A 44,659-nucleotide genomic window follows, 5' to 3' on the forward strand; every position below is an offset into this window, starting at 1 on the left:
GGATGATGAAATCTTTCATAATACAGTGAGTTCTTTTCTTCTTCCGTGAATTCTAGGTTAATCATGTTTTTAATGAGTGCTTTGCTTCTAATTATGACTCTTAAACTATATTATTGTCCTTGAGTAAAAAATGCAAGTTGTCGCCGTGCAAAGTATAACCTGCTTTAAGTTCGCCTGCTGAAAAAAATTCCCAGCCCTGTCTTCCCGACAAGGCTGAAAAAGCCGTAATTTGTAACAGCGCCCGTAATAAAGCTTCCTTTTCCGCATGGGTGTTGAAAGCAGGCTGGACGAATCAAGTGCGCCACGATGCTGCTTATATTGAAATTACCAACCGACAGTGCGATGCCGAAGGCACTGCGTAGCAGTACGCCATCGCCGTAGGGTGCGAAAACGCGCCTGTAACGCACCATCAATTTTTTAATATGCGGTGGGTTACGCTGTCGCTAACCCACCCTACAGTGCTACTGTGAAGAGTCCGAGGTTATAATGGTCAAAGAGTTAAAAAAGAAATTAATCTAATCAATAGCCACAACGAAGGTACAGCCAAATGAGTCAAGTCTTAACCCTAGAATTGAGCGATGAAGTTTATGCCGCCTTGCAACAGCAAGCTAAAATATTAGGGATCGACCTGTCAGAATTAGTAACAACTTCCCTTGAGCGACAGTATCGCTTAACAAAAGCTAAAGACCAACGCACGGAAGCCGAAAAAGAAGCAGCACGTCAACGCTTTCGAGCGCACGCTGGCTCAATTAGCGGCTATCCGACAGGAGCAGATAATGAAAGCATTGATGCTGACTTAGGAAGAGAGTATGGAGATACTCATGAGGAGACATGAAATCGGTGATACTCCTCGATACTTCTGGGTTACTTTGCTATGTCTATCGTGATCAACCAGGACATGAAGAAGCTGTCCAATTGTTAGATAGTGCAGGTAAAAGCATCACCCACAGTTACGTTTTAGCAGAGTTAGTTGCTCTAGCTCAAGTTCGCCATTACCCGCGTTTAGCTACCCTAGAATTTATCACCGATTTGCTAGAAAATCCAGATATCGAGACAGTTTGGATAGATGAGCCTTTACATCGTGCTGCGGTCAAACTATTGATGGCACGGCAAGATAAGACTTATTCCTTATGTGATGCAGTTAGCTTTTTATTGATGCGTCAGTTCAATATTAATGAAGCATTAACCACCGATCGCCATTTTGAGCAAGAAGGTTTTCACCGTTTACTTGTATTCTAAAAAGGGCAGAGCTGCGTCAGGGGTTGGTATTTCTCCAACTGGTACTCCTGCCATTTCCCCGACCCCCGTTCGGTGAGGGATTGGGCGTTTCCCAACTGCGCGGCTGCTTCCCGCCAGAATTGTTCAAAGTTCTGCCGCAGTTCTCCAGTGGCAATCATTGATTTTAACGGGATAATTTAGTCAACAATTCCAAGAGTTTTTGACTATTAGGAGTCAAGAGAGTTCGACGATAGGCATCGGCGGCCTTTTTAATCGCTTCCGCTTGGGTGGGATAGGGATGAATAACAGTAGAGAGTTTACTCAATCCGATTTTGGCAACCATAGCGGTGGTAATTTCGGAAATCATCTCACCGGCGTGAGCGGCGACGATAGTGGCTCCTAAAATTTGGTCGGAACCTTGTTTGTGAATAATTTTTAGAAAACCTGCTGTTTCGCCATCAGTGATAGCTCGATCGACTATACTCAAAGGAATTTTAATAGTATTAGTGACCAATCCCCGGGTCTGTGCTTGGGTTTCATCCATACCCACCCGGGCGATTTCTGGGTCGGTATAAGTGACCCAAGGCATAACTAAATTACTGAGCTTATCGCGTCCGAAACCGAAGGGAGAAAAAAGGGTATTTTTAATCACAATACGGGCGGCTGCATCGGCGGCATGGGTAAATTTCCAATCCATACAGATATCACCGGCCGCATAAATTTTCGGGTTAGTAGTTTGCAGATAATCATTGACTTTAACTCCCCGACGAGTATCGTATTCCACGGCCACCGCTTCTAAATTTAATCCTGACAGATTCGGCTCCCGGCCGGCAGCGACTAAAATCTCGTCAACGGTGATAGTTGCTCCTTGACCGTTGCTTGTATATTCAATGGTTTTACCCCGCTCATTTGTTGTCACCCGTTCAATTTGGCAGGAGAGAATCAATTGCATTCCTTCCCGCAGCAAAGTATTCTCAATAATTTCGGCCGCTTCTCGGTCTTCTTTATTCAAAAGATGGGAATGATTATGAAATAAAATCACCTGTGCGCCTAACCTTTGAAAAGCTTGGGCTAATTCACAACCAATCGGCCCGCCACCGATAACAGCTAATCGGGGAGGCAATTCTGTTAGGGAAAAAATTGTTTCATTGGTATAAAATCCCGCCTCTTTTAGTCCGGGGATATCGGGATGAAAGGCCCCAGCACCAGTGGCAATGACAGCTTTTTTATAATCGAGGGTTTTTCCCGTCACTTCCACAGCATTTTGTCCTAAAAAACGAGCGCTACCCAAGAAGACATCGATACCTAGTTTTTGGAAACGTTGCACCGAATCATTATGGCTAATATCGGCGCGAATTTGCCGCATTCTGGTCATGACTCTGGCAAAATCTACCCTAGTATCCCCAATATTAATTCCTAATTTTTTGGCTTTCTCAATTTCCCCGATAATTCTAGAGGAACGAATCAGACATTTGGAAGGAACACAACCGAAATTGAGGCAATCTCCCCCCATGAGGTGTTTTTCCACTAAAGCCACTTTTAAACCTATATCTAAACCCGCCGCTCCCGCCGCTACGACTAAACCCGCAGTACCCGCACCAATGACGACTAAATCATAACAATCTTGGGGTTGTGGATTGACCCAATCGGCAGGATGAACATGATTAACTAATTTTTGATTATGTTCGTCCATGGGGAGAATATTAACTTCACTGGAGCTATTTTGAAACATAATAAAGTAGTTATCTTAATGGTGAGATACGAAGTTTTCGTTTTGGGGAGTCAGGAGATAGGAGTCAGGAGTCGGGAGATAGGTTTTAGGTTTTAGGTTTTGGGGTTTTGGGGTTTTGGGGTTTTAGTTCAATTTCCCCACTTCCCACACCCCACACCCCACACCCCCCCTGCCCCCCCGATGTCGGGGGGGTTGGGGGGGTCACACCCCACTTCCCCATTCCCCCACTTCCCCAACCCCTGACTGATAAATGATTACTATTCACTGATAACTGATGCCAGGGCCTGACGGGCAATTTTTGTGACGTAGAGGGTGAGAGCAACGGTAGCGATAAAACCGCTCAGGCGAATAGTCCATTGTAAAGCTGGGTTAGTGGCTGGTGTTGAGGTGCCGATAGTGGCAAGACTGCCCGCTAAAGAGCCAATATAGACATACATTATCGTCCCCGGAATCATGCCTGCGGAACCTAGTAGATAGTCTTTCAGGGAAACCCCGGTGACACCATAGGCATAATTGAGCAGATTAAAAGGAAATATGGGAGATAACCGGGTTAAAAGCACTATTTTTAGGCCTTCTTTCCCCACAGCTTCATCGATAGCTTGAAATTTATTATTACCTTGAATTTTTTCCGCCACCCAACCCCTAGCCAAATAACGTCCCACCAGAAAAGCGGCAGCGGAGCCGATAGTTGCCCCGATAAAGACGTAAAAAGAGCCTAAAACCAGGCCAAAAACCACACCAGCCCCTAAAGTCAGGATTGAACCGGGAAAAAAGGCCACAGTAGCTAGAATATAGATAATTATAAACGCGATCGCTCCCACAGACCCCAAACTATCCACCCAAGTTAAGGCATTGAAAAGAATAGTTTGAGGATTAAAACCGGTGGAGGCACTGGATTCGAGGGCAAAAGCGGGGGGAGTAGTCAGGAGAAAAGTGCCGCTAAAGGCGATTAGCAGCGGCAAATAACGGCAAATAACCAGCTTTTTCCAGTTGCTGGACTGGGAAATAATCATCACAAGTCCCTAAAAAGAGAATAAAAGAGAGATTAAACTATAAAAGCGAATTAAATAGAACTAGGGGCTATTCTACCGTAGTTATCATTGTTTAGACCAGAAAGCCAATCCTGAAAATTCCCAGAAAATCCCCCTCTCTGGGAGAAGATAGGACGAGCAACAGCCCGGTAATTTTTGCTGTTTACTTGATATTACACCTTGCCGTCTCTGGGAAAAAAATGTCACAATTAGAAATAATTAGCATTGGATATAGCAATTAATCTATGAAAATCATCCCCAAGGTCAAAGCCCCCACCTTCCTGCAAATGGCACAATGGATCATTAATCCTGTAGCTTTTATGGAAAATGCCGCCCGCAAGCATGGCGATATTTTTAGCACAAAAGTGGGTTTAACTGTAGATAATTTTATCTTTGTCAGTAGTCCTGCGGCCCTACAACAGGTTTTAACTAATGACCGTAAAAAATTTTCGGCACCAGGGGAAGCCAATCGGATTATTGCCCCGATTATTGGTGATTATTCCGTCGTCATGTTAGACGGAGACATCCACAAAAAACGCCGTCAGCTTTTATTGCCACCTTTTCACGGGGAGAGAATGCGTTTCTACGGCGATTTAATCCGCGATATTACCCTAAGAGTGATGGCAGAATTGCCCCAAAATCAACCTTTTAAGGCCCGTTCAGCGACCACAGCGATTGCTTTACAAGTAATTATGGAGGCAGTTTTTGGAATTAGTCAAGGGGAACGTTATCAAACCCTGAAAAAAATTCTGGCTGAAATGCTCGATATTTTTAACTCTCCGGTGATGGCTTCTTTGCTATTTTTCCCAATTTTGCGTGCTGATTTGGGTGCTTGGAGTCCCTGGGGAAAATACCAGCGTTCCCAAGAAAAAATTGATGATATTATCTATACAGAAATTGCCGAAAGAAAAGCTAATCCTAACCCCAATCGCAACGATATTTTATCACTACTGATGTCAGCCCGGGATGAAGAAGGCAACCCGATGAGCGATAAGGAATTGCGCGATGAATTAATGACCTTATTATTCGCAGGTCATGAAACCACGGCCACCGCTATGTCCTGGGCGCTCTACTGGACCCATCGCTACCCAGAAATTAAAGCAAAAATTCTCCAAGAAATAGCCACTTTAGGAGATAATCCTAACCCCATTGATATAACTCGATTACCCTATCTTGCGGCAGTTTGTTCGGAAACTTTACGCATTCATCCCGTGGCAATGTTAACTTTTCCGCGAGCAGTGGAAGAACCGGTAGAACTAGATGGTTATCCTTTAGAAAAAGGGACAATTATTATGGGTTGTATTTATCTAGCTCACCACCGCGAGCAAACTTTCCCCGATTCCCATACTTTTAAACCAGAACGCTTTTTAGAAAAACAATTCACCCCCTACGAATATATGCCTTTTGGTGGTGGAGCGCGTCGTTGTATCGGGGAAGTTTTAGCTATCTACGAGATGAAAATCGCTATCGCCACAATTTTGGCCAATTATCAGTTAACTCTAGCTAATAATACCCCTGAAAAACCCAGTCGCCGCGGTGTCACCCTTGCTCCCTCACGAGGAGTTCCCATGGTCTTAAAAGGACGACGGGAACCTCTGGTGACTGCCCCCATGCTCGCCGAAATTTCTTAAAAAAACTGACAAAATATTGTACAATCAGAGTTGTGGTATCCCATATCATAACTCTGCTTTTTTGTCAATAAAATTGGGGGATAATTATGGTCTTGATTCGTTTAGCTAAATCTTGGCAAATTTCCGAAAATGAAGTTACTTCCGAAAGTGTTTATTTTAACCGTCGTCGCTTTTTACAGGGGTTAATCGGGACAGGAATTGCGGGTAGTTCCCTATTATTAACTGCTTGTGGTAAATCCTCCTCCTCGGAAGCTTTAGAAAAAAGTTTGCAATTACCTAAAATTGAAGGGTTCAGCAAGAATCCGCAGTTTTTAACGGTAAATCGCCCCATAGTTGCCGAAACTGTAGCCGGGAAATATAACAATTTTTATGAGTTCGGAGGGGGGAAAAATATCTGGTTAAAAGCGCAGAAATTACCGACGAATCCCTGGAGGGTAGAAGTGGGAGGATTGGTAAAAAATCCCCAAACCTACGATATAGATACTATTAAAAAAACCTTTCCTCTCGAAGAAAGAATCTATCGTTTTCGTTGTGTGGAAGCTTGGTCAATGGTCTTACCTTGGTTGGGTTTTCCCATGAGTGCTTTAGTTGCGGCAGTGGAACCAAAACCCGAAGCAAAATTCGTCCGTTTTACCTCCTTTTATGATCCCGAAATTACCAAAGGGCCAGGATTACATTTAGGAGCCTTACCTTGGCCCTATACAGAAGGTTTAAGAATTGAAGAAATGGCCAATGAATTAGCTTTCTTTGCCGTGGGAATTTTCGGGCATGATTTACCCAAACAACACGGCGCACCCTTGCGAATGGTTATTCCTTGGAAATACGGTTTTAAAGGGGCAAAATCGATAGTGAAAATTGAATTTACAGCCAAACAACCAGCCACCTACTGGAACACAATTGACGCTCATGAATACGATTTTGAGGCTAATGTAAACCCCAGTAAACCCCATCCCCGTTGGTCGCAAGCAACGGAGAAATTTATCGGCAGTAGAAGTGATTTATCTTGGGAAATTATCGAAACTCTGCCCTATAATGGCTACGGTGAATATGTGGCTAGTTTATATAGTTAATTTCTATGATTATCCCCATTTTATTTGGTTTAAGTGAGTATTTATGGACAATAAAACTCTGTACGAACAAGACTTTTATCTCTGGATTAGAACTACTATTAATCAACTGCAAGCCAGACAGTTTGAGCGGGTAGATTTAGAGAATTTACTGGAGGAATTAGCAAGTATGGGAAGGAGTGAAAAGCGCATAATTAAAAGTCTATTAACCCGATTATTAGAACATTTACTTAAACTCAAATATTGGGAATCAGAAAGAGAGAGAAACGAAGGTCACTGGAAGGGAGAGATTAGAACTTTTCGTCTCGATATATTAGATGAACTTAAAGATAGTCCTAGTCTGAAACCCTATCTTTTGGAAATTTTCGATGAATGTTATCTTTCAGCCCGAAAAAATGCCAGCGATCGCTCTCAATTACCCCTAGATACTTTCCCCGCTATTCTCCTTGGTTCCCTTGAACAAATTCTCGATGAAGATTGGTTTCCCACTAATAACCATGAGTAATATCTAGAGGTCAATTATGGACAATAAAACCCTGTACGAACAAGACTTTTATCTCTGGATTAGAACTACTATTAATCAACTGCAAGCGAGACAGTTTGAGCGGGTAGATTTAGAGAATTTACTGGAGGAATTAGCAAGTATGGGAAGGAGTGAAAAGCGCAAAATCGAAAATCTTTTGATTCAATTACTGGTACATTTGCTGAAACTAACTTACTGGACAGGAGAAAAATCTAGAAATGAGGGTCACTGGAAAGGGGAAATTATCAACTTTCGCCGACAAATAATCGAAGAAATTAAAGATAGCCCTAGTTTGAAACCCTATATTCTGGAAATCTTTGAGGAATGCTATCAATTTGCTAGAAAAGAGGCTCAAGTTAGAACTCAATTACCTCTTGATACTTTCCCCCCTATTCCCATTGGTTCCCTTGAACAAATTCTCGATCAAGATTGGTTTCCCACTAATAACCACGAGTAATATATAGAGGTAAATTATGGATAATAAAACCCTGTACGAACAAGACTTTTATCTCTGGATTAGAACTACTATTAATCAACTGCAAGCCAGACAGTTTGAGCGGGTAGATTTAGAGAATTTACTAGAGGAGTTAGCAAGTATGGGAAGGAGTGAAAAGCGCACAATTAAAAGTCTGTTAACCCGATTATTAGAACATTTACTTAAGCTCAAATATTGGGCGGCAGAAAGAGAGAGAAACGAAGGTCACTGGAAGGGAGAGATTAGAACTTTTCGTCTCGATATATTAGATGAACTTAAAGATAGTCCTAGTCTGAAACCTTATCTTTTGGAAATTTTTGATGAATGTTATCTTTCAGCCCGAAAAAATGCCAGTGACCGCTCTCAATTACCCCTCGATACTTTCCCCGTTATTCCCATTGGTTCCCTTGAACAAATTCTCGATGAAGATTGGTTTCCTGCGGGCGATAATCTGGAAATATAGCCATCAGTTAGACTGCTCCATACTGCTCTAACAAAAAACAACTATCTCCCGATAGCGATCGCAAAAGGTCGAATAACTGTAAGTTTCTGTTAAGGGGTGCGGTCAGATCGAAGAATCATCGCTAGAATGAGCCTAATTGTCAGTGCGATGCCGAAGGCACTGCATAGCAGATCGCCGATCTTGTAGGGTGCGTTCCCTAATGTGGCTCCCACTGCTCCAGCGATCGATTTTGGGGAACGCACCATGCCCATTGATTGAATCTGTGGTCTAAATTTGATCGCCGATCTTGTAGTACGGGGCCTGGTGATGCTCACACAAATGATACTGAATTGCCAGATATTGGAGTTCACTACTGGCTAGATGCAGGAACGAGGCTGAAATACATTTTGAAAGTCTGGGTTGAGGATTAAAGAGCTTGCGAATTAGTAGTCAGGGTGGGCGTTTGCTCACCTTGCTTTTTCATGCGGTAATATGGAATGAGATGGTGAAAGACTGAGACTATAGCTATGACGCTCGCATCTAATGGAAAAACCGCTATCATTCGTACAGAGCGGGGACTGACGATCGCAGGAACCCGCATCACCCTCTACGATGTAATGGATTATGTGACTGCTCAATATCCACCTAAGTTCATTCAGGGATTATTTGATCTGACGGAAGAGCAAATTAACGCTGCCCTGGCTTATATTGAGGCTCATCGTGCGGATGTAGAGGCTGAGTACCAGCAAGTTCTCAAAGAAGCTGAAGAACTGCGACAGTATTACGAAGAACAAAATCGTGAGCGAGTTGCCCGTATTGCTGCGCAACCACCTAAGCCAGGCTCCGAGGCTGCTTGGGAAAAGCTTCGAGTGGCTAAGGCAAAGCGTGAGTCGAAAGTATGATTTTTTTGATTGATCACAATCTCAAAGGTCATGCCTTGGTTTTCTTTGGTGCGATCGCAACTCAGGGCTGGCTTGATATCGTCCCGATGCAGTTCGTCACCTTTGCAGAGATGGATTTGTCGATCAACAGTGATGACAGGACGGTTTGGCGACTTGCTCAAGAGAATCAGATGATTTTGCTTACCGCTAATCGCAGTATGGAAGGGAAAGATTCCCTAGAGCAGGTCCTGCGTGAAGAAAATACCTCAGAATCATTGCCTGTGATCACTGTTGGCAATGCTGAGCGGCTTTTGAATGATTCGGAATATCGAGGTCGGTGTGTTGAAAGTCTTGTTGAAATTGTGCTTGATATTGATACCTATCGAGGCGCAAGGCGAATATTCATTCCGTGACGCGGCGAATGCTAGGGCCGTTGAAGTCTATCTGTAGGGACACGGCATAACGGGGTCTTTATACTGAATCGGTTTTTAATAGCATGATTAACTGCCAATCCAACTTGAAAAACCCGCTCTCTTCTCCCCCACTGCTGTAACAAAAAACAACTATCCCCCGATAGCGATCGCAAAAGGTCGAATAATTATAAATTTTTGTCAAGGGGTGCGGTCAGATCGAAGAATCATCGCTAGAATGAGCCTAATTGTCAGGAATTTAGTTAAACAAGGTTTTTGGCAAGATGCTAATCTGGCTAAGACGCTTTTGGGGGTGATATAGGGGAAAAGTTCCAGCGATTGCGCCTAAATGGAGTGATATACAGAAGGTTGACCCATATCGTTACCCCAGAGAGTTTTATACAGAAAGTTGACCTATAATATGTAGTTATGTTTTCAAGAGAAGAGAAGAAATGTTATCAACACTTCTAAGTAAAGCTGTACAAAAAGCTCAAGAACTACCAGAAGCAATTCAAGACGAACTGGCAGAGCAGTTTATTGAAGACATCGAAAATGAAATCAAATGGCAAGAAACATTATCTAAACCCCAAGACAGCTTAATTCTCAAAGAACTTGCTCAGAAAGCTATTGCGGATTCAGAAAACGGACAGACTGAAGAAATGGGATTTGATGAGCTATGAAGTCGGAACTAAATCCAGATTTCGTCGGCTTATTTCAACAGCTACCAGACAGAGTGAAAAGAACAGCCAGAAAAAATTACAAGTTATGGAAAGATAACCCAAGCCATCCAAGCTTAGAATTTAAGGAGGTCAATCAAGAAGACCAGATCTGGTCAATCAGAGTCGGTATAGGTTGGAGAGCGCAAGGGAAGAATCAAGAGTAAGAATGTAATTGTTTGGTTTTGGATAGGCTCTCACGCAGAGTATGACAAATTGTTAAAGAAGTTGTGAACCAAGAAACATAACAAATCACCGCACCCGAAATAATAGTGAAATTTTGTGATAAAGTGCAGTCATATCTAAGAATCTTTGCTATAATCACGCAAAGCTTTTGTGATAATTTTCCTTAAAGGAGATTGTTTGCAGTAAGCTAATCTGGCTAACAGGCTTTTGGAGTTGATATAGGGAAAAGTTCTTGCAATCGCGCCTAAATGGAGTGATATACAGAAGGTTGACCCATATCGTTACCCCAGAGAGTGTTGTACGGAAAGTTTCCGTTCGACAAAGGATTTCTCGGTTGGTGAGAGAGAGTCTATCTTTCTCTGAAAAAATGGAGAATCACGTTAGGAATAGAGATATGCGAAGTAATAGTTTTATGATGGTTCCATTATCTCTTTTGGCTTGGATGGTGATCAGTCAACCAGTAAAAGCAGAAAGAGTTTGTCAAGTAACAGACCCTACTGGTACTCCTCTTAACGTTCGTGACAGACCAAATGGACAAGTAGTTAATGCCTTGCGTAATGGTAGAGAAGTCTACATACATAAGACAGCTTATGACCGGCAAGGTCGTCCTTGGGTTTTAGTAGGTGGTTATTACAAAGGTGTCTACAGAACTTGGGGCTGGGTCTTTAGGGAATTCGTGAGTTGTTATAATCGATGACTGTACGGTAGTGCGATCGCGTATCTTGTAGGGTGCGTTCCCTAATGCAAGTCCCACTGCTCCAGCGATCGATTTTGGGGAACGCACCATGCCCATTGATTGAAGCTGTGGGTTTAAGTGCGGTGTGGGCTAATCTGACTAACACGCTTTTGGGCGTGATATAAAGATAGTATGGGTGACGGTTTATCTGATGACAAAGAATGGATATGTAGGGGATGTCTTTCAGGCATTGCTTACCCCCGCTAAAGGTTAAAATGATCATGAAGCAATAGAATTACTCTAATGAAACTAGATCGTATTACGAGCCATCCAAACCGTATGAATGGGCAACCCTGCATTCGTAATCTTCGCCTTACGGTTCGTCGAGTGATTGAGCTACTGGCAACTTATCCCGATCGAGCAGAATTAGATCAAGAGTTTCCGGAACTGGAGGATGAAGATATTCGACAAGCCCTAATTTTTGCCTCTTCCTACTTGGACGATCGCATCATTGAACTTCCTAATCGCTATGAAACTGTTGCTTGATCAGGGACTACCGCTTTCTGCGGCAACTTTATGCTGACAAGAATATTTCACGGACAAGGTTGGGTTGACGACTGTTACCCAACACCCTCAGAACCAAGATTAAATGCGGTAGGATAGGCATTGGATAGATTTTCTAGATTGCCGTGAGCGAAACCGTCTATATTGAAACCAGTATCTTAGGCTATCTTACTGCTCGACCCAGCAGAGATATTGTTGTGGCCGCAAATATTGAGGTGACGAAGGAGTGGTGGGATACACGTCGCGGTGATTTTCAACTTTACTCATCCCAAGCGGTCGTGAAAGAAACCTCACAAGGTGATGTGGTGATCGCATCTCAACGACTAGAAATCCTTGCTCATCTATCTTTACTCGACTTGAACCAAGCTGTGCTAGATTTAGCAGAGCAATTTTTGGAACGCAGCAACCTTCCCGCAAAAGCTGATATTGATGCTGTTCATATCGCCGCCGCAACCGTTCACGGCATGGATTACCTGCTCACCTGGAATTGCAAGCACATCGCCAATGCTCAAATTCAGGGAAAGTTGGCAGAGATCAGCCTTGATTTTGGATACGAGTTGCCAATTCTTTGTACACCCTATGAACTTCTCGGAGGTTGATTATGTTTCAGGATGAGATTGTGGAAGAGATCCACAAAATTCGTGAAGAGTACTCTCGGTCATTCAATCATGACTTGAAAGCCATCTTTGCTGATTTGCAAAAGCAACAAGCTGAAAGTGGCAGAGAAGTTGTTACCTTATCTCGAAAACACGGTCTAACCACACGTTGGAGTGGACGAGCGAGAGATATTGATAGTGGTGCAAAGGATATTAGCCGCCGCTCAACTTAGCCGTTATACTGAATCGGTTTTTAATAGTATGATTAACCCCCAATCCCACTTGAAAAACCCGCTCCCTTCTCCCCACTGCTGTAACAAAAAACAACTATCCCCCGATAGCGATCGCTAAAGGTCGAATAATTGTAAATTTCTGTCAAGGGGTGCGGTCAGACAGAGGAATCATCGCTAGAATGAGCCTAAATTGTCAGGAATTTAGTTAAACAAGGTTTTTGGCAAGATGCTAATCTGGCTAACAAGCTTTTGGGGGTGATATAGGGAAAAGTTCTGGCGATCACGCCTAAATGAAGTGATATACAAAAGGTTGACCCATATCGTTACTCTGGAGAGTTTTATACGGAAAGTTGACCTATAATATGTAGTTAGAAAATACAACAATGTAAATGATTAATATATTCTATTCATGGCAATCTGACTTACCTGAGACACGAGCATTTATTGGAGATGCATTAAGGAAAAGTGCCAAGAACATCAATAACAGCGAGGACATTACTACACCGCTCAGAGTGGATCACGATACAAATCAGGTTGCTGGATGGCCAGAAATAACATCGACTATACTAGATAAGATCGAAAAATGCGATATTTTTGTTGCTGACATTACACCCATAACTAGCCATGAAACTGGTTCTCGAGTATGTCCCAATCCAAACGTCTTATTCGAACTAGGATATGCGCTTGCCACGGGGATGAGACGAACTCGAATTATCTGCGTCGTGAACACATTTCACATCCCAGATCAAAACATTAATCACCTACCGTTTGATATAAGGGGCAGCAGGCCTCTTCAATACTCTCTGGCTCCAAAGGTTGATCGGGGTGTTAGGTCAGGGGTCGAAGATATTGAAAAGAGTAAAATCAGATCCGCTTTCATAAAAAATATGTCGTTGGCGATACGTGGAGTAATCCAGGCGGTTGACGAACATAAAAGAAAAAACGAGTTACGAATAAAACCACATTTAGCAGTTGAAGGAAATCGCTACCAAGTGGTGATTGATTGCATAAATGATGTACCTTTTCAATTTGAATCCATTGTAAAAGAATCCAATAATAATATAATCACTGGCATTCCGTTGGGCATGACTTCAATTGATCCCAAAGGAGAGAAGGTAGTGCGATTTAAGTCAAGTGAGTTCAATAAAAGAATAACCGAAAATAATATCATTATCCTTTTTGGTAAATTTTCACATATACATACGGACAAAAGGCCTGTCCCAGAGATTCATGATTTTGAAGTGCATTATGAGCTTCGTGACGGCAAAGCGATCGAAATACAAAGGGTTCAGCCTGATGTCGGCTAAGCACATCAAATGCGGACTAACAATTGCGATCGCCGATCTTGTAGGGTGCGTTCCCTAATGCAAGTCCTACTGCTCCAGCGATCGATTTTGGGGAACGCACCATGCCCATGGATTGAAGCTGTGGGTTTAAGTGCGATGCCGCTCTGGTGGGCCTAGTTGGGGAATGTTAGCGAAGATTCCCGATGTTTAGGTTAAAATAGAGGGCAAAAGTTGCCACAGGGTCAAGCCAATGACAGTTCGACAACCCCGCTATAGCAAAGAAGAATTTGCCCAACGAGGCGATCTCATTTATCAAACGCAAATACGTCCACAGGTCGAATTGGGTAATCAGGGCAAAATTGTCGCAATTGACCTTGAAACTGGCGACTTTGAAATTGATGCGCGTGAAATATCTGCTTGCAATAGACTCGAAGCCCGTCACCCAGATGCTCAAATCTGGATTGTTCGAGTCGGTTCTCGCTATGTTCGCCGATTTGGTGGACGTACAAAGAGATTAGTACGCCGATCTTGTAGGGTGCGTTCCCTAATGTGGCTCCCACTGCTCCAGCGATCGATTTTGGGGAACGCACCACGCCCATTGATTGAAACTGTGGGTTTAAGTGCGATCGCAATCGCCGACGATCTTGTAGGGTGCGTTCCCTAATGTGGCTCCCACTGCTCCACTGATCGATTTTGGGGAACGCACCATGCTCATTGATTGCAGCTGTGGGTTTAAGTGCGGTGTGGGCTAATCTGGCTAACACGCTTTTGGACGTGATATAAAGATAATATGGGTGACGGTTTATCTGATGACGGAGAATGGATATGTGGGGGATGTCTTTCAGGCATTTTTCTGCGGCAACTTTATATTTTTGATAAAATACGAGTTAGTGAACGCAGCTCTTAGGGGGCTTTGGCTATGACGCTCGCATCAAATGAACAAACCGCTATCATTCGTACAGAGCGAGGATTAACGATCTCAGGAACCCGCATCACCCTCTACGATGTGATGGATTATGTGACTGCTCAATATCCACCTAAGTTCATTCAGGGATTATTTGATCTGACGGAAGAGCAAATTAACGCTGCCCTGGCTTATATTGAGGCTCATCGTGCGGATGTGGAAGCTGAGTACCAGCAAGTTCTCAAAGAAGCTGAAGAACTCCGACAATATTATGAAGAGCAAAATCGTGAGCGAGTTGCCCGTATTGCTGCTAAGCCGCCAAAACCTGGCACAGAAGCCATTCGAGCCAAACTTCAAGCGGAAAAAGCCAAGTTGGCATCACGGGCATGAATTTTCTAGTTGATCATAACTTACGAGGGCATTCTGTTGTCCTCGCCGGAGGCCTTGCTGCGAGTGGTTGGCTTGACTTGATCTCGATTCGTTTTATTCTGTTTGAAGAAGTTGGGTTAGCTGTCACGAGCGATGATCGGATTGTTTGGCGGTATGCCCAAGCCAATCAGATGATCCTGATCACCGCTAACCGAAGCATGAAAGGTAAAGATTCCCTGGAGCAAGTGATGCGGGAGGAAAATACCCCCATATCATTACCCGTCGTGACAATCGGTAATATTGAGCGACTACTTGCAACAGCCAGATTATCGCAATCGTTGCGTTAATCGTTTGGTTGATATTGTGGTTGATATTGAAGATTATCAAGGCGCAAGACGCATTTTTATTCCGTGACGCGCCGAATGCTAGAGCCGTTGAATTCTATCTGTAGGGACACGGCATAACGGGTTCATTATACTGAATCGGTTTTTAATAGTATGATTAACTGCCAATCCCACTTGAAAAACCCGCTCCCTTCTCCCCACTGCTGTAACAAAAAACAACTATCCCCTGATAGCAATCCCTAAAGGTCGAATAATTGTAAATTGTTGTCAAGGGGTGCGGTCAGACAGAGGAATCATCGCTAGAATGAGCCTAATTGTCAGGAATTTAGTTAAACAAGGTTTTTGGCAATATGCTAATCTGGCTAACGCGCTTTTGGGCGTGATATAGGGAAAACTTCTGGCGATTGCGCCTAAATGGGGTGATATACCGAAAGTTTCCACATATTGTTACTTTCAAGAGTGTTATACGGAAAGTTTCTGTATAATCTCTAGTTAGCTTGAAAAGGAGATTTGCGTTACATGGCGATTTACAGTCTCACTGACAATGAATTGCAGAAAGTTAATTCCACTACTTTCAATAGTGAAGGTATATTGGAACGTCAGCACTTACAGTCAGCACTAAAGCGACAAATTGACGTTGTTTCACCAAACTGTCTTGTTATATCCGAGGAATTTGCAGAATGGTCAGGCAGTCAACGACGAATTGATCTTCTTGCAATAGACAAAGAGGCAAATCTTGTCGTCATCGAGCTAAAGCGCTCAGAGACAGGTGAACATATGGAGCTTCAGGCTCTACGTTATGCAGCTATGGTATCGACGCTTACCTTTAGTCGTGCAGTTGAAATATATCAAAAATATTTAAATTCGATAGGCAGTGAGTCCAATGCCGAAAATAGTCTTCTGGAATTTTTGGGCTGGGAAGAACCACAAGAGGACGATTTTGCATTGGATGTGCGTATTGTTTTGGTCTCATCTGATTTTTCCAAAGAATTAACAACATCAGTGATGTGGCTCAACGAGCGGAATATTGATATTCGCTGCGTTCGCTTCACGCCTTACAAATATCTGGATAAAATACTTATTGATGTTCAACAGATTATACCTTTGCCCGAGGCAGAGAGTTACCAAGTAAAAATTAAGCAACAGTCAGAAGAAAGAAGGGAAGCCAGAAAATCATCGAAAGATTATACACACTACCAATTCAGAGGTAATGCTTACAATAAAAGAAAGCTTGTACTATCTGTCATTAAATGCTGGATAAAAGAAAACAATCCTAAAAACATTTCTGAGCTATTAGTTGCGTTCCCGCAAGAAATAAGGAGCGGTGGAATATTTGTTCCTGTTAATGAAGCCGAAGAAATTTACAGCAGGCAAGGAATATATCGTCATTTTTTGGGAGAGAATGAACTCATTGAATTTCCGGACGCTACAAAATATGCAATCTCAAATCAGTGGGGTAAAGGTAATATTGAGAAATTTATCAACCAAGCCAAGAAGATCGGGTTTGGAATTGAAGAAACAAGCTAACAAGGCGCTGCACCGGACGGCAATTCCGCTACGCTCCATTGCCGCCGGTGAGCTTTATCGTTATGCGGCTTTATTTCTTCAGTGCGATCGCCGCTCTTGTAGGGTGCGTTCCCTAATGCAAGTCCTACTGCTCCAGCGATCGATTTTGGGGAACGCACCATGTCCATTGATTAAAGCTGTGGGTTTAAGTGCGATGCCGCTCTTGTGGGCCTAGTTGGGGAATGTTAGCGAAGATTCCCGATGTTTAGGTTAAAATAGAGGGCAAAAGTTGCCACAGGGTCAAGCCAATGACAGTGATGGGAATCGTGGGCAATGCTTCATCGTCAGAAAAGGGAAACTCGATTGTATTAGGCATGAGTAGATGCCTCTTGGTCATCCTGAATCATCTGCATCAGAATGTTTGCAGCCTCCGTTGCGTCGTAGGGTGACCAAACCGGATACTCTGATGCAGAAAAGATGACTTGTAGTTCAGCGTCTGGGATTTGTGCAGCTAGGAGTTTGAAGAGTGATAATTTGTCTGCCTGACTTAGATTGTTGACTAAAGAAATTAACTCAGCGAAAGGCATGGTTTAAACTCCTGAACCTACGAGAATACATTGATCATAAGCGATCTGAGAGATACGGTCTAACAATCCCGTTGCACGCCGACCCTACAGAGTTTTTTGTTGAAGTTCGAGAGGTTGTTAGCGGCGGGTGAACGGGGTCGTTATGCGGCTCAGTGCGATGCCGAAGGCACTGCGTAGCAGTACGCCGATCTTGTAGGGTGCGTTCCCTAATGTGGCTCCCACTGCTCCACTGATCGATTTTTGGGGAACGCATATACCTTTTAAACAGGATTTAGTCTGACTATCTAAATTACTCGTTAAGACTATGAGCAGGGAGCAGGGAGAAAAAACCTGACTACTGACTGAAAGCTGATCACCGACAAAACCTATCCCAAAACGATCGAATCGCGCAGGGATTGAATTTCCTCGGTTTGTAAACGCGCCCCAAAAGTAGAAACCACCCGGGCAGCCGCTAGAGAAGCGAGATTTCCCGCTCCTTTGTAACCCATACCGTGGGTAATACCGTAGAGAAACGCACCTGCATACATATCCCCCGCACCGACGGTATCGATCGCCTGTACGGGATGGGGGTCAATTTCCAGGAGATTTTCGCCATCATAGATCAAAGAACCACTAGCACCCCGGGTGATAGCGAATCCTTTGGCAATGGTTTTAAAATAGGCGATCGCTGACTCGATTTCGTCGCTGCTGGAAATAGTCAAAGCTTCCGACTCATTAGCGAAAACGAAATCTAACCCCGTTCCGATCATTTCCAGTAATCCCTCCCGGAAGAAGATCGCCATATTGGGATCCGACAGGGATAAAGCGGTTTTGACTCCAGCAGCCTGAGCAATTTCTCGCCCTTTAATAGCGGCAGCTTTGGCAGTGGGAGAGGTGACGAGATAACCTTCGAGATAGAGATAATCGGCATTAGCGATCGCTGAAGGGACTAATTCCCGTTCGGAAATTTCCCCGGTGATGCCGAGAAAAGTATTCATGGTGCGATCGGCATCGGGAGTGACGAAAACTAGACATTTTCCCGTGATTCCCACCTCTTTTTCGCCGCCGTGTTCATTGGTATGCAAACCACAGGCCCGCAGATCTTGCAGATAAAACTTACCTAATTCGTCATTACCCACTTTACAGGAATAGAAACCTCTACCCCCCAACTGAGCGATCGCTACTAGGGTATTCGCCGCCGATCCGCCACCGCTGCGTTTACAATCAAAAGCCAATTTTTCCATCAACTGGGTTTGACGATTTTCGTCCACCAGCGTCATCACTCCTTTATCGATGCCCAATTCTTGCAGTAATTCAGGAGAGACTTGAAATTCCATATCGACGAGCGCGTTACCGATCCCATAAACGTTGTATTGTTTGCCCATAATTTAGTCGATCGCCTAAAAATACTTTGTTATTGATAGTAGGGAAATAAGGAGCAAAAAGCTAGGGGCTGTTTTCAGCCAGAGAATACGATAATCAAAAATAATGGGTGTGCTAGTCTCACACCCCCAGTAATTTTTGTTAAGTTTTGTTTAACTAAGCCACTTTAAGCCTCATCGTAGGCTTCTAGATCCAACAGATAAAGATAAGGTTCGGCTAATTCCTGCCTTTGAAAAGCGATCGCTCGCAACAGATGCCAATCCCGCAAAGCCTCGAAGGGGTTGCTATACTCATCTTTTTCTAGTCGTTCGGCTAAAGAAGCAATATCAGCGGCGGTATATTTGGCAATATCTTGATCAGTGAAGCTTATAACTGTCATTTCTGCACCTCTCTCGACCTTTGTTCTATTTCTAGCCTAACACATATTCTGAGTTGAAAAAATGCCTTCCCCCCTAAGTTAAGAACTGTAAATGGATGGGTAATTGTGGTAAGATTCCAGCAAAAGAGCTATTTTTAGTTGATCTTCTATGAAAACAGCCCTCATTACTGGCGCTTCCACTGGTATCGGTGTCGTCTTTGCTCGTCAACTTGCTCAACGGCAAATGGAGCTAATTTTAGTCGCTAGATCTAGGGATAAACTAGAACAATTAGCAGCGGAATTGGGGGAACAATACGGGGTAAAAGTGACGGTTATCGTTCAAGATCTGACCGTTGCCAGGGCAGGAAAGCTGGTATATGATACGGTGAACCAAAAAGGAATCAACGTTGATTTACTGGTAAATAATGCCGGTTTTGGTGATTATGGTGCTTTTAGCGAGCAGGATTTAGCCCGACAGTTAGAAATGATCCAGTTAAATAATCTGGTATTGGTGGAATTAAGCCACTATTTTCTCCGTCCGATGCTTGCTGGTGCTGGGGGGGCAATTATCAATGTTGCTTCCATTGCCGGGTTTCAACCGCTGCCCTATCTTTCCGTTTATGCAGCGACCAAAGCTTTTGTTCTCAGCTTTAGTGAGTCTCTCTGGGCAGAAAATAAAGACAAAGGCGTTGAAATCCTCGCTCTTTGCCCCGGTCCGACGGAATCTAATTTTTTTGAGGTGGCCCGATTTCCCAGTGCCTTTATGGGCAAAAACGGCCGGTTAGATTCGGCAGAAGTGGTGGTACAAGAGGCTTTAACTGCCTTGGCAAACAAACGCCCCAACGTGGTAGCCGGTAAATTGGCTAATAAAATTATCGTCAATCTGCCCCGTTTTTTACCCAGAAGTTGGATCGTGTCTTTGATAGAAAAGCAATTTAAGCTATAAGTAGAATAAAGCGAATTAGAGCAATTGCTGATAGGATTTTAAGGGAATACCTGTCCGGTTTCTCACTTCGATCGCCGAACGATAGACACCGTTTTTTTCCCTTTCAGCGACAATTTTATCAGCCACGGAAAAGTCAAGACCAAGATTGACTAATTCCGCAACGGAGTAGTAGTTTAAACAACGCCAAGAAACGTCAACTTCTTGGCGAATATCGTAGGCAAAGATAACTAAAGGTTCTAATTTTTTCAGATAATTTTCTGGTAAACCAGCTAGGAAGTGTAATTCTTCTAAATGGGTAAAAATATGTCCTTCGTTACGGACAGAAACGATATCATTGGCATAGACAATCGGCAACCCTAATTTATAAACTAGATCGTTGGTGGAACAACTGTTAATATCAATTTTTTCGATAGGAGAGAATGACTGTCTGGAATTGGTTCTATTTCCCGAAGCTATTGGATGGGAATTAAGCTGTTGACGGATGTATAAACCTAGGCCGATTTGGGCAAACCAAATTACGATAAAAGACTCTTGTGTAAGGAAAATAAGGGAGATAATTGTCAAGGCAATGCCGACGGATAACCAACTTTGATTATTAGTTTTTTTGCCAGCATTAGCAATGGCAAGACCACCAAAAACTGGGACTAAGGACAGCCATATCCACTCGGAAGACTCGGGAGGGCGAGGAGAGAGATTAGACATATTTTTTCAAAGAGAATCTAAATATTTTCTGCGTTTTTCTTCGTATTCTTCAGCAGTAATAATTCCCTGATCATAAAGTTTTTTAAGCTGGAGTAAAGTAGCGGTTTTTTGCTGACCTGATTCCGGCAGTCTTCGCTCTGTACTGTTGGGGAGATAGTTAGGATTGTATTTAGCATCAAAAGCTTGATCTGACATGATGATTAAACCAATAAATTCAAAAAAAGCAATGATGCCGGGGATAAAAGTCCAGAAGAAAAGTAGATAGAGAATACCTGCTAAATTCTCCCCTAGATAAAATTTATGGATGCCAAGATAACCGAGAAAAAAGGCTAGTAAAGCCGCTATAGTTCTATTTCTCATAATTTTTGAGATTTCCCTAATTTAGCCAAAAGAAAGTATAAAACCACGATGCCTGCCTGTAATTCCAAGAGAGTAATATAACCCTTGACTAGATAATTTAATTCTAGGGAGGAATTAAAGGCAAAAACTAGCACACCCAAGACTAAAAAAGGCAGTAAGCGCCAGCCAGACTTGGGTATTTTTATTACCGTACTATTAACCTGATTCATGGGCTAATTCTCTAGGTTGATCTTTTTCGGTGATAGTCGCAAAATCGAGCTTTGTCAAGGGGTGGTTTGATTAACTTTTAGCATCTCAACGAGAATATTATGGGCATCCTTGGCTGATTCTAGGGTGCGCGCAAAAGGTATTCTAATTGTTTGACTCTCCCCTAATTTTTCTATGGCTAAATCCATGCCTTCGGGATCGATGGAGAGCATTTGAGCGGTTTCTGCATCGGTGATATTACCGTAAACTTGAGCGTAGAAAAGCACGGCATCACCGTGATCCTTGTTCATGTGTTTACATATGCGATCGCTAATGGCGGGAGTGATAGTTTCAGACATAATATTCTGGAAAAAAATCGATAATAAGGTGGGGACGGATAAAAGCCAGTTCTAAATCGAGGCCAATGGGGGGATATTAGCTAGGGTAGCGTAATTAATCGCTAATTGCCAGATAATTTGAGCTTGGGGATGGCAGGTATCAATGATAAGTTTAATATTATTTTCTTGACAAAAATCCTTAATTGTGCATTGCTCTAATTGTCCCACTTAAGGTCAATCGGGGCAAAGAGTAAGATCCAGGGCTGCCCGTGCAGTTAAATTGCCTGTTGAGACGAGACAAGAGGCAACAGTAAAGGGATGGGGAGAGACTCAGCTAATCGGATAAGCGGTTTAAATGCCTCTTAGATTAAAACCCCACACCCTGTCCCTGGGAAAAACTTTTTTTCAGTACACCCTATATATTTTATCGTTCACAACCGACAACAGAAGCGGTGTAGGTATTACCAATGTGCTGAATACCATTGACAAAAAGATTGACTAAGAAAGGTTGATCATTTGCCCGTACTGTGGCAGTAATTGTTAAGGGTTTATCGGGTTCGATTCGTACTCCATTAGTATTAAAAAATTCCTCGTTAGTTTGATCGCTATACTTGAGAAACAGCCGGATATCAAAGGAAGCAGCCCGGGGGACAGAAACCGTAACGATAAACCTCTGAAAACTTCTACCCCCCGGAACTGCCCAATCGGTATTCCAATTATTACGAGTTATCGTGACACCGAAAGGACCTGGAACAGTGGGTTGTGAGACAGTTTTAGTAACTTCACTACCTTCACCCCCTAATAAAGAAAGTGGCCGACAATTTTGCGCCGCTGCCGGTAGATGTAAGCTTAATAATACCGCCGATAGACCTAAGTAGAAAAGCACGGCATTACCGTGATCTTTGTTCCTGTGTTTACGGATGCGATCGCTAATGGCGGGAGTGATAGTTTCAGACATAAGATTCTGGAAAAAAATCGATGATAAGGTGGGGACGGATAAAAGCCAGTTCTAAATCGAGGCTAATGGGGGGATATTAGTTAGAGTAGCCTAATTAATCGCTAATTGCCAGATAATTTGGGCGTGGGCATGGCAGGTATCAATTAATCTAAGAATAAGCGGTTTAAATGCGTCTTAGCTTATGATTGGGGGGAGTTAGTCTAAACTCCAGTAGACTACAATTTTGGCAATAACTGGTGGTAGGATTGGATCATTCTTTCGTAAGTAAAGCGAGTGGCATTGATAAAACCTTTTTGCCTCAAATCTTCCAGGCGATCGGGAGCGAGAAGATTTTCTGCAATAATAGTAGCGGCGGCCTCGTGTTCGGTGGGATCGAAGTAAACGGCTGCATCATCAGCGATAACAGTCATGGGGAGACGATTGGAGGTAAAGACGGGACAACCACAGGATTGAGCTTCAATAACGGGAACACCGAATCCTTCCTGAAAGGAGGGAAAAATTAAAGCAGTTGCTAGGCAATAAAAGGCGCGAAGATCATCATCGGAGACGGTTCCTAATTCGATTACTTGTGCGGACAAGTTATTCTGATTAACAAATTCGCGCATATCCGGCAGCAAAAGTTTTCCCATCAGGATCAATCGGCAATTTTCCAGACCAGGGAAAGTGATTAACTTCTTGAATATTTTCAGCAATCCCAATCGATTTTTATACCATTGGTCGCCCCCGACATGAATTAGCCAAGGACAATCACTATTAATGTTAAATTTGGCCACTAGATTTACCGCCGCTGCTCTTGTCATCGGACCGTATCCCTCACTCAAGCAATCCTCGATCACTTCCGTTTGTTCGGGGGTAATTTTAGTTAAACGGAGAACATCGGCACGAGTAGCTTCGGAAGAACAGACAACATATTTAGCCTGTTTGAATCCTCGCAAAATCATCGCCTGATACTGTTTTCCTGTCCAACTGGTGGGATTTTCAGGAATTTCTCCTAGGGCGGAACGAATGGCCAGCAGATCGTGACAGATGACAAAATACTTGCGATCTTTTAGGTAGGGAGTTAAATAGGATAAAGCCTGATCACAAATGCAGACGATATCAGCCCAATCCAGCTGCTGACGTAACTGCACCGGGAAAATAATTAACTTATCGATGTACCCTAACCACTTGCCGAGTCCCTGGGGAGAGGATTTCAGTTGACCGAAAATAGGCTGTGCTTGCACTCGCCGAATTTCGTGTCCTTTTTGTCTGAGTCCTTTCTCCACTAAACCGACAAAACGATTAATACTGATCTGCCGATCGTTGACGTAATTTCCTACTATTAAAACTTTCATGATTAGGCTCCAAAAAATCAATTTTTATGGCGGTAAAACTCTCCAACAGTATCGAGTAAAATTCAGGGATTAAGAACAATATTAGTCCCGCAAAATTTCCTCGTACCTTTGTCCCGCTCGCTCCCAGGTGTACTCCGATTCCACCATCGCCCGGCCATTATGGGACAGTTGTTCTCGCAGAGAAGGATCATCGAACAACCTAGCGATCGCTGTAACGTACTCAGCAACACTATTAGCCCGCAGCGCCCTAGGGGGAATTCCCTCTGCTGCCACCGTTAAACCCTCTAAACCGCGATCGCTGGCGACAATCGGAATCCCCGCGGCCATGGATTCTAGGGTTTTGGTCTTGATTCCCAATCCCACCCGCAGGGGAACCACACAAACGGTTCCTCGGTGTAAATATTCCACTGTCGAGGGAACGGTCCCCGTCACCCTCACACCGGGATACTTGGCCAGTTCGAGAACTTCCGGTGCTGGGTTGGCCCCCACTAGGGTTAAAGTGGTATCGGGATATCGCTGTTGAATGACTGGCAGGACTTCTAAAGCAAAAAAACGGGCGGCATCGATATTATGGGTGGAACTCATGGCACCGACAAAGACCAAATTATGACCGCCGGGATCCCGAGGACGATAGGGAAACAGGGCTAAATCCACGCCATTAGGCACGATATCCACCCGTGCATCCGGGAGGATTTTTAATAATTGTTCGCGATCGTAATCGGTAGTAGCCACTAATTGCGAAAACTTGGCACAGTAACGTTTTTCGTACTGATAGAGTAAGGGCAGATAGAGAAAATCCCGCAGCGGATAGGCGGAGGCTCCTCTATCTAAATGATTGCGTGTCCAACCGTACACGGAACTGTGAATATCTACTACTGTTTTGACTCGCTGACGGTATTCCGGCTGGACAAAAATCTCGCTGATACTCTGAGCGCAGATAATTACATCACATTTTTGCTGCTCGACGTATTCATCTATTCGCTCTTGAATGAGCGGCGAACGATAACTAAGAACATTAGCAGGGGTCATCTGTACTATTGCCTCCAGAAAGCGCCCTGTTTTACCGATTAGTTTTGTCAGTCCCTTGCCTGGTTCGGGAATTTCCTGGGGCGGAAATAAGACAAGATGATTGGTAAAGGTTTTTAATTCTTCGATCTGAGTTTCTGTGACATTCTCCACCCGACGGGCAAACAGGGTGACATCGTGGTTTTGATGAAGACATTTGATCAGGTTAAAAGTCCTACCCTCGGTTGCCCCGCGACTAGGTGGATAGGGAAAGTTATGGCAAGAAAGGACTAATATTCTCATAATTCTATCTCGGCAGCGGTTTTTGACAATAATTCTACCGTTTCCTTTAGTTGGCTATATACGGGAATCTCAACTGGGTATTTCTCGATCTCCCCAAGGGTGACTTTTCCCCGTCCTGTTAAGAGCAATACGGGTTGACAACCAGCTTCTAGGGCGCATTCTAGATCGCTGGGCGCATCGCCGATAAACAACGAGCCGGCTAAGTCGATTCCGTACTGCTGGGCGGCTGTCAGCAGCAGATAGGGGGAGGGTTTGCGGCAGGGACATCCTTCGTCGGGATGGTGCGGGCAAATGGCAAGATCGTGAAAATGCACGCCCGATTGTCGGTATTCCTCAATCATGCGCCCGTGAATCGCCGCCAGATCGTCCCAAGTGAAATAGCCCCTAGCAAGTCCCGATTGATTGGTAATGATGATCAGCAGATAACCGGCATCCTGCCACTGTTTTAAGGCAGCCGCTGCCCCGGCGGGAATGCTCACCTGTTCTGGTTTGCTCAGGTAGGGGATATAGTCAATAACTACCCCATCTCGATCGAGAAATAAGGCTTTGTTCTTTTTCGCTCTATCTTCGCTTTTCTGGTCAGAATTGCCGGGAGGTGGCGGAGATGGGTATTTTAGATCGTCGTCATTGACGGAAATTGCGGGGAAAGGATTCATTATGTTGGACTTTTTAGAGTCAGGGACTAGAATTCTCAGTTCTTCTGTCAAGGACGAGAGCTTGAACCGATAGACAGACAAAATTCGAGGGATTGTCGCGATTTGTGCTAGTTTTCTCGGCTAAATTGCTTCTCTTTACTATCTAGATGTCAGGGTAGAGCAATCACGCCATATTATACGCCGTCAGGCCTTTAGGCTTTTGATTATATCAGCAGTATTGTCAGGAATTGTTAACATTTTTGTCCAGCCACACAAAAGGCCAAGACTGGCAAAGGTGGAATCCCCCGCTCAGAAATCCTCCATCCCGGCCAGAATATATCAAAAGTTTATTTACAAACAAAACAAATTGTGCTAAGGTTGGGGCGTTTGTGGTATATTCCCAGAGTAACTGGCAAAAGATCACTCTTTTGACTCGATTCCCGTGATCAATTCTACCATGCTAGGGGTTTTGTCCCCAATTAATGGAGAGCGATTCTGGTCTTTTGATACTATTCAATGTAATGACAGAATGATTGAGAGTTAAATTTATTCAACTAATAAAAATTGGAAAATCAAACCTATGCAAATGGTGGAAAAATCAAACAGAAAATTGGATAGTTTCCAGAGTGATCCCTCTCTGTCAATTTTAATCAAGACTGAATTGGAAGAAGCTTATAACCTGAAGAAAAAACTACTAACCGAGACAAAATATCTAGAAAAAATCCAAGAGATTTGCCAAGTATGTATCAATGCTTATCGCAACAACCACAAAGTATTAGTCGCCGGTAATGGAGGCAGTGCCGCCGATGCTATCCATTTTGGCGGTGAGCTACACGGCCGATTTCTGAAAGAAAGACAGTCTTTACCAGTTCGCGTCCTCAATAGCGATATCGCCAGTTTAACAGCGATTGCTAACGATTATGGTTACGAATATATTTTTAGCCGCCAGATAGAAGCGGAAGGAAACCCTGGTGATGTGTTTATCGGTATTTCCACTTCGGGAAATTCCGCTAATATCCATCAAGCTCTCAAAGTTTGTCAAGCAAAAGGTCTCACTAGCATCGGTTTAACTGGGGCGAAGGGATTAGCTCTAGAGGAAAAAACCGATTATTGTTTGATGATTCCTAGTACCAGTACCCCTCGCATTCAAGAAGGTCATGGTTTTGTTCTTCATACTATTTGTTTAGCGATCGAAGAAGCGCTCTTTCCTAACTAAAATCTCCTAGCAAAAAAATCAACCTAAACAGCCTACCTATGATCATCAGAACCAAAGCTCCTTTAAGATTAGGTTTAGGTGGTGGCGGCACCGATGTCGAGCCTTACTGTAGTCTTTATGGGGGTTACGTTCTCAACGCTACTATCGATCTCTATGCCTACTGTACAGTCACGGAAATTACTGACAAACAAGTAATTTTTGTTGCCGCCGATCGAGGAGAACAACAAATAGAAACCCTTCAGTTTCCTCTCCCCTATAATGGTGTTCTCGATCTGCATAAAGCGGTCTATAATCGTTTGATTAAAGACTTTAATCAAGGGCAACCTTTGCCGCTGCAAATCACCACTTTTTCCGATGCACCGGCTGGTTCAGGATTGGGTTCTTCTTCTACCCTAGCCGTGGCTATAGTTAAAGCCTTTGTGGAACTGTTAAAATTACCCCTAGGTGAGTATGATATCGCCCATTTAGCCTACGAGATCGAACGAATTGATCTAGGCTGGTTAGGGGGCAAACAGGATCAGTACGCTGCCACTTTTGGCGGTTTTAATTTTATGGAATTTTATGAACAAGATCGAGTCATAGTTAATCCTTTGCGGATTAAAAATTGGGTGATCAATGAACTAGAAGTGTCTCTGATCCTCTACTATACAGGCATTTCTCGCTACTCATCTCAAGTAATTGAGGATCAAATTCAGAATGTCCAAGAAAAAAATGATCAAGCGATTGCCGCTACCCATCAACTCAAAAAAGAGGCAATTCTCTTTAAAGAAGCACTGCTTAAATCAGATTTTATGGGGATAGCAGAAATTCTGAGAACTTCTTGGGAAGCGAAAAAGAAATTATCCAAATTAATTAGTAATCCGCAGATTGATCGCATTTATCGGGTAGCGAGGGAAACCGGGGCCTATTCAGGCAAAATATCGGGAGCCGGTGGCGGTGGTTTTATTATCTTTATGGTCGATCCTACCAAGAAAATCGAAGTAATAAAAGCTTTGAAATCAGAAGGAGGCCAAGTGATTAATTTTCATTTTACCAAATACGGAACCCAAGCATGGACATTATAGCAAATCAAGGATCAACGGGGAAGGATTATCCCTATAATCCTAAAAATAGTTTTTAAAAGATTGGCAATAATTCAAATTTTTGAGGTGTATCTATGGATGTAATTATTCTGGCGGGTGGGTTAGGAACCAGGTTGCGATCGGTGATCAACAGTTTACCAAAACCCATGGCTCCCGTTGCCGACAGACCTTTTTTAGAATATCTATTAGATTACCTGATCTCTCAAAAAATTACCAACAAATTTTTAGTTTCTGTGGGCTATGAACATCAGAAAATTATCAATTATTTCGGCGATCAATACAGGGAATACGAGCTAAATTATCTGATAGAAGATACACCCTTGGGAACTGGAGGAGCGATCCAGTTGGCACTAAATAAAATTGAAACCGAACAAGCATTAATTGTCAACGGCGATACCCTGTTTAATGTCAATTTATCCGCCTTAATTAATTTACATAATCAAAAGAAATCCCTGATAACTGTTGCTCTGAAGCCGCTAACTGACTTCGATCGTTATAATAATGTTCTCCTAGACGATGACCAAAAAATTATCGGGTTTGAATCCAAAAAATATCAAGATAAAGGCTATATTAATGGCGGTATATATTGTGTAGGGAAAAACATATTATCTAGCTTTGATCTGCCATCAAAATTTTCTTTTGAGGACGACTTTCTCAAAGTTTATACCGATAAAATTCCTATGTATGGCTTTATTTCTGACGAATATTTTATTGATATAGGCATCCCCCAAGATTACGAAAAAAGTCAGATTGAATTACCTGAACTTTTTAATTCCCGAAATCGGGTTTAACCTCGCGATTAAGAGACTTTTTGTTAAGAAATAATGAAGCAGAGGGCTCTTCTCGACTTTGTGTGATCATTTTTGCTTATGTAATCCTGAAGTGCTTATTTGGCAAGACTTTTAGGACTATTTTGCGGATATTCTATCAGTATAGACCTCGTTTCCACACAGAAACCAGAAGAGCCAGCAGAGAGTAGTTAAAGAGGAAACCCTGACAGCATATAGCTTATACAGCCAACTTCAATTGAGCCTAGTAATGGATAAAGCCTATCTCGGTGACTTGAGTGATTAGGAAATAAAAAGAGATTGGTAAAGTATAATACAATAATTATTCATGCTTTCCAGAGACTTTTGATTTTGGTCTTGATGCCATTGTATAACTCCTCGAAGACAAGATTCCAGAAATAACCATACTGGGGAAATCGCTTGACCAGTAAAGCATCGGAAGGAAAAAGAATTCTGGGGGTTTTCATGGAGTAAGGTCTGACTATATATCTTATTTGACTGGGTTCGGGCATCCAATGACCGATATACATATCTTTTTGAAAAAACTTCGCTTGCAGAAATAACCCTAAAGCTCTATCAAATCCCCAGAGAGGCAACCAAGTTAAAATTTCTCCTATCCGCATACTGCGGACAAAATCATCTAAGGCTTCTTTCACAAGGGTTGTTTTCCAAATATTATTGGCTCTTCGGGACTTGTTATGGTTCGATAGGGGGGCATAAATAGACTAAATCCTTATCTGGCAAGAGACTTAATTGATTAGTTCGCTCTAGATCAAAAATAATTGACAAAAATTGCTAAATGCCTTTCTCTATAAGGGTTCCATCTCTTATAACCTCCGTCCATTGCATAACACAAACCGAAGAGCCATATTATTATTGAAAGGTTCTAGATGATAGCCATGAAAATCTTTTCTTTTGGCGTAGGGCCATAAAGCTAGTCTTAACTCGAAAGGATTATCTAGGGGAGCGATAGGAACTTCCACTAAATCTTGGTATTTATCTTGTCTTTTTCTAGAGATATTTAACCGATTGATAGCGGGTAGCTCTGGCCAGGGAGCTTTAATTCTTTCCTCATCGAGATAATCAATTCCCCCCTTATGGAGACGTAAGAGCCAACTTTGGGGAAAATTATCAAAGTAATCTTTCGCTAAGGCAACCACTTGGGGATGCAAGAAATCATCATCATCGAGAGCCAACACATATTGACCAGAAGCATTGAGAAGACCGACGGCTCTCTGGGCTGTTTCTCCCTGATAAAGACTATGAAAAATTTTGACTCTGGGGTCTTCTACGCAAGGGGTAACTGCCCCGGGAGGATAAACCCAAATAAATTCTACTTCCCCTTGAATTGCCAGAAGTTGTTGCAACCAATATTCGGAAAATTTGCCCAGAGTTGGAGTAACGATTGATAGAATTGGTGAGTTGATCATGATTAGCTGACTATCCCTCTTTTCCTAGTCGATAAAGTACATATTTTTGGGGAACTTCCCTGAGATTGGTAATCACCAGATTCCACATATATCCATACGGGAGCATTTCACCTTTGTAGTTCCTAAATTAGGTTTTATGTCAAGCTATTTTGAAAGCCTTGCTAGAAGCCAGTTTTAGCGACAGGTATAATTACTCGCTTGCATAAATGAGATGCTCCCTATCCATAAATAAACTAACGATATATTTGCAGGTTGCCTGTACCATTTGAGGGAGCCAGACTTTTTTATCAAAATTTTTAGGATGAGGGCTGTGATGATCTTTTCTTTCGCGCACAAAGCACATCAAATCTAACTTTCTCTTGTCAAAAGGAACGATGGGAATTTCCTTTAAGTAGCCACTTTGAGCGTGGATATCCTGATTTTTGGAGCTTTTATCCCACACTGGCAGTTCTTCTATCCGGGGCAGCGGTTGCCAGGGAGCGGTCAGTTCTTTTGTTTCCCCATACTGAAATCGCTTAGTACAGAGTCTCATCACCCAGCTATCTGGAAATCGCCGGAAATACTGTAGAACCATGGTCAAGGTATCGGGATGGAGAAACTCATCACAATTAATGGTTAGTGTGTAAGGTGCTGTCGCATTCATCAATCCACTAATTCTTTGAATAATTTCTCCCCGCAAGGGACTGACTATTTGCTGTACCCTGGGGTCGGAAGTGGGATACTTAGGCGCTCCTGGTGGATGAACCAGGATAAATTCTACTTCTCCCTTGACCTCGGTCAGCGCATTAAACCAGTGGTCAGCGAATCCTTCTCGGGTCGGAATAACAATTGATAGGCTTGGTGTTGACACCTTGTCCATAATAAAAAATTTTTTCCTCTATTTTTTGATGCCATTGTATCATAGTTCTCCAGCAACAAGGAAAATTTCTGGAAGATCAGAAGGCTGAGAGGTCAAGAGTGGGAATTCAAGAGAAGTAAAATCGATATTCAACTTGTTTCCCATCCTAAAATCTGATTTCTAGGTTTTTTTATGCTTGAAAAATTAATTATGCCTCAAATCCGAAGTATTGGTAGTCTGAGAAGCTTATATAGGGTTTGCTGAAAAAGTTTTTCGTCGGGGCAGGCTTCGGCAGTGAGACTTCGGACGTTCGGCGAGCTCAGTCGGGCTGCGTGAGCTTTTGTCGAACGCTCAGCCGAACGGGTGTGGGGTGTAGGGTTTTAGCGATTTTTATCTGGTCAATTATACTAAATCTGTTGAGTATAGGCTAGTTATGAGGAGAGGCACTCATGCAAGAGGCAAAAGGCAAAGAGGAGAATAAATAATCAGTTTTTAATAACCGGATTTAGTATTACCTAATTTTCAGGGAAAAAGTATCTGAATTTTCCCGCCGATCATTCCTAGATATGGTACTTTTTGATTTCCAAAAAGTCTAAAAGTTTTAACCAACAAGGTTTTTAGATTTATTCACCAAGCCCTAGATAGAACCTATCTAAAAATTAGAGATGATCATGATGGCAAAAAACGGCGATTTAGCTTAATTGAGGGCAATTACTGAAAAAATGGGCTCTTCTCGACTTTGTGTGATAATTTTTGCTTATGGAATCGTGAAATGCTTATCGGGTAACACTTTTAGGACTATTTTGTCGAAGAAACTATCAGTATAGACCTCGTTTCCACACAAAAACCAAAAGAGCCAAAAATGATGATAATCAACTTGAATTCTCAAAAACGGGTTTAAAATTGATTCATAATTTCCATATAAATATGTTCTAACTGTACCGTCTGACGGGCGATAGAATCAATATTAATGCCATCGAATGCCTGGATAATCTCGCTTAATTCTAGATGTTCATGTAACCAAAAAGCTAAATCTTTGCCGTAAAATTTGGGAGTAAATCCTAACTGTTTCCCTCGATTTATGGCTGCTTCCTGATCCTGGGTATCCATGATAATAATTTCTTTAGCGGGAATGTGCTGACGCAGCTGATTTAAATTACCTTCGGCAATAATACGACCTTGTTTTAAAATTCCGATACGTTGACAGAGACGCTGTGCTTCATCGAGGAGATGGGTAGTTAATAAAATTGTCATTCCCTGTCGCCGTAATTCTCCGATTAAATCCCAAATTTCATAGCGAGATTCGATATCTAAACCGGTAGTTGGTTCATCAAGAATTAATAATTTTGGCTGATGAACAATAGCCACAGCAATATTCATCCGGCGCTGCATTCCACCGCTTAAAGTTTCCACTGGACTACGAGCGCGATCAAGCAAATTTACTGCGGATAAACTGGCTTTAATCCGATGACGACGCTGGGGGCGATCAAGTCCATAAATCTGAGCAAAAAAGTTGAGATTTTCCTCACAAGTAAGGGATTTGTACAATAAATTTTCTTGCGGTGCAACCCCAATTAATTCTTTAGTAACTCTCGAAATTGGCAAATAATTAAAGGTAATTTCTCCCGATGAGGGTTTTAATAAATTACAAATTAAGTTAATAGTGGTGGTTTTTCCCGCACCATTGGGACCGAGTAAACCGTAAATTTCTCCCGCTTCAATATGAAAGTTTAATTGATCTAATACTAAGCGTCTTCCGTAATTTTTTTTGACATTACTAATAGTCAGCATTTTTAATAAAGTAACAAGGATAGTCAGGCTTTTTTAGGCCATCAGCCGTCAGCTAGGTAATAGTACGAATAACAGGGAAATTGGCTAATTACACTGAAAAACTAAGAAGCTGAATAACTGATGGTGGGTTACGGCGAATAGATAAATTAATGATTAAGTCTGATAATTTGTCTCCGCCTAACCCACCCTACCTAACTGATAACTGATAACTGATAACTGATTTACAATCGGCGTTCAAGGTTTAACATTTGTCGATAGGTAAGCCAACCACCTGCTACCATAGCTAGGGCAAAAAGACAGAGAAAGCGAAAATGAGAGCTAATATCTTGGAGATTTTCACCCTTTGCCCAAACAGCAATTAAAGCTTCATTCATGTGGTAGATCGGGTTATATTTAGCCAGAGATAGAATATTGTCGGGGAATAAAGCAGTCGGAAGAAAAACGCCGCCTAAAATTAATAAAGGAACCCCAAAAGTTCCCACCAAAGCATTAACATCTTCTGTTCTTTTCGCCAGTTGAGTACCGAGGATAAATCCTAAACCCACATAAGCGGTGATACTAAGAAAAATAATTAATAATTCTAGAGGAATTGAGCCTTTAAAAGTGGCTCCATACTGTTTAGCAATAGAATAAACTAAAACTGTCTGACAGGCGGCAATCACACAATGGGCGAGAAAAATGCCGATAAAATAGGAAACACCGCTTAAAGGCGATAAAAATAACCGTTTAATCGTTTGTTGTTCCCTTTCTGCTACCACCGTAGCCACAGTTCCCCCCAAACAACTAAAGAAAAGTGCCGCCCCAACGAGGGTGGGAGGAGTAGCCAGAGCCATCGCCTCAGCAATCTCAATTTTGCCTTTTTCTGCCATAATATAGCCATTTAAGAGCAGGACAAGGATCGGGAAAATGCCCCAGAGGATTAAGCTACGCCCGCGCCGGATTAATTCCACTAAAATTCGTTGAGCGATCGCTAAAATTTCCTGCCAATATTTCATAGAATGTTAGTGTAATTGTTTCTCCCTGTAGAGAAATAAGTTTTTCTACTTTCGACTTAGGCTTATTGTAAGTGTTCCAGAGCTTGATCGGCACGCAATCTTACCACTATTTCCGCTTCTGTCTCCCGAATCTGTCCTAAAAGTTCCCGAATCGCCCCGCGAAATGCCGCCGCCGCAGTTCCTAACCCCTCCAATCCGACAATCGCCGCATATCTAACCACCCACTCTGGATCCCCTTGCGAAAGTTTCTCCAGTGCCGCAAAAACCGCATTCTGAGCATCAGAAACCCGACTTTTCTCCAAATCAGACCAAATTATATTTCCTAAGCCCCTAGCCGCCCCTCGCCGCACGCTAAAGGAAAAATCACTCACCGCCGCCTCAAGTAATAAGTCCAATCCTCGCACATCGCCAATTCCTGCTAGGGCGCGGGTTGCCCAAGCTCTTGCCCCATAATTATAACCGTCTAGGTTGGCCAGTAAATAGGGAACCGCCGCTTTGCCAATGGCGATTAAACCATCCACGGCTGCCACGGAGGCACCGGGGTTATTATATCTCAGGACATCGGTGAGGGTAGGTATTGCCGCTTCACTTTTGGCGGCGGCTAAGTTTTCCACGGCGGTTAGTAACCCATTGGCTGAGTCGGCTTTTTCGACGGCAATAATTAAAGTCTCAACGGTGGGAAGCATTGGTTATTAGTAGAGGGGATGAGAGGTTAGGGGTTGGGGAGTGGGGAGTGGGGGGTGGGGAAGTGAGGAGATAGGGAAGTGGGGAAGTGGGGAGTGGGGAAGTGGGGAAGTGGGAGAAGGGGAGAATAAATAAAAATAATCTCCTGACGACTGATTCCTATATCCTAACCCCACTAACAAACTTTTAAAGATAATTTTATCGCCAAACTTTTTTCTGTAAAATCTGACTAATTTCTTGGGGAAAAGGACAATCATCGGGAAAGTTAAAGGATTGATAATCGGGGCTATCTCGCAAGCTTTTTAAAGCCGTGGCATAGCAATCTAAAAATACTTGCTCCCAGTAGGGTTTTAAACTAGGAGAATCGCTCAAAAGTTCTTCTAGTTCCCGTTGACTGCGCCTAATAGTTTCTTGCCAACCTCGATAATCCTCAACGTAATCAGTATAGCAAAGTTTGAGGCAGTGTTCTAAGATGGTCGTTAACCGGTTGCGGAGTTCACGTTTTTGACTTCTGCCCAAACTTTCTATCTCCTCGATCAAGTTTTCCCAGTCAACTTTATCAAAGTTTTTTTGTTTTAACAGAGTGATTGTTTCGTTCAGCCAGCCAACATAATCGGTTTGAATTAGCATAAAAAACTCTGGATTCTATCGGTTTTAATTTAGATAAAAAATAACCAATTGTTGATTACAATAAACCATCCATTAAAGTGAGAATTTCGGAGATATTTTCTTGGCTGGAATTGGTTTTTAGATAGTTTTCTAAAAGTTCCTTGAGAGCAACCAGTTTCAGACTATTTTCCGCCAAAGTTTTAGCGATCGCAGGAGCAGCCGGCAGATAACCCGTAGCGCCTAAATCCATTAAAGCAGAACGACGCAGCTGTAATTCTTCCCCTTGCAAGGCATTAATCAGAATATCGCCATAGTAGGAGTTAGCTGTGAGTTGATAGAGGGCGCGGGCAGCCGCATAACGCACTTTTTCGACGAAATGCTGTAAAAACGGCTCGATCAGGGGAATCGCTGCCGTCGCTTGCAGGGTTCCCAAGGCTTCGATAATCGCCTCGTAGGGTTGGACTAAATGGGGTTTTCCCGCCACTAAAACAGCCACTTTGATGCCACCCTCTAATAGTTTCTTTAAAGGTGCGATCGCTCTTTGATCCTGAAGCATTGCCAATGCTTGGGCAGCCGATTCGCGCACATAATAATCTTCGCAGTCGAGACAGGCAATCAAAGCGGGAAGACAACTGAGATCATCTAATTTACCTAAAGCGCTGGCGGCGTTGCGTCGCAGGGGATAACCACCGTCAGGGGTGCGATCGCTTTCGTCCTCTAAAGCGGCAATTAACGCCGAAATCGCCTCCGGTTGACGAACACGAAATCTACCCAACCACCAGGCAGCATAATAACGCGCTCCTAGGTCTTCTCTTTGCTGGATATTAGCGATCGCTTGTTCAACAGTATAGGCCGGATTATCGACGGCAGTAGAGTAAGAATCGCTCATAGACAAGTGAAAATGGGTGTGGGGTGTGGGGTGTAGGGTGTGGGGTGTGACCCCCCCAACCCCCCCGACATCGGGGGGGCAGGGGGGGGCTGGGGTGTAGGGTGTGGGGAGAATAAATAAAACCTGTCTCCTGTCTCCTGTCTCCTGTCTCCTGTCTTGCGTCTCCTGACTCCTGACTCGGAGAATACTGATAACCGACTCAGTTTTTCATAGTTGCGGCGCCATTGCCAATACCAGAATAAATCAAACCCCGTTGAGCATCGAGACTAATGATTACCCCTTCGCGGATAATTTTCGTGGCATCTTTAACCCCGACAATCACAGGAATACCCAATTTTAAACCGATAGTAGCGGCGTGATTGTTCATCGCATTATCTTCGGTGATAATTCCGCCAGCTTTCCGCATCATATCCACATATTCGGCGCTGGTGGTGGGAACGACTAAAATCTCCCCACTACTAAAACTACCCACTTCTCGGGCATTATGGGCCACTCGCGCCCGGCCACTAGCCACACCCTGGCCGATACCCGTACCTTTGCCCAAAAGGGATTTTACCACTTCCACTTTAATTAAATCCGTGGAACCGGCCACCCCTTGCAGAGTTCCCGCGGTCATCACTACTAAATCACCATCTGCGAGGAGGTTATTTTCCTGAGCAAGATTCATCGCCACTTGAAAAGTTTGGCTGGTGGAGGGTAAATCGAGTAATAACATCGGTTTTACACCCCAAACTAGCTGTAACTGCTGTGCCACTTCGCGATGGGGAGTAACGGCTAAAATCGGGGTTTTGGGGCGAAATCGGGAGACATTACGGGCAGTAGAGCCAGTTTTTGTCAGGGTAATAATTGCCGCTGCCCCCAATTGTTCGGCAATTTGACTGACTGCCGAGGAAATAGCGTTAGGAATCGATTGTTTATTGTTAGAGCGAGCGGCACTATTGATCTGTTCCCGTTCGATCCTTTCGGCAATGCGGGCCATGGTTGCCACCGCCTCAATGGGATAATGACCTACAGCCGTTTCATTAGAAAGCATGACCGCGTCAGTGCCATCTAAAATCGCATTAGCTACGTCCGAAACCTCGGCGCGGGTGGGACGAGGATTACTGGCCATACTATCAAGCATTTGAGTGGCGGTGATAATCGGGATGCCTAGCTGATTAGCGGTATTAATCAGGCGTTTTTGCAGGATTGGCACGTCTTCGGCTGGTAATTCTACTCCTAAATCCCCCCTAGCCACCATCACACCATCACAGAGGGATAAAATTTCCCCCATTTCCTCGATCGCTTCGTGTTTTTCAATTTTAGCGATTACGGGGATAGATTTACCCGCACTGGCGATTAATTCTTTAATTTCGAGGATATCTTGGGGATTACGCACAAAACTAAGGGCGATCCAATCCACATCCCACAACAGTCCGAACATTAAATCTTTTTTGTCCTTATCGGTTAAAGCTTTTACCGACAGATAAACGTTGGGAAAATTTACCCCTTTATTACTGGATAAGACACCCCCAACCACCACGCGACAGGACAGGTCTCCTTTCAGACGATCCACGGCTTCCACCCGCATTTCGACCTTACCATCATCGAGGAGAATTCTCGAACCTTCCGGGACTTCTTGGGCAAGAGAGGGATAGCTAATGGAACTTATTTCCTGATTACATTCCACATCCCTAGAAGTAAGGATAAAATGTTCCCCTGGTTTCAGGGTAATCGACCCACAGGCAAATTTACCTAAACGAATTTTTGGTCCCTGCAGATCCTGAAGGATGCCAATCGGTTGATTGAGTTCAAAGGCTAACTGACGGATCAGGTTAATGCTGTGACGATGGTAATCGTGATCGCCATGGGAAAAGTTTAATCTAAATGTCGTCGCCCCCGCCTTGATCATCTGACGTAATGTTTCCTTATTTTGCGAGGCTGGGCCGATCGTGGCCACAATTTTAGTGCGACGGGGGAAAGACAGAGAGTGCATAGATAAGCAACTAAATAGGCGAAGTAAATATAGCAGCGTTTGGGACGCTCCGATCATCTTCTCATAAATGGTTATATCCAGTGAAAAGTTAAAAGTAAAAAAACGGTGAGATCTACAAATCCCACCGTTTTTTCAAGTCCGTCAACTCAGCTTAGAAACGGAAAGTTGTCCGGAGAACACCAACAAAAATGGTGTCGTTATTACGGTTGTTAGCATTGAAGATCGCATAAGCACCGGGGGTAATCAGAATATTTTTGGTGACTGGGAACTTATACTGAGCTTCTACCATGTAGGAAGTGCCATCTTCCTTGTCGGAACGGGGTACTTGACCACCTCCAAGAGAAAGGGCCGCACCTTCGGCAAAGAGATCGAGAACGGAAAGGTTAAGGTTCCAAGACCAGATGTTAGTGTTATCATCTCCGATCGCATTATTAACACCAGTAGCCGAGGCATTGGCATAACCCCCCCATGCCGCTAGATTTAAGACTCCTGGGATAACTTGGGCACTCGCCTGAAGACCGAAACGGTTAGCAGTAGTACCAACGTTACCAAAGGGACGCTCAGTCAGAGGGCTGCTGACGTTACCGAATAAACCAGAACTCATACTGGCCGCAGTTTGATAACTGTAAACATAGACGAAGTTAATATCGGCAAATTTGATGAAGGAGAAACCAACCTGAGCACCCGCACTGTAGGAACCGTTAAATAAACCGCTACCCGGGTTAGGATTGCTGGCTCCATTAGTCCCACCATCAGCTAGGTAGGTTCCTGTGACTTGGAAAACATCCCCGATATTAAATCTGACCGCCGCACCAACACCAGAAGGACCACGGAAGACGATGTTATTGTAGCGTTGACCGCGAGATAAAGCACCTGTACCGCTATCGGCGAGGAAGGGGTTCGCCGTAATAAAAACGTCATCTAGGTTTAACTGGTTAGCACCAACCCAAACGGTGATTTTACCGAAGGGAGTACCGATGGGAGCGCGGTAGAACAAGTCATCGATGGTGACATCGTTGTCACGACCGTCATCGTATGCTAGACGGGTCATGTTGGTTCTCGTCGGACCGTTTTGGTTGAAAGTGGTGTTAAAGTTACCTGCTTGTAAACGGGTTCTTAACAAATCTTTACCGGTGAAGCTGGTTTCAAAGTTGAGTCGTACCCGGTTATTAAACACTGCTTGGGTCTGATCTTGATTGCTGCCATCAGTAACTGTCCCGTCGGTATTGGTAATGGAAGCTTGACCACCCCAGCTATCGGCGATACTGAAGATTACCTCGCCTCTGAGTTTGGTGGTGGTGGAAAATTGATTGTTTTCCAAGAAAGCAACGCGCTGTTCCAGGTTATCTACTCTAGCCCCTAAAGCCGCTAGTTCGCTTTCAAATTCTTGAACAAGACGTTTTAATTTATCGATATCTTCTCTGAGTACCCCGACTCCATCTTGAATTAAACGTTCCATAACGTTTAAACAAGCGTTTAAACCTGCGGCAAATTCCCAACGAGTGGTGGCGCGATCACCGCGGAAGGTACGGTCGGGATAACCAACGATACAACCGTAACGTTCCACAAGACTTCTTAATGCCTCGTAGGCCCAAGCGGTGGGAGATACGTCCCGCAGTTGGTTAACGCTAGTCACCTGGGACATGGAACCTTGATAGACACCCGTATTAATCTGCTGACTATTTTGGGCACTCTGAATACGATCGAGTTGTTGTTGCGCAGCTGGATCAATTTTAAGTTGAGGTGTCCCCGGTATAGTTTGAGCCACTGCGCTGCCAGCAGCCGCCACGGAAGCACCTAATACTAAAGGAGTTACCTTTACTAAATTCTTGAATAGTTTTGACATGGGTCAATCCTCACACCTTATTTTATGGATTGAATGGACTATGAATACAAACAGACTATATGTTTAGCCTGAATTATACTGATATTCTATGCTAATTCCCCCTTGGCTGGGTTAAGTTAATTTTATGATATGACAGAAAAATTTCTGTCTGAATCTTATTAAGATTAGGACTTACGCACTTGACAAATTAACCATGATGTGCATCGATGAAAATCTCTCCTTTCAGACTTAGCGATCGCTAAAAAGTGATCAAGAAATCAGGTTAAAATGCCCGAAACCCCTTTATCACATTTAGTCAATCCTGTCAATAGGCAAAACCTAAAGATTTTGTTAAAATATCAGCCTTTTCAGTTATCAGTTATCAGTTATCAGTTATCAGTTGACTGATTACTGTTCACTAGACCTCTTGCAAAAATCAAAAATCTGACCTTAGGTGAGGAGTCAGGCTTCGGTCGTGAGATCAGCCGAACGGAGCCAGTAGCTGGTCGTCAGGAGAATTAAGAATGAGCATTAATCAATTAAATGCTCTATTTAGTAATTTTATGCAGTTTTATGCCTATTTTTCTCATTTTCGCACTCTCAAAAATTAATCATGCAAGAACTCTACTGATCACTGATAAAATCTCCGCACTCCCCTAACAGTAGTTGTGTGAACGAGGGTGGTTAATATATTGCTGGACTTTGGGGTTAGAATATAGCTCGATGCCTAGAGTTAAAAACAGCAGGATTGCTTCTGAAAGCTGACGGCTAGAGATAAAGACTCGATTCTTAAATTTAAGCACCGAGAAGGGAGATAAAAATGGTCAATTTTGGGCTGAATTCGGCCAGTATCTTAGGAATTTTTCTGGCAGTGGCCGGAGCCGGGTTATACTTCCTGCGCTCGGTGCGGCCAGAACTTTCCAGGGATCATGATATATTTTTTGCCGCCGTTGGTTTACTGTGCGGTTTAATTCTACTTTTTCAAGGGTGGCGACTGGATCCGATTTTGCAATTCGGACAATTTTTGCTGACTGGGGCAGCGGTGTTTTTTGCCTTCGAGACGGTAAAATTACGGGGTTTAACCACGGAACAGGCCCGCCGCGGCACGTCTTTTGTGGATGAACGTCCTGTCAGTCGGGAATATCGGGCCGAATTGGAACCCCTCGACACCTACGAACCGGAGGAACGTTACGAAGATAATCCCCGTTTACGCGGTTACGATGATCCTCGCTCTTCGCGCACTTCTACTTCTAGTTATCAGGACGAGGAACCCCGCAGCACCCGCACCCGTCGGCCGGCCGATACTAGCACTCGCAAAACCAGTAATCGTCGTCCCCGCAATAGTTCCCCCACTAGCGATCGAGATGTTTATGATCAGCGCCGTAGCGGTGATGATTGGGAAGAAACCAGTTCCCGTCCCCGTCGTCGTCCCGCTAGTGAAGAGACGAGCAGTAAACCGCCCCGCACTAGCCAAAAACGTCGTCCTCGCCCAATAATTGAGGATGATCCGCCATTTAAAGGGGAATACGTCGATTATCAACCGATCGATCCTAGCGATACAAGCGATCGAGACGATTGGGAGAGACCGGATAATAGTGAACGGGAGTCGAGTAATGATCATCCGACTAGGTTTGATTATTAAGGATTAGGTCCAATGACCAAAGCTCCCTTTTTGCCGTTGATCTGCTTGTTTTTAGGGGTTATAGGCGGTTGTAATCTCAATAACCCCGGTTTATCTACAGGAACCCTCAATAGTCGCTATAATGACGAAAAACCTGCCCTGAGCGGTGATGGTCGTTGGCTTGCTTTGCTGTCTAATCGTCGCGGTAGTAATCAGATTCTGCTGTATGATTTGCAGACAAAACAATACCAGACCCTAGGGGGATTATATACTGGTCAAGAAATTACCGATAGCCCTAGTTTAAGCCAAACGGGGCGTTATCTGGCTTATGTGGTGATTATTGAAGGTCGTCCCGTCATCGCTTTATATGATCGCATTACCGATCGTTCTGAGTTATTGAGTCAAAATTATCGCGGTTGGTTGCGAAATCCCCGTCTTAGTCCCGATGGTCGTTATCTTGTCTTTGAATCCGCTCGTCGGGGACAATGGGATGTGGAGGTTCTTGATCGCGGTCCGAATATCGAGTTAGATATTGCCGATGGCAGTCCCGTTGAAAATCCCAAACCGTGAAACGTCATTAGACCTCTTGTAAAAATCAAAAATTGTTGTTAGGGTCAGTAGTCGGTCGTCAGGAGTCAGTAGTCAGTAGTCAGGAGAATTAAGAATGAATAATAATCAATTAAATGGTCTATTTAAGGATTTTATGCAATTTAATCCTTATTTTTACCGTTTTTGAACCCTCAAAAATTAATTATGCAAGAGGTTTATTTTTTTATTAGTCTTGTTGCTGTAATTAGTTTGTTAACTGGATGTGCGGGTTATCCCAGTTTATTGTCTTTTCCTTTCGATCGAGGGGGGAGAAGTTTAAACAGTGCTGCTAGTGAATTAACTCCCTATCTTGCCTCTCGCTATCTCGTTTTTGCCTCCGATCGCAATGGTTCCCAAGCTATCTATCTTTTTGATGCCATCGATCGCCGTTTACTGCCTTTACCCGGCCTAAATTCTCTCGATCAGATCGCTTCTAGTCCTTCCATTAGTGAAGATGGTCGTTATATCGTTTTTACTGCTAGTCGTCAGGGAAAAACGACTATTTATCTGTACGATCGACAAACTGAACAGAGAAGGGAAATTGCTCCCGATCTCCTCGCGGAAGTACGCAATCCGATCATCAGTGCCGATGGTTCTAAAGTGGCTTTTGAAGCGGCAAAAAATGGGCAATGGGATATTATGATTTACGATCTATCCGGACGGGTATTAGTCAATGAAAATCAGTGATTATTAGACCTCTTGTAAAAATCAAAAATTGTTGTTAGGGTTAGGAGTCCGTAGTCAGTAGTCAGTAGTCAGGAGAAGTAAGAATGAATAATAATCAATTAAATAGTCTATTGACAGATTTCATGCCATTTACTCCTTATCTTTGCCCTTTTTGAACCCTCAAAAATTATCTTAAACCCATAGCTTTTAGTCGATGTTCTAGAAACTGTTTTCCCTGTTTTTCCCCGTCAGCGATCAGACGCTGGATATTGGCAGGAGAGCGATCGAGTTTACTTTCATAGTTGAGACTATTGGCTAATTCCGCCGACATTTCGATCATAGGAATATGGTAATCTCGATCGGGATCTTCTGGGAAAGATTTAGGAATTTTTAATGGTTCTGTTAAGGCGATCTCGCTCAAAAATTCCTCTTTAAAGGCTCCTTTGAGAAATAATTGATTGAGAAACTCAATCTGATCGAGACCTTGAAATAGGGAAACATTGCCTTCTAATTCATTACGGCGATCAGCAATATCATCGGATTGCACGGGGATCTTATCTCTGGAGGTGGGATTAATTTTAATTACCCAAATTTCATCGGGAATATTTTCGACTCCAACAAATTCACGGCGAATTAAAGAACGGATGGGGGGATTATCGGAAAATAGTCCATCCCAGTAGGCCATAGTTTCAATGGTGACAGCAGGAAAAATGTTAGGAACACAAGCAGAAGCTAGGATATGTTCAATTTTAACTGCTTCCTGGCGCGAGTTAAATTTACTTAATTTTCCTGTCAGGACATTACAGGCCCCCATTAATAAAATTGGTGGTTCTGGTTTAGCTCCCCAAGTGGCTAATTCCGAGAAATCAATATGCGCTCTTAGTAACTGATCAAAGTTGGTAAAGCGACTGCGTAAACCATAGGTAGCTATAGAAAATAAGGTTTTAGTAATCGGAGAGGAAGGACTGAGATTATACTGGGGAATTAATCCTTTGCTGGCTAATTCTAGAGCTTTAATAGCTGAGTCATTAAATAGTTGTTCTTGGGGAGTTCGAGCGCTATTATCTTCCCAAAAATCAATCATTCTTTTCCAAACGACGCTATCACCTTTTTTGAGAGCATACCAGGTGAAAAAGGCACAGATAGCACCCCCAGAAGTACCACTGAGACTGACAATGTTAAAGTAATCTTGCACTTTATTGTCAAATAATGCTTTCAAGGCGCCGGCAGTAAAAGCAGTTTGACTGCCGCCTCCCTGACAAGCGATCGCGATTTTGGCTTTCATAAATATCCTTGTCTCCTGAATGGCTTCTATCTAAGTCCTAAGTAGGGAGGCACAATTATTTGTAGGATGGTTTAGCGGTAGCGTAAACTATGCGGGCGTTGGGTTTCATGCTTCAACCCAACCTACGTTCATCTTATATTTAATTCCACCCACCTACTTAGGGCTTTAATTTAAGGTTAATTGAAAACTTAGAATCGGATGCAAAAATATAGAAAATTTTCTGATTTTCATAGAGCTGCTCGGGAGATGTTGCTATCACTTCTAGAAAAGAACAGGGTTTCAAGGGAATTTTCTAGGCAATTAGCTGAAGCCATCAGCCTTCAGCTAGAGCAAGGCGATAATAACTAGAAAAATGGCTAATTAATCGGATAAATAAAAACTGATAACTGATAACTGATAACTGATAACTGATAACTGATAACTGATAACTGATAACTGATAACTGATAACTGATAACTGATAACTGATAACTGATAACTGATAACTGATAACTGATAACTGATAACTGATAAC

Annotated in this window: 49 protein-coding genes and 4 pseudogenes; 26 read left to right on the forward strand and 27 right to left on the reverse strand. The window is 43.2% G+C overall.

Annotation, left to right across the window (positions count from 1 at the left end; genetic code table 11):
* Positions 1–547 precede the first annotated feature (547 nt).
* Positions 548–835, forward strand: a complete 288-nt coding sequence (locus IM515_RS07710) for a hypothetical protein (RefSeq protein ID WP_149988566.1) — start codon at positions 548–550, stop codon at positions 833–835.
* 5 nt (positions 836–840) lie between these two features.
* On the forward strand, positions 841–1,239 hold the full coding sequence (locus tag IM515_RS07715) for a type II toxin-antitoxin system VapC family toxin (protein ID WP_081106832.1): 399 nt from the start codon (positions 841–843) through the stop codon (positions 1,237–1,239).
* 163 nt (positions 1,240–1,402) lie between these two features.
* Here IM515_RS07715 and IM515_RS07720 read toward each other — a convergent pair whose 3' ends face one another.
* Together IM515_RS07720 and IM515_RS07725 are read right to left on the reverse strand one after the other, a co-directional pair.
* Positions 1,403–2,950 (reverse strand): mercuric reductase, encoded by a 1,548-nt coding sequence (locus tag IM515_RS07720; protein ID WP_287627856.1) that lies wholly within the window; start codon positions 2,948–2,950, stop codon positions 1,403–1,405.
* A gap of 257 nt (positions 2,951–3,207) precedes the next feature.
* Complete coding sequence (locus IM515_RS07725) at positions 3,208–3,963, reverse strand: TVP38/TMEM64 family protein (RefSeq protein WP_002768687.1); 756 nt, start codon at positions 3,961–3,963, stop codon at positions 3,208–3,210.
* Positions 3,964–4,226: 263 nt separating this feature from the next.
* Here IM515_RS07725 and IM515_RS07730 point away from each other — a divergent pair, with 263 nt between their 5' ends.
* The 5 genes from IM515_RS07730 (at position 4,227) to IM515_RS07750 (ending at position 8,140) form a co-directional block, all read left to right on the forward strand.
* Positions 4,227–5,612 (forward strand): cytochrome P450, encoded by a 1,386-nt coding sequence (locus tag IM515_RS07730; protein ID WP_287627857.1) that lies wholly within the window; start codon positions 4,227–4,229, stop codon positions 5,610–5,612.
* An 86-nt stretch (positions 5,613–5,698) separates the two neighbouring features.
* Positions 5,699–6,682, forward strand: coding sequence for a protein-methionine-sulfoxide reductase catalytic subunit MsrP (msrP, locus tag IM515_RS07735; protein WP_287627858.1), 984 nt, complete (start codon positions 5,699–5,701; stop codon positions 6,680–6,682).
* A gap of 43 nt (positions 6,683–6,725) precedes the next feature.
* Positions 6,726–7,184: a DUF29 domain-containing protein gene (locus IM515_RS07740; RefSeq protein ID WP_287627860.1), complete on the forward strand. Its 459-nt coding sequence runs from the start codon at positions 6,726–6,728 to the stop codon at positions 7,182–7,184.
* A 16-nt stretch (positions 7,185–7,200) separates the two neighbouring features.
* Positions 7,201–7,659, forward strand: a complete 459-nt coding sequence (locus tag IM515_RS07745; protein ID WP_287627862.1) for a DUF29 domain-containing protein — start codon at positions 7,201–7,203, stop codon at positions 7,657–7,659.
* A gap of 16 nt (positions 7,660–7,675) precedes the next feature.
* Positions 7,676–8,140 (forward strand): DUF29 domain-containing protein, encoded by a 465-nt coding sequence (locus IM515_RS07750; RefSeq protein WP_125732621.1) that lies wholly within the window; start codon positions 7,676–7,678, stop codon positions 8,138–8,140.
* A gap of 89 nt (positions 8,141–8,229) precedes the next feature.
* Here IM515_RS07750 and IM515_RS07755 read toward each other — a convergent pair whose 3' ends face one another.
* The gene (locus IM515_RS07755; RefSeq protein ID WP_287627895.1) at positions 8,230–8,385 is read right to left on the reverse strand and encodes a hypothetical protein; all 156 of its coding nucleotides are present in this window, start codon (positions 8,383–8,385) and stop codon (positions 8,230–8,232) included.
* A gap of 261 nt (positions 8,386–8,646) precedes the next feature.
* On the opposite strand from IM515_RS07755, the gene IM515_RS07760 reads away from it, so the two are divergent.
* From IM515_RS07760 to IM515_RS07815, 12 genes and pseudogenes are all read left to right on the forward strand, one after another.
* Complete coding sequence (locus IM515_RS07760) at positions 8,647–9,021, forward strand: DUF433 domain-containing protein (protein ID WP_287627863.1); 375 nt, start codon at positions 8,647–8,649, stop codon at positions 9,019–9,021.
* Positions 9,018–9,413, forward strand: coding sequence for an ACP S-malonyltransferase (locus IM515_RS07765; RefSeq protein ID WP_287627864.1), 396 nt, complete (start codon positions 9,018–9,020; stop codon positions 9,411–9,413). The genes IM515_RS07760 and IM515_RS07765 overlap by 4 nt, the downstream gene beginning before the upstream one ends.
* A 449-nt stretch (positions 9,414–9,862) precedes the next feature.
* Positions 9,863–10,090 (forward strand): hypothetical protein, encoded by a 228-nt coding sequence (locus tag IM515_RS07770; protein ID WP_002758339.1) that lies wholly within the window; start codon positions 9,863–9,865, stop codon positions 10,088–10,090.
* Positions 10,087–10,360 (forward strand): annotated as a pseudogene (locus IM515_RS07775) (ParE family toxin-like protein). Before IM515_RS07770 ends, IM515_RS07775 begins: the two are co-directional and overlap by 4 nt.
* A gap of 931 nt (positions 10,361–11,291) precedes the next feature.
* On the forward strand, positions 11,292–11,534 hold the full coding sequence (locus tag IM515_RS07780; RefSeq protein ID WP_287627867.1) for a DUF433 domain-containing protein: 243 nt from the start codon (positions 11,292–11,294) through the stop codon (positions 11,532–11,534).
* A gap of 143 nt (positions 11,535–11,677) precedes the next feature.
* Complete coding sequence (locus tag IM515_RS07785) at positions 11,678–12,151, forward strand: type II toxin-antitoxin system VapC family toxin (protein WP_287627868.1); 474 nt, start codon at positions 11,678–11,680, stop codon at positions 12,149–12,151.
* Positions 12,152–12,153: 2 nt separating this feature from the next.
* Complete coding sequence (locus tag IM515_RS07790) at positions 12,154–12,381, forward strand: hypothetical protein (protein ID WP_016516182.1); 228 nt, start codon at positions 12,154–12,156, stop codon at positions 12,379–12,381.
* A 389-nt stretch (positions 12,382–12,770) separates the two neighbouring features.
* A complete protein-coding gene (locus IM515_RS07795; protein ID WP_287627869.1) occupies positions 12,771–13,688 on the forward strand; it encodes a hypothetical protein in 918 nt (305 codons plus the stop codon).
* A 229-nt stretch (positions 13,689–13,917) separates the two neighbouring features.
* Positions 13,918–14,181: pseudogene (locus IM515_RS07800) on the forward strand (hypothetical protein); the annotation flags it as partial.
* Between the two features lie 405 nt (positions 14,182–14,586).
* A complete protein-coding gene (locus IM515_RS07805; protein WP_287627870.1) occupies positions 14,587–14,961 on the forward strand; it encodes a DUF433 domain-containing protein in 375 nt (124 codons plus the stop codon).
* A pseudogene (locus IM515_RS07810) lies at positions 14,958–15,354 on the forward strand (DUF5615 family PIN-like protein). Before IM515_RS07805 ends, IM515_RS07810 begins: the two are co-directional and overlap by 4 nt.
* 449 nt (positions 15,355–15,803) lie before the next feature.
* On the forward strand, positions 15,804–16,811 hold the full coding sequence (locus tag IM515_RS07815) for a PDDEXK family nuclease (RefSeq protein ID WP_287627871.1): 1,008 nt from the start codon (positions 15,804–15,806) through the stop codon (positions 16,809–16,811).
* On the opposite strand, the gene IM515_RS07820 is transcribed toward IM515_RS07815, so the two are convergent.
* From IM515_RS07820 to isiD, 3 genes are all read right to left on the reverse strand, one after another.
* Positions 16,808–16,972 (reverse strand): hypothetical protein, encoded by a 165-nt coding sequence (locus IM515_RS07820; protein ID WP_287627872.1) that lies wholly within the window; start codon positions 16,970–16,972, stop codon positions 16,808–16,810. The two genes, IM515_RS07815 and IM515_RS07820, sit on opposite strands and share 4 nt — an antisense overlap.
* A gap of 770 nt (positions 16,973–17,742) precedes the next feature.
* On the reverse strand, positions 17,743–18,741 hold the full coding sequence (locus IM515_RS07825) for an adenosine kinase (RefSeq protein WP_271956290.1): 999 nt from the start codon (positions 18,739–18,741) through the stop codon (positions 17,743–17,745).
* 164 nt (positions 18,742–18,905) lie between these two features.
* A complete protein-coding gene (gene isiD / locus IM515_RS07830) occupies positions 18,906–19,118 on the reverse strand; it encodes a protein IsiD (RefSeq protein ID WP_002732311.1) in 213 nt (70 codons plus the stop codon).
* Positions 19,119–19,266: 148 nt separating this feature from the next.
* On the opposite strand from isiD, the gene IM515_RS07835 reads away from it, so the two are divergent.
* Positions 19,267–20,043: an SDR family NAD(P)-dependent oxidoreductase gene (locus IM515_RS07835; protein ID WP_287627875.1), complete on the forward strand. Its 777-nt coding sequence runs from the start codon at positions 19,267–19,269 to the stop codon at positions 20,041–20,043.
* Positions 20,044–20,058: 15 nt separating this feature from the next.
* Here IM515_RS07835 and IM515_RS07840 read toward each other — a convergent pair whose 3' ends face one another.
* The 9 genes from IM515_RS07840 to IM515_RS07880 all read right to left on the reverse strand — a co-directional run bounded on the left by IM515_RS07840 (position 20,059) and on the right by IM515_RS07880 (position 25,885).
* Positions 20,059–20,745, reverse strand: coding sequence for a helix-hairpin-helix domain-containing protein (locus IM515_RS07840; protein WP_002768788.1), 687 nt, complete (start codon positions 20,743–20,745; stop codon positions 20,059–20,061).
* 6 nt (positions 20,746–20,751) lie between these two features.
* The gene (locus tag IM515_RS07845; RefSeq protein ID WP_002768785.1) at positions 20,752–21,105 is read right to left on the reverse strand and encodes an NINE protein; all 354 of its coding nucleotides are present in this window, start codon (positions 21,103–21,105) and stop codon (positions 20,752–20,754) included.
* Positions 21,102–21,314: a hypothetical protein gene (locus IM515_RS07850; RefSeq protein WP_002768784.1), complete on the reverse strand. Its 213-nt coding sequence runs from the start codon at positions 21,312–21,314 to the stop codon at positions 21,102–21,104. The genes IM515_RS07845 and IM515_RS07850 overlap by 4 nt, the downstream gene beginning before the upstream one ends.
* A 54-nt stretch (positions 21,315–21,368) precedes the next feature.
* Positions 21,369–21,650 (reverse strand): DUF2470 domain-containing protein, encoded by a 282-nt coding sequence (locus IM515_RS07855; protein ID WP_002768782.1) that lies wholly within the window; start codon positions 21,648–21,650, stop codon positions 21,369–21,371.
* Positions 21,651–21,701: 51 nt separating this feature from the next.
* Positions 21,702–21,857 carry a precorrin-6A/cobalt-precorrin-6A reductase gene (locus IM515_RS07860; RefSeq protein WP_002768780.1) on the reverse strand — a complete coding sequence of 52 codons (156 nt, stop codon included), beginning with the start codon at positions 21,855–21,857 and terminating at the stop codon, positions 21,702–21,704.
* 196 nt (positions 21,858–22,053) lie between these two features.
* Complete coding sequence (locus tag IM515_RS07865) at positions 22,054–22,587, reverse strand: hypothetical protein (protein ID WP_287627878.1); 534 nt, start codon at positions 22,585–22,587, stop codon at positions 22,054–22,056.
* A gap of 215 nt (positions 22,588–22,802) precedes the next feature.
* Entirely contained in the window at positions 22,803–23,921 is a 1,119-nt protein-coding gene (locus IM515_RS07870) for a glycosyltransferase family 4 protein (protein ID WP_287627879.1), read from the reverse strand.
* Positions 23,922–24,002: 81 nt separating this feature from the next.
* A complete protein-coding gene (locus IM515_RS07875; protein ID WP_287627880.1) occupies positions 24,003–25,229 on the reverse strand; it encodes a glycosyltransferase family 4 protein in 1,227 nt (408 codons plus the stop codon).
* The gene (locus tag IM515_RS07880) at positions 25,226–25,885 is read right to left on the reverse strand and encodes a D-glycero-alpha-D-manno-heptose-1,7-bisphosphate 7-phosphatase (protein ID WP_287627881.1); all 660 of its coding nucleotides are present in this window, start codon (positions 25,883–25,885) and stop codon (positions 25,226–25,228) included. Before IM515_RS07880 ends, IM515_RS07875 begins: the two co-directional genes overlap by 4 nt.
* Before the next feature lie 559 nt (positions 25,886–26,444).
* On the opposite strand from IM515_RS07880, the gene IM515_RS07885 reads away from it, so the two are divergent.
* From IM515_RS07885 to IM515_RS07895, 3 genes are all read left to right on the forward strand, one after another.
* The gene (locus IM515_RS07885; protein ID WP_287627883.1) at positions 26,445–27,080 is read left to right on the forward strand and encodes a D-sedoheptulose-7-phosphate isomerase; all 636 of its coding nucleotides are present in this window, start codon (positions 26,445–26,447) and stop codon (positions 27,078–27,080) included.
* Positions 27,081–27,118: 38 nt separating this feature from the next.
* Positions 27,119–28,144, forward strand: a complete 1,026-nt coding sequence (locus IM515_RS07890) for a GHMP family kinase ATP-binding protein (RefSeq protein WP_287627885.1) — start codon at positions 27,119–27,121, stop codon at positions 28,142–28,144.
* A gap of 92 nt (positions 28,145–28,236) precedes the next feature.
* Positions 28,237–28,953 carry a nucleotidyltransferase family protein gene (locus IM515_RS07895; protein WP_287627886.1) on the forward strand — a complete coding sequence of 239 codons (717 nt, stop codon included), beginning with the start codon at positions 28,237–28,239 and terminating at the stop codon, positions 28,951–28,953.
* Positions 28,954–29,276: 323 nt separating this feature from the next.
* On the opposite strand, the gene IM515_RS07900 is transcribed toward IM515_RS07895, so the two are convergent.
* The 10 genes from IM515_RS07900 to IM515_RS07945 all read right to left on the reverse strand — a co-directional run bounded on the left by IM515_RS07900 (position 29,277) and on the right by IM515_RS07945 (position 40,007).
* Positions 29,277–29,606 (reverse strand): hypothetical protein, encoded by a 330-nt coding sequence (locus IM515_RS07900; protein WP_228020771.1) that lies wholly within the window; start codon positions 29,604–29,606, stop codon positions 29,277–29,279.
* Between the two features lie 171 nt (positions 29,607–29,777).
* Positions 29,778–30,380, reverse strand: a complete 603-nt coding sequence (locus IM515_RS07905; RefSeq protein WP_228021056.1) for a glycosyltransferase family 2 protein — start codon at positions 30,378–30,380, stop codon at positions 29,778–29,780.
* Between the two features lie 190 nt (positions 30,381–30,570).
* Entirely contained in the window at positions 30,571–31,239 is a 669-nt protein-coding gene (locus IM515_RS07910; protein ID WP_287627887.1) for a glycosyltransferase, read from the reverse strand.
* An 876-nt stretch (positions 31,240–32,115) separates the two neighbouring features.
* Positions 32,116–33,009 carry an ABC transporter ATP-binding protein gene (locus IM515_RS07915; protein WP_185240312.1) on the reverse strand — a complete coding sequence of 298 codons (894 nt, stop codon included), beginning with the start codon at positions 33,007–33,009 and terminating at the stop codon, positions 32,116–32,118.
* 221 nt (positions 33,010–33,230) lie between these two features.
* Complete coding sequence (locus tag IM515_RS07920; RefSeq protein WP_002768757.1) at positions 33,231–34,004, reverse strand: ABC transporter permease; 774 nt, start codon at positions 34,002–34,004, stop codon at positions 33,231–33,233.
* Positions 34,005–34,066: 62 nt separating this feature from the next.
* A complete protein-coding gene (gene cpcF / locus IM515_RS07925) occupies positions 34,067–34,690 on the reverse strand; it encodes a C-phycocyanin alpha-cysteine-84 phycocyanobilin lyase subunit CpcF (protein WP_287627888.1) in 624 nt (207 codons plus the stop codon).
* Between the two features lie 196 nt (positions 34,691–34,886).
* Entirely contained in the window at positions 34,887–35,318 is a 432-nt protein-coding gene (locus IM515_RS07930; RefSeq protein WP_287627889.1) for a DUF29 domain-containing protein, read from the reverse strand.
* A gap of 55 nt (positions 35,319–35,373) precedes the next feature.
* Positions 35,374–36,186, reverse strand: coding sequence for a C-phycocyanin alpha-cysteine-84 phycocyanobilin lyase subunit CpcE (gene cpcE, locus IM515_RS07935; protein ID WP_287627890.1), 813 nt, complete (start codon positions 36,184–36,186; stop codon positions 35,374–35,376).
* A gap of 199 nt (positions 36,187–36,385) precedes the next feature.
* The gene (gene pyk / locus IM515_RS07940) at positions 36,386–38,161 is read right to left on the reverse strand and encodes a pyruvate kinase (protein ID WP_002768751.1); all 1,776 of its coding nucleotides are present in this window, start codon (positions 38,159–38,161) and stop codon (positions 36,386–36,388) included.
* Positions 38,162–38,312: 151 nt separating this feature from the next.
* On the reverse strand, positions 38,313–40,007 hold the full coding sequence (locus tag IM515_RS07945; protein WP_287627891.1) for an iron uptake porin: 1,695 nt from the start codon (positions 40,005–40,007) through the stop codon (positions 38,313–38,315).
* A 799-nt stretch (positions 40,008–40,806) separates the two neighbouring features.
* Here IM515_RS07945 and IM515_RS07950 point away from each other — a divergent pair.
* From IM515_RS07950 to IM515_RS07960, 3 genes are all read left to right on the forward strand, one after another.
* A complete protein-coding gene (locus IM515_RS07950) occupies positions 40,807–41,628 on the forward strand; it encodes a Ycf66 family protein (protein WP_287627892.1) in 822 nt (273 codons plus the stop codon).
* Positions 41,629–41,640: 12 nt separating this feature from the next.
* Positions 41,641–42,177, forward strand: a complete 537-nt coding sequence (locus IM515_RS07955) for a TolB family protein (protein ID WP_002768738.1) — start codon at positions 41,641–41,643, stop codon at positions 42,175–42,177.
* A gap of 183 nt (positions 42,178–42,360) precedes the next feature.
* Positions 42,361–42,882: a TolB family protein gene (locus IM515_RS07960; protein ID WP_002768737.1), complete on the forward strand. Its 522-nt coding sequence runs from the start codon at positions 42,361–42,363 to the stop codon at positions 42,880–42,882.
* Positions 42,883–43,048: 166 nt separating this feature from the next.
* Here the strand turns inward: IM515_RS07960 and IM515_RS07965 are convergent, their stop codons facing one another.
* Both IM515_RS07965 and IM515_RS07970 read right to left on the reverse strand, forming a co-directional pair.
* On the reverse strand, positions 43,049–44,146 hold the full coding sequence (locus tag IM515_RS07965; protein ID WP_287627894.1) for a patatin-like phospholipase family protein: 1,098 nt from the start codon (positions 44,144–44,146) through the stop codon (positions 43,049–43,051).
* A 313-nt stretch (positions 44,147–44,459) separates the two neighbouring features.
* Positions 44,460–44,659, reverse strand: a pseudogene (locus IM515_RS07970) (hypothetical protein); the annotation flags it as partial.

Source organism: Microcystis sp. M44BS1 (genome assembly GCF_020244875.1).
Classification (GTDB): Bacteria; Cyanobacteriota; Cyanobacteriia; order Cyanobacteriales; family Microcystaceae; genus Microcystis; species Microcystis panniformis.

Bases quoted from the DNA above. Each gene is read 5' to 3' on its own strand.
- IM515_RS07710 (WP_149988566.1), top strand. From the start codon at position 548: ATGAGTCAAGTCTTAACCCTAGAATTGAGCGATGAAGTTTATGCCGCC.
- IM515_RS07720 (WP_287627856.1), bottom strand. From the start codon at position 2,950: ATGTTTCAAAATAGCTCCAGTGAAGTTAATATTCTCCCCATGGACGAA.
- IM515_RS07725 (WP_002768687.1), bottom strand. From the start codon at position 3,963: ATGATTATTTCCCAGTCCAGCAACTGGAAAAAGCTGGTTATTTGCCGT.
- IM515_RS07730 (WP_287627857.1), top strand. From the start codon at position 4,227: ATGAAAATCATCCCCAAGGTCAAAGCCCCCACCTTCCTGCAAATGGCA.
- msrP (WP_287627858.1), top strand. From the start codon at position 5,699: ATGGTCTTGATTCGTTTAGCTAAATCTTGGCAAATTTCCGAAAATGAA.
- IM515_RS07740 (WP_287627860.1), top strand. From the start codon at position 6,726: ATGGACAATAAAACTCTGTACGAACAAGACTTTTATCTCTGGATTAGA.
- IM515_RS07745 (WP_287627862.1), top strand. From the start codon at position 7,201: ATGGACAATAAAACCCTGTACGAACAAGACTTTTATCTCTGGATTAGA.
- IM515_RS07750 (WP_125732621.1), top strand. From the start codon at position 7,676: ATGGATAATAAAACCCTGTACGAACAAGACTTTTATCTCTGGATTAGA.
- IM515_RS07755 (WP_287627895.1), bottom strand. From the start codon at position 8,385: ATGGTGCGTTCCCCAAAATCGATCGCTGGAGCAGTGGGAGCCACATTA.
- IM515_RS07760 (WP_287627863.1), top strand. From the start codon at position 8,647: ATGACGCTCGCATCTAATGGAAAAACCGCTATCATTCGTACAGAGCGG.
- IM515_RS07765 (WP_287627864.1), top strand. From the start codon at position 9,018: ATGATTTTTTTGATTGATCACAATCTCAAAGGTCATGCCTTGGTTTTC.
- IM515_RS07770 (WP_002758339.1), top strand. From the start codon at position 9,863: ATGTTATCAACACTTCTAAGTAAAGCTGTACAAAAAGCTCAAGAACTA.
- IM515_RS07780 (WP_287627867.1), top strand. From the start codon at position 11,292: ATGAAACTAGATCGTATTACGAGCCATCCAAACCGTATGAATGGGCAA.
- IM515_RS07790 (WP_016516182.1), top strand. From the start codon at position 12,154: ATGTTTCAGGATGAGATTGTGGAAGAGATCCACAAAATTCGTGAAGAG.
- IM515_RS07795 (WP_287627869.1), top strand. From the start codon at position 12,771: ATGATTAATATATTCTATTCATGGCAATCTGACTTACCTGAGACACGA.
- IM515_RS07805 (WP_287627870.1), top strand. From the start codon at position 14,587: ATGACGCTCGCATCAAATGAACAAACCGCTATCATTCGTACAGAGCGA.
- IM515_RS07815 (WP_287627871.1), top strand. From the start codon at position 15,804: ATGGCGATTTACAGTCTCACTGACAATGAATTGCAGAAAGTTAATTCC.
- IM515_RS07820 (WP_287627872.1), bottom strand. From the start codon at position 16,972: ATGGTGCGTTCCCCAAAATCGATCGCTGGAGCAGTAGGACTTGCATTA.
- IM515_RS07825 (WP_271956290.1), bottom strand. From the start codon at position 18,741: ATGGGCAAACAATACAACGTTTATGGGATCGGTAACGCGCTCGTCGAT.
- isiD (WP_002732311.1), bottom strand. From the start codon at position 19,118: ATGACAGTTATAAGCTTCACTGATCAAGATATTGCCAAATATACCGCC.
- IM515_RS07835 (WP_287627875.1), top strand. From the start codon at position 19,267: ATGAAAACAGCCCTCATTACTGGCGCTTCCACTGGTATCGGTGTCGTC.
- IM515_RS07840 (WP_002768788.1), bottom strand. From the start codon at position 20,745: ATGTCTAATCTCTCTCCTCGCCCTCCCGAGTCTTCCGAGTGGATATGG.
- IM515_RS07845 (WP_002768785.1), bottom strand. From the start codon at position 21,105: ATGAGAAATAGAACTATAGCGGCTTTACTAGCCTTTTTTCTCGGTTAT.
- IM515_RS07850 (WP_002768784.1), bottom strand. From the start codon at position 21,314: ATGAATCAGGTTAATAGTACGGTAATAAAAATACCCAAGTCTGGCTGG.
- IM515_RS07855 (WP_002768782.1), bottom strand. From the start codon at position 21,650: ATGTCTGAAACTATCACTCCCGCCATTAGCGATCGCATATGTAAACAC.
- IM515_RS07865 (WP_287627878.1), bottom strand. From the start codon at position 22,587: ATGTCTGAAACTATCACTCCCGCCATTAGCGATCGCATCCGTAAACAC.
- IM515_RS07870 (WP_287627879.1), bottom strand. From the start codon at position 23,921: ATGAAAGTTTTAATAGTAGGAAATTACGTCAACGATCGGCAGATCAGT.
- IM515_RS07875 (WP_287627880.1), bottom strand. From the start codon at position 25,229: ATGAGAATATTAGTCCTTTCTTGCCATAACTTTCCCTATCCACCTAGT.
- IM515_RS07880 (WP_287627881.1), bottom strand. From the start codon at position 25,885: ATGAATCCTTTCCCCGCAATTTCCGTCAATGACGACGATCTAAAATAC.
- IM515_RS07885 (WP_287627883.1), top strand. From the start codon at position 26,445: ATGCAAATGGTGGAAAAATCAAACAGAAAATTGGATAGTTTCCAGAGT.
- IM515_RS07890 (WP_287627885.1), top strand. From the start codon at position 27,119: ATGATCATCAGAACCAAAGCTCCTTTAAGATTAGGTTTAGGTGGTGGC.
- IM515_RS07895 (WP_287627886.1), top strand. From the start codon at position 28,237: ATGGATGTAATTATTCTGGCGGGTGGGTTAGGAACCAGGTTGCGATCG.
- IM515_RS07905 (WP_228021056.1), bottom strand. From the start codon at position 30,380: ATGATCAACTCACCAATTCTATCAATCGTTACTCCAACTCTGGGCAAA.
- IM515_RS07910 (WP_287627887.1), bottom strand. From the start codon at position 31,239: ATGGACAAGGTGTCAACACCAAGCCTATCAATTGTTATTCCGACCCGA.
- IM515_RS07915 (WP_185240312.1), bottom strand. From the start codon at position 33,009: ATGCTGACTATTAGTAATGTCAAAAAAAATTACGGAAGACGCTTAGTA.
- IM515_RS07920 (WP_002768757.1), bottom strand. From the start codon at position 34,004: ATGAAATATTGGCAGGAAATTTTAGCGATCGCTCAACGAATTTTAGTG.
- cpcF (WP_287627888.1), bottom strand. From the start codon at position 34,690: ATGCTTCCCACCGTTGAGACTTTAATTATTGCCGTCGAAAAAGCCGAC.
- IM515_RS07930 (WP_287627889.1), bottom strand. From the start codon at position 35,318: ATGCTAATTCAAACCGATTATGTTGGCTGGCTGAACGAAACAATCACT.
- cpcE (WP_287627890.1), bottom strand. From the start codon at position 36,186: ATGAGCGATTCTTACTCTACTGCCGTCGATAATCCGGCCTATACTGTT.
- pyk (WP_002768751.1), bottom strand. From the start codon at position 38,161: ATGCACTCTCTGTCTTTCCCCCGTCGCACTAAAATTGTGGCCACGATC.
- IM515_RS07945 (WP_287627891.1), bottom strand. From the start codon at position 40,007: ATGTCAAAACTATTCAAGAATTTAGTAAAGGTAACTCCTTTAGTATTA.
- IM515_RS07950 (WP_287627892.1), top strand. From the start codon at position 40,807: ATGGTCAATTTTGGGCTGAATTCGGCCAGTATCTTAGGAATTTTTCTG.
- IM515_RS07955 (WP_002768738.1), top strand. From the start codon at position 41,641: ATGACCAAAGCTCCCTTTTTGCCGTTGATCTGCTTGTTTTTAGGGGTT.
- IM515_RS07960 (WP_002768737.1), top strand. From the start codon at position 42,361: ATGCAAGAGGTTTATTTTTTTATTAGTCTTGTTGCTGTAATTAGTTTG.
- IM515_RS07965 (WP_287627894.1), bottom strand. From the start codon at position 44,146: ATGAAAGCCAAAATCGCGATCGCTTGTCAGGGAGGCGGCAGTCAAACT.